Below are 44211 nucleotides of genomic sequence, written 5' to 3' on the forward strand. Positions count from 1 at the left end.
ACCGCCGCGCCGACAACCTGAAAATCCCGCAGCGGATCGCTACAGTAAAATTCGACCGTCGCGGGCAATGTGCCCAGATCCTTCCAGTTCGGCCGTGAATGGAACTCCTTCATCCGGCTGCACCAGCAGGTCGCTGATCGCAACGGCTGACGACACCCGCGCAATGCTCCTGAACACGAACTGGCCCGCCTGCTCAAAGCCATGCACGCCAAAGACATTCAGAAGCGGCTCCAGCACGCCCCGCGCAATCGATGATTCGGAAATAGTAAAACCGGCGAGATAGCCATCCGCGCCGGAACAATCCGCCTGCGGCAGACCGAAATCAGCAAGGATCGCCTCTATCAGCTCATCCAGTGCGACGCCGCTCAGACGCCCGTCCAGCCAGTGGCCAAGACGCCAGTTGGCAGTATCGCCCCAAATACTGCTGCCAAGTGGAAATTCCGGAAAAGGTCGCGTGTCCCACGCCCAGAGATAGATACGGTCCATATCCAGCATTGGCCCGCCATAGACCGGCGACACAATATTGGCCGTTGGCTAGTGCTGGTAATGGGCACGCAGAAACCGCTCCATGGCGGCATCGGAGCGTGATCCATTCGAGAAATAGGGCGTGGCATTTTCCGACGAGTTCGGATCTGGAAAGAAATTCGACTGGTTCGGCCGCTTATCCACCGCCGGGCAGCCAAGCGCTGTAAACCAGATGGGTTTCGACTGCGGCACCCAGCCGGTCGGGCTTGCCGCTTCAACCCCGTCGATACGGTTGAAATGCGGATTGCTCCACCAGGCGCGGATATCCTTGTAGCGATAGACCCACGGCTTTCCTGCCAGCCCATCGGTGATCGGCGTGCGCCGGCGCGCGGTGCGATTGCTGTCGCTGCCATAATACCAGTCATAGCCCTCGCCCGCCTCGATCTGGCTGGTGAGACCGGCAAAGTCATAGGGCCCGTCGAAACCGTCCGGGTTGCTTCCGTCAAGGTCGCCGTCGCGCCAGTCGGCCAGCGGCATGTAATTGTCGATGCCGATGGCATTAATGGCCGGATGCGAGCAGAGCGGATCGAGATTGAAGAACAGATCGCCGGTCCCGTTCTGCGCCTTATAGCCGAAATATTCCGTCCAGTCCGCGCCACAGGTGATGTGGCAGGCGCTGCCAGAAGCTGGCGCATTTCTGCTGCCAGCGAACAGAGGCTTGTCACAAACGGAAAGCTCGCGCGCGCATCGCGAATGCTGGTGAGGCCGCGCAATTCCGAACCGATCAAAATGTATCGACGCCGCCCGCCTGCACCGCCAGATCGGCGCAATGGCGCAGGAAGCGGCGATATCCCCACTCTCCTTCGACAAAAGCCGTGACCTGATCGGCCGCCTCCGGCGTCTTGTCGGGCGTGCCGACGAAACCGATTGCCGGATGACAGGTAATGCGCCCGCGCCACGGATAGACGGGCTGCCCGACGCCGTCATAAGGGGAAGGCAGCGTATTGCCTGTCGGAATATCCATCATGATGAACGGATAGAGCGTCACGCCCAAACCCCGCGCCCTGGCATCGCGGATGGCGGCGATAACGCTTTCGTCCGATGGTGTGCCGCCATAGGCCGACCCGCTGCCATTCATCGAGATGAGATGCGCGGCAGAGCGTGCAACATTTTCCACCTTCCAGACGTGGCTCGGCTTGCGCACGGAAAGTTCGGTCACGCCGGGGCGGATATGGCAAAAGCCTGCCCTGAGATCGTCACCAAACCATGGCACCACAATTGCGACATGACGCAGACCGGGACAAAGCGCCTGCAACTCGTCAAGCGCCGCCGTCCAGTCGCTGCGGGCGCGCACCGCATTGCGGTTCAGTGACCGCTTGGTTCCCGGTGTCGGCTCGTCGGTGACCGGATCGGGCATCAGCCCGAATTCCGTCGAGCTGGGAAATGAGCGCCACCGCGCGCAGATCTCGCGCCACCTTGCCGACCGGGCGCACCACTTCGAACTCGAATTGCGGCAGCCGGTTGCCAAAAGTGTCGAGCGGGATGCGCTCGAACACGACATAGGCCGTGCCGCGATAGGCGGGCGCATTGCCGGTGCCCTGCTTGGCCTCAATCAGCGGATCGGGCTGCTGCGCGGCGTCACCGCGATAGACACGCATTTCAATTTCGGTGAGATCGAGTTCCTGTCCATCGGCCCAGACCCGACGAATGAACGCAATCTCACCTTCGGCCACCGCATAAGCGGCATTGCCGAAATAGCTGTAACTCGTGACCTTCGGCCCGCGCTTGCCGCAATGCCTTTCAGCTCCATGACGAAGCTTGCGTGAACTCGATCAGCTTGTCGGACGGATCGGTCGCAGGAAGCGCGCCAGCGACGCCGGTGGCGATATGGCCAAGCTTGCCCCATTCCCAGGCGCTTTCCGCGACACTGTCATAATTCAGGAAACCGCGCGGCTTGTTGACACCATCGCCATTGACGAAGGTAGCGCCTTCCTGTTCGGCGAAGGCGGTATCCACTTCCTCGGCAATCCACTGTTCGACATTGATCGCAGCGTCGTCGAGAAGTGCACCCGTTGCCGCCGGCATGGCGTAGATTTCCATGATCGGGAACTGCAATTCGGCCAGCTTCGCCGATGCAGTCTGTGGACGCGCATCGGTTTCGCCAACCCAGCCCGTTGCCGGACCCGTGATGGAAAACGGCTTTTCCAGCACAGCGCCGGATACCTGACGCACGCCGGAAATGCCGCGGATCGGCGACAGCACGGCTAGCCTGCGACCGATTTCGGTTTCAAGCTCGGCAGGCACCAGATAGCCGCCATCCGCACCCGAAGCATAGGAATGCGCCTTCTGCTCGATACCGCGCAGCGTCTGCTCGTCACCGCGGCGCACATAGCCGTCAAAGGCTTGCTTGTGTTCGACATTGCCCATAACAGAAGCGCCGCCCAGCTGCGGGCGCGACTGCCGCGATACGTAACTGTCGAGCGTCTGCTTCTGCTCATCGAGGGCGAGGTTGATACGCTCGACCTTTTCGGTCAGAGGCACGTCCACGCCCGCATGTTTCTCGACCTTCTTCAGCCGTTCGTCATGGGCATCGCGGAAGGCCGAAAATGCGGACATGAATTCCTCGAAAGCCTCGCCGACATCGCCATTCTGATGCGAGACAAGCGACTTCGTTTCCACGCTCTTGGTTTCGAGCGGGATGGCATGATTATTTTCCATGGAGTTCCTGTTTAATTGGAGATTGTTTTCGCGGCATCGCGCATACGCTGCGCAAGACCAGCTTCCTCGTGCCGGATGGCGTCCCGCGCTATCCGGTTGTCGCCGAGCGCATAGCCCTTGGCTATCACGGTTCGTGCGCTCGCACGGCTCAGCCCCGCATCCCGCGTGAGCCAGCGTTCGAATTCCCTGATGGTCGGCAAATCCGATTTGACCTGACCGATGCGCGCCTGCGGCAGCATCGGAAAAGTCACCACCGAAATTTCCCAGAGATCGGCTTCCAGAATATGGCGCAGACCGGTGCGCGCATCCTTGCGCGCCCCCCCTTGGCAAGCCTGCCTTCGACATAAAGCCCGCGTGTGTCTTCCCGGATCTGCGTTCAACATGCGGATGCCCGACGTGCCGCGTTCCCGCAGGGCGCGGCTGAAAGCGCCGCGCTCGATCACGTCGCTGCTAAGATCCGGCAGACCGAAAATGCTGGCATAGCCGGAAAAGCTGCCGTCGATCTCGACATTTTCGAGCGTCAGCGAAGCGCGCTTGGTTTCGAGCTTCAGATCAGGCTTCGCCATCGGTGCTCCTTTCGGCGGGAAGAATGCCCGGCAGGGCCGCATGTTTAAGCCTTTCGCTGAACCGCTTGAACACACCCAGCGCCGACCAGGCGGCAAGGCTGGCCGATGCCGATCCCATCAACATCAGCTCGGCGCGCCCGAGTGCAGCGTCGAGCGTCAGCGCTTCCGCGATCTTGACGCCCGCCGCGCCACCGAAAACCATGCCGCAGATAATGCCGACGGCGAAACGGATTGCCGCCTCGCGCCTGCCATGCGGCAGCATATAGGCAAGCGACACCGCCGAGCCTGCAACAGCACCCGCCACCTTGGCGAACCACAACCACGCGGCATCGGATGCAAAAACCGTGTCGTTCAGATTGCTCATAACGACCTCCTGTTTTTCGTTTGAGACTGATAGCCAACGGCCTCGCGCTTTTCGTCATCGGTGAGGAAAGGCGCATCGGACACGCGCCGCCACAGCGCTTCACGCTCGGCGGAAAGTCCTTCTATGCGGTCGGCATCGTAGTCGAGACGCAAATTCTCGCCGAAAAGCGGCCCCAACCAGTTGCTGAATGCCTTGGCCATACGCCCCATCAAGGGGCACGGTCAGCCGGTAGAACGCCCGGTTCGCCTCGGCATAATTGGCATACGTATTGTCGCCGGGAATGCCGAGCAGCATGGGCGGCACACCGAAAGCCAGCGCAATGTCGCGGGCAGCGCCATTCCGGGCTTCGATGAAGTCCATATCCTGCGGGCTGTAGCCCATCGCCTTCCAGAAGCAGCGACCGCCCGGCGCCCGACGCGCCCGTTTAGCCCTCTTCCAGTTCGGCCTTCAGGCGTTCGAGCTGCTCCTCGGTCAGATTGCCGCCATCCTTCGGCGCATAGACCAGCGCGCCGGACGGTCGCGCCGAATTATCGAGCAATGCCTTATTCCACGCGCCCGCAGCATTATGCGTATCGAGCGCCATCAACGCTGCCTCAAGCGGCGCAAAACCATAGATGTCATCGAGTGGATGAAACAGTTTCAAGTGCAGACCCGCAGCCGTTTCCGTTCCAAGAGCAATGCGCCGTGTCGTCGAGAAGCCACTCGTCCCCCGCCGCCATCACCTGCATTCGCGTCAAGCCCGCGCCCCAGGATTTCCCTTGCGCGCCTTTTTGCAAGTTCCTCAATTCTCCTGTCTATCCGTAGCAAAGCCTGCCGCGCCTCGTTGACGCTGACCGCGGAACTTTCCTCCGAACGCGCCGGGGCGGCCGCTTCAGCGGAAAGTTCGCTCACTGTCTTCACGGCCCTCGCCAGCGCCATCAAGGCCTCGGCCTTGCTTTTGTCCAGCAGTTCTTCCGCATCGAGCAACCGTTTCAATTCGGTCTGCAACCGTTCCAGCGCCGGATCGGTTTTTGCCTGCGGTTTGAGCGCCGCGCCCGACGGTGCGACCAGTTGTAACCGGCGCAGCCGCACCAGATAATTGTCCAGAGAATAGCCCAGCACCTCGGCCAATTCGGCGCTGTCGATGCCGTGAGCCATCTGCAATGCATAGGCATGCCGGAGACGCGTTTCGCTCCGCGCCTGTCGTGTTGTGATAACCAACTGCGGCACCTGCGCTTTCGGTATGCACTTAATAAAAAACCCCGGAAGCGCGGACGCCTGCGGGGTTATGAACATGTTTGGTTCGAGGAGTTATTCCCGCAATCACCGGCTGCGGTTACACTTCTTCGACCGTAGCCAATGACTACCAAAGCACCGTTACACAGTCAAGGACTTTTTTCCTATTTTATGATATGGCAGCTCAACTCATTATTTTAGCTAACACTTAAGTAATTGAGGCGCCGTCGGCGACGGCTTCACCCGCAATGTTACCATCGACCTTATAAAATAGCTGGCAACTTTATGTTTCTGCTGGCTTTTCACGATTGCCATTAAATTTTTGCTCATCCGCTGGCTAGCAACCAAACGTCAACTTCCACCCACTAGGCTCGTGGCCTATTAGTTTGCTATAATAAACGGGCAAGTTCAGTGCATTTCCCAATTCTCTAGTGCCGAAGTCAGAGTTTATGCGTCATACGGCAGACAAAGATTCCGGAAAAAAGCAGCGGAAGCCCTTCCGGGTTTCACGCCTGATTGGACTCGACGCCTGGATCGATTCAGGCCTGTACAATCTGCATTTCCGTCTCGGCGAATGGTGGGAAAACATCACCATATTTTCGCGCCGCTTTCGCGTGCGCGGCTTCCGGCGCTTTGTCGTCGAAGTTCTGGACGAAGGTTTTACGCTCGGCGTTGCGGGTTCCGTGGTGCTTCTGATGCTGGCGCTGCCCGCTTTTGAGGAAACCAAGAAAGACTGGCGCGCGCAGGATGATTACGCCGTCACTTTCCTTGATCGCTACGGCAATGAAATCGGCCAGCGCGGCATTTTGCACCGTCAGGCCGTGCCCATCGATGAATTGCCGGATCATGTCATCAAGGCGGTTCTGGGTACGGAAGACCGCCGCTTTTTCGACCATTTTGGCATCGATTTCTGGGGCCTCAGCCGCGCGCTCGGCCAGAATCTGCGCGCCAATGGCGTTGTGCAGGGCGGTTCGACCATCACCCAGCAGCTTGCAAAGAACCTGTTCCTTTCCAACGAACGCACGCTGGAACGCAAGATCAAGGAAGCCTTTCTGGCGCTCTGGCTGGAAAGCAATCTGAGCAAGAAGGAAATCCTGCAGCTTTATCTCGACCGCGCCTATATGGGCGGCGGCACATTCGGCATCGCAGCCGCTTCCGAGTTCTATTTCGGCAAGAACATCAAGGATGTCTCGCTCGCCGAAGCCGCCATGCTGGCAGGCCTGTTCAAGGCGCCGGCCAAATTCGCGCCGCATGTCAATCTGCCAGCCGCGCGTGCCCGCGCCAATGTCGTCTTGTCCAATATGGTTGAGAGCGGCTTTCTGAGCGAAGGTCAGGTCGCCGTTGCGCGCCGCCATCCGGCAAGCGTCATCGACCGCGCCAAGAATGAAAGCCCGGACTATTTCCTCGACTGGGCCTTCGATGAGGTCAAGCGCGTGGCAGGCCAGATGCCACAGCACACGCTGATCGTGCGCACAACGCTGGACAGCAATATCCAGCGGGCTGCGGAGGAATCGCTCGAATATCACCTGCGCCAGTACGGCAAGGAATATAATGTTGCGGAGGCTGCAACCGTCGTTCTCGCCAATGATGGCTCGGTGCGCGCGCTTGTTGGCGGGCGCGACTATGGCGAAAGCCAGTTCAACCGCGCCACCCGGGCGCTGCGTCAAGCTGGTTCGTCCTTCAAGCCCTATGTCTATGCCGCCGCCATGGAAAAGGGCCTGACGCCCAATACCATCGTTTCCGATGCGCCGGTCAGCTGGGGCAACTGGTCGCCGCGCAATTATGGCCGCAGCTTTGCTGGCCGGGTTGATCTGACGACGGCGCTCGTGCGCTCGCTGAACAGCGTGCCGGTACGTCTAGCCAAGGATTATCTGACCACCGCGCCCATTGTCGCTTTGACCAAGGCCATGGGCGTGGAATCGCCGATCTCGTCCCACAAGACGATGGTGCTCGGCACATCTGAAATGACCGTGATGGATCAGGCCACCGGCTTCAACGTGTTTCCCAATGCCGGTATGGCGGGCAATCGCCACGCCTTCACGCAGATCGTTTCTTCGGATGGTCGCGTATTGTGGGATTTCACCCGCGATGCGCCCAAACCGCACCGCGCTTTGTCGGAGAAAGCCGCCTTCGAGATGAATTCCATGCTGGTTCAGGTGCCGGAACGCGGCACGGGCCGTCGCGCCGCACTGCCCATGACCCGCGTCGGCGGCAAGACCGGCACAACACAAAACTATCGCGATGCGTGGTTTGTCGGCTTCACCGGCAATTTCACGGCGGCGGTCTGGTTCGGCAACGACAATTTCACGCCGATGAAGGAAATGACCGGCGGCATTTTGCCTGCCATGGCATGGCAACGCATGATGTCCTATGCGCATCAAAACATCGAACTGAAGCCGATCCCCGGCATAACGCCGCCCTTCCCCGCCCCGCCGAAAAACCCGGCCCCACAGGTGGCCAACGCCAAGCCGGAAGAAACAATGGCAGCAGCGCCGCGGGTTCTTTCACCGATGGCCACAAAGGTTCTCAAGGAGTTGCACGAGCGTTTTCTGGCCGCACCGCCTCTGCCAAAAATTGCAGAGCGGACCAAGATTTCTGTGCTTTGAGGATATATGCTTAAAACCATTCTCAAAGCTGCTTTTGTACTGGCGCTTGCGCTCGGCGGGGGCATTTTCAGCGTTCATTTCATCCTGGACCGTTTCAACGGTTTTGGAGAGTTGCAGGTCGGCACATGGACGGCATTCCCCGACGATGGAACAGCGAACGCCGATCCCTATTCGCGCGCCCGCGCCGCACGCAAAGCCTATCTGGCGCTTGGTACTGCGGAAGGACTGCCCTTCTATGCGCGGCGCGACAGCAGCGGGCGCGACTTGCAGCGCGGCTGCACCTATCGCCTGACCGGAGCCACCCCGCCAGCCCGGTTCTGGACGATCTATCCGGCGACGCCCAACCTCAACCCCATCAAGCCGCGCGACGGCCTGCAGACAGCGCTTCATTCGCAGGAAGTCCTGTATGATAGCGACGGCAGTGTTTCCATCACCATTGGTCCCGATGCCCGCACTGGAAACTGGCTACCTGTGGAGGGTCGTGGAGGCCTTGTTCTCGTGATGACGCTTTACGACACGCCCGCCGCAAGTTCGTCGGGCCTGTCCGATCTGGTCATGCCTTCACTTGTGCGCACCGGGGATGAATGCCATGGGTAGTTTCATCCGCCTCATCCTGCTCGGTCTCGTCGGTGCAGCCATCGTCCACCTCTGTGTCCTGTTCCTCGTTCCGGTTTATTCGGACACGAATGCCTGGGCGCGCATTGAAGGCGCGACGACCCCCTATCGCTTCTTCGCGCTCGATGAAAAGAAAGGCCCGGTCAGCGACCGGGACCCACTAGTCAAGGAAGCGACCTGCCGTTTTGATCTGGCCGATGGCCCCGTTCATATGACCACGACAGGCATCGTCCCATACTGGTCCTTGTCGGTCTACGCGCCGAACGGCGACAATCTCTACAGTATCAACGATAACGTCTCCAATGAACGCAAGCTTGATCTCATCATCGCGGATCCGGTCGGCATGGCGAGCCTGAAGGCTGACGGGTCGCAGCTCGATGCACAGTCGCTGGCCGTCGAGCAGAACATTGGCGAAGGGGCTGCCGTCTTACGTGTTTTCATGCCGGATGCCACCTGGAAAGCCGAAGTGCAACGCTTCTTCAATGACGCCCAGTGTGCACCCTTCGAGGGGAGCTAGAGACGCGGAATCTTCTGCGGCACGGTTAATGAGTTGCTAAGGCTTCGTGCCTATTATCCGGTGTGCTGACCATTGCGGGGACCTTTGATGGCAGCGAGTGTATGCCTACCGGAGTATTCTGCGTGACAAATGATCAGTTCCGCGCCCTGGAGGAAATTTCAGGCAACCGGAGCCCGTCGAATTCAAAAGCGGGGAGCAAAGCGGACGACCTTCTGGCGGCCGCTATTTCTGCGTTCGCCGGTATCACGCGCCCCGGCCGTCAGGACATGCAGCAGCTCGATGATCTGGTGATGCCGCTTTTGCAATGCGCGACGACGCGCGGCAAGCGTCACGCAGCCAATGCCCTCGCCCAGCTGGAAGAAGCCCCGCGTCGCGTCGTGCTCGCGCTTGCCGCCGAGCCGGTGGAAATTTCCGCCCCCATTCTTTTGCGCTCGCCGCTATTGCGTCCGGGCGACCTGATCGATCTCATCGGCCAGCATGGTCTTGCCCATGCCCGCGCCATCGCGCGCCGCCAGTCCGGCGATATTCTGTTGCAAGGCGTGCTGCGCAGCTTCGCCGATCCGGTGATCGATCGCACGCTGACGCTGCAGGACAACCTTGCGAATATCGAAGCCGAGCCGCTTGAAAAGCCGCAAATACCCGATCTGTCGGCTGCAAAAGCGCCTTTGATGACCGGTGGCAGCTCCGAGCGTCTGGCCCGTGCCCTGCAACAGCCATTCTTCAACGCGGGAACCCTGCCGGGCTCCGACCGGCTGATTGAAACCGCGCTTTTGATCGACAGCCAGTTTTTCCGCAACGCGCTTGCCGATGCGCTTGACCTGTCGTTCGAGCGCACCGACGCCATTATCGGGAAATGGCCGGATTCCCATTTGCCCATCGCATTAAAGGCGCTGGGTCTTCCCGCCGCCGAATGCTTTCTGGTGATGACCGCCGTTCTCGGCACCATCGATACGGACCGCGACGGTCTGCGCGAATTCGTGCATATCTACCGTTCCATCGACCGGGAAAAAGCCATGGCGCTCGTACGCCGGTGGAAAGCGGAAGACATGTCGGCGATGCTGCGCAGCAAACTGCGCGAAATGGCCGATGATGACGAGCCGCTGGCAAATGCCGCAAATAGCGACGCACCGCCTGCGGATAACAGGCTCGTCAAGTAATCTTCAGAGATTCTCGCCGTCCTGCGCTATAGTGAAGAACAGAGACGCGTCGGCCACATCTTCCAGTTCGACAAGCCACAGGTCCGGGTCGAAGCGGATTTCCCGCTGCATTCGGTCACCTGCCGCCATGTCGTCAGCTTCATGCAGAATGCGCAGGAACTTACGCTCACCGTCATTGTCTTCCTCATAGGAGGTCTGCGGCGCAGGCGAATAAAGATCGCAGGTGCCAAAACGCGAGCTGACCTTGATAAAGATAGCGCCTGCTTCCGTGGACCCGCGGCGGGCGAGATAGGCAAAGCCGCCCTCACCCTGCACCCGGCGGATCAATGCGGAAACCCAGAAATCCGATGTCAGTCGCATGGTCGCGTAAATACTTTTTTCTTACGCATTATCCGACGCAAAACCGCTTCGCACTTTTGCTGGAATGCTTCTAGCTGATGAGCCCGATTTCACGCATCTTGGCGATGAGCGCGGAATCGATTTCGCCTGTCTGGCGCATGTTGAACAGCTTCTGGAACTCGCGAATGGCGGATTCCGTCGCCTTGCCAGGCTGACCGTTGACCGGCACCATATCATTGCCGAAAGCCTTCAGCCCGGCCTGCACGCGGATGATATCCTGCGAGGAGATTTTCTCCGACGGACCTGCCGGTGCCTCAGTCGGCTCTTTTTTCTGAACCGGCTTTTGATAGGCGGCGAGATCAGGTTTCGGCTTTGAAGGCGTTTCGCTTTTCAACACAGCAGGCTGCGCGGTTAATTGCGGGCGCGGCGTCGGCACCACTTCGATGGCCTTGGCGATTTCGTCCTGTTGAGCAGGCGCCGGGCTTTCGACCTGAGCGGGCACACTGGCCTGCTGCACGCCAAGCTTTTGCTGCAAGGCGCGCCAGCGATCCACGGCCTCGCGAGTCTGCGGGCCGGTAAAGCCATCGACCGGGCCCTTATAGACGCCCAGCATTGAAAGACGCTGTTGCAGGCGGGCAATCTCCAGATCGGCATTGGGCGCAAGCGCTGGCAGCATATCGTCCGTCGCAGTCACGTGCATGCGGTCTGCCGAAAGGTCGGCATCGCTCACGCCCTGCGGGGTCGTGTTACCGGTAGGCTTTGGCTCGACCCTTGCCGTCTCGACGGGCTTTGCGTCAGGCTGACTGGCAGCGGCAGTTCCCGGCAGAACCGCGCGCGGCGTCGGCTTGAAAACGAAATCGGGTCTTGTCCGGAAGAACACGGCATTATGCGCCTCCGGCTGATACCAGAGCGCATTGGCGGAAACGAAACTCATCACCACGAAAAACGCCGTTGCCCCGCCGGTGAGTACCGGATTGCGCACGACAAAGTCACCGGCGACGATGGCCAGTGCCGAGGCCGAGTTGAAGAAGAATCGAAGGAGCCTGGCCCCCAGACTACGCTGTTTTGCGGGTCTGCGTGCGGAGCGGGTCTGCGATCCGCTCTGGGTTCTGCTCCCGGTCTTCGTCGTTCTGCCAGTCATTGCGCCTTTCTCCCTGGTGACGGTGCATATCGATCACCGTGCCAAGTTCCTGTTGTTCGTCATCCCCCGCGAGATAGTGCGGACCTGCCACCGGTAGGCGGACGGTAACGACCGTGCCTTCGCCGGGACAGCTCTTGATGTTCATCGACCCCTGATGCAGTTCCACAAGGCCCTTGACCACGGACAGGCCAAGGCCGCTTCCTTCCTGAGCGCGCGTATAGCTGTTGTCGGCGCGCACAAAAGGCATGCCGATGCGCTGCAGGTCTTCCGGCTCTATACCGATGCCGGTGTCCGAAACGCTGATTTCCAGCATGGCGCGACCGTCAGCCACCATGCGGGCGGCGTCGATGGTGACGCAACCGCCCGTCTCGGTGAACTTCACGGCATTGGCCGCCAGATTGAGCAATATCTGCTGCACCGCGCGGCGGTCGGCCTTAAGCTCGCCAACGCCAGTACCGACACGATGGCAGAAGGCAACGCCCTTCTTTTCCGCCTGTGGCAGCATGACCGAAGCGCACATTTCAGCCACGTCGCGGAAGGCAAAGCTCTGCGGCGCAATGCCATAAGTGCCAGTTTCCAGCCGCGAATTGTCGAGAACCGCATTCACCAGTTCCAGCAGATAATGCCCCGACTGATGGATCAGACCCGCATATTCGCGCTGCTTTTCATTGGCGAGCTGACCGCCCACCCCATGCGACAGCATGTCGGAAAAACCGATAATGGAATTGAGCGGCGTGCGCAGTTCATGGCTGACCGAAGCGAGCAGACGGCCCTTTCCGACGCGCTCGGATTCCAGCTCGGCCCTCAAGGTGGCGATTTCGTCCAGAAGCTTCTGTTCGCCTTCCAGCGAACGGCCAACCAGCGTGATCACGCCAGCGGCATTCAGCCCTTCCAGACGATAGGCGCGGAAAACCGGGCTTCCAGCTTCGATGGAGCGCAAGCGGATATCGACACGTTTGGACGCAATCCCCGAACGCAGGTCGGCCAGAAGCGAAAGATAGTGCACACGGTCGGCAACGTGGACACGGTCCACCAGCGCGGTCGCCTCCAGCATTTTCGGCTGCATACCAAGGAGCTTTGCGGTCTTCTCGCCCACAGACGCGATGACGCCTTCCGCATCGAGCACAAATTGCACGTCGCCCTCGGCCACGGCAACTTGGCGTGTATTAGCTTCACTCTGCTGCGGCTTGACGGCCAGACCGACGCTGCGTGCGACAAGGCTCGCCGCATAAAGAACCAGCACCGTGACGGAGGCCAGCGAACCGCCGGCGATCACGCCGCCGCTCGTCATCGCAAAGGCGCTGACAATGGCAAGACCCGCAAAGCACCCTGCAATCGTGGCGGCAGACTTGCGGCTGACAAGCCAGATTTCCAGCGGCAAGCCAGCCGCCATCAGCCACAAGGCGGTATCACTGCTGGAAACCGTGCCGATGATGGCAAGCCCCGCGCCATAGGCGGCAAAATTCAACGTTCCGAGAATGGCAGGGCTCAATCCCATCAGCGAGAGAGCGCAGAAAATCATCGCAATACCGGCAAAGCTGGCAGCGAGAATGGCAAATTCGGTCAGGCTCGAGGCGAGTCCAGAAGCAAGGACAGCAGCAACCAGTAGCACCGGCACGGCAAGCACCGAGCCGGCAACACGCATAGCCGTCGCATCTGGCGTGTTCACCCAGCGGCGGCAGAAACGTTCGTAAAAACGGCCGAGCGTCTGCACACCAGTGCCAACGGTCTTAGCTGCTTTCAAAAGAATGGCGTTCAACGTGCGCTACTCACTCAAACTCATACACATACTCATCGGCCCGTAACATTCGAAAGGAACATTCCCGGCGCGTTCCAGATTGCAGGTGAGGCTTTAAGGAAACGATAAAACGAGACCCATGAATGCAGATAAGCAGCGCGAGGGGCGTGCTTTTCGACCTATGGTAAACAGAGGGTAGCGATTGCTTGTACGAAAGCGCGAAGATGACACAATCTTCCGCCTGCCGCGCTGCGGATCGCAGAACTGCGAATCGCGCGGTTACGGAATCTTTTCGATTTCATCGGACATTGGCGACATCGTTCGATTAGCTGAAGGCGTGCAACAGCAACAAGGCCATGATCCGTTTCCTCATCAAATCCGTATTCTGGTTGTCGCTGGCATTCATCGTGATGCCGCGCTTTTTCCCAGCGGAACAGGAAAACAAGGTTGCCGAAAAACCCGCCGCCGTCGCTCAGCCGACGGACGGGACGAGCACCGTGGATCAGCTTTTGGCCAATGGCAAAACGGCCATCGAGATCGGCAAGCTTTGCGTGAACAATCCGGATTTCTGCGAGAATGGCACATCGCTGATTTCCAGCGCGGGTAGCGGTTTGCTCAAGGGCAGCGGCCAGATGCTGGATTATCTAAGCCAGCGTTTCGGCAACAAAAGCGAAGCGCCTGCTGCACCGCAACCCGTAGCCGTCGCTGAAAAGCCCGAAATGACGGTCTCCGAAATTCTGTCCGAGCAAGCCGCTCCTCAAACAAGCGGTTTGAACAATATCCCGATCCCGACCTCGCGTGCGGCAGCCTTGCGCACGCTGGATCGCCGGACCACGGGCGCGATCCCGGCAAAACACTGATCTTTCCCGTGACCTTGCCGCCATTCATGACTATATAAGCGGCACAACACCGCAAGACGGCATTTCAGGTGAGTATCATGACGACCACAATCGATAGCATCATGTCCGACTTCGAATTTCTCGACGACTGGGAAGATCGCTATCGCTATGTCATCGATCTCGGCAAGGAATTGTCCCCCTATCCCGACGACGCGCGCGATGCCGAACATAAGGTTCAGGGCTGCGTCAGTCAGGTCTGGCTCAAGACCATGCCGCAGAGCGGCGCAGACCCGGTGATCGAATTTCTGGGCGATTCCGATGCGCATATCGTGCGCGGTCTCGTCGCCATCGTACTGGCGCTCTATTCCGGCAAACGCGCTTCGGAAATTCTCGCCATCGAGCCGGAAAGCGTGTTGAAGACGCTCGGCCTTGACGAGCATCTGACCCCGCAGCGCTCAAACGGCCTGCGCGCCATGGTCGCCCGCATCCGCCGTGAAGCGGAAGCGGCAAAGCTCTCAGCCTAATAGCTTTTCCACCGACAGGGCGAGCGCAAGCAGATGCTTGTCGGTGCCGCCGCGCGCGGTCAGCATCAGGCCTGTCGGCAGCTTCATGCCCGGCATGGGTAGCGTGATGCTGCACAGATCGAACTGGTTGCCGACCTGCGTATCGCGCAGCGTCAGCCCTTCCACGCGGTCATATTCGTCCTCGTCATGGCTGACCGAAGCGATCGTCGGCGCGGCAATCGGCGTGGCGGGCGTGGCGAATGCGTCAAAGCCCTTCAACCGCTCATCCATCTCGCGGATCAGCTGATTTCTGGTTGCCACCATGGCTTGATAGGTCTCGTCCGGCACTTGCAGACGCACCGTTAGCGGGCGTTTCACCCGCAGATCGACATTGGCGTCGGGATCGCGCAGCCATGTGTCGGCATGGATGCGGCTTGCCTCGATACCGACAATCGATCCCGCCGTGCTTGCCTCGCGCCAGCGCTGGATCAAATCGTCCAGCATGATATCGACAAGCTTCACGCCGGCCTTTTCAAGCGCGGCCAGCGACGCCTCGAAATGCGCGGCCACATCCGGTTCCATCGCGTCCAGCAGATAGCCCCGCGGCACAGCGATTCGCAGCCTAGAGAGCTGCACCGCATCCGGCAGAACCGGCGCTTCGTCCGCCATCACGGCATCGGTCAAAATGGCATCCGCAACCGTTCTGGTGAGCGGCCCAATGGAATCGAGCGACGGCGCCAGCGGAAATGCGCCATCCAGTGGAATGCGCCGCGCCGTCGGCTTGAAACCGACGATACCGTTCAGCGCCGCAGGAATGCGCACCGAGCCGCCCGTATCCGACCCGATGGCGATTTCGCTGGTGCCTTCCGCCGCGGAGACCGCCGCGCCGGACGACGACCCGCCCGGAATGCGCGTCGGATCGACGGCATTGCCCGGCTCGCCATAATGCGGATTGAGACCAACCGGCGTGAAGGCAAATTCAGTCATATGCGTCTTGCCGACGATCACAGCGCCCGCATCGCGCAGGCGCTGCACGATTACCGCATCCTTGGCCGCAGGCGCGGCTGTGTGCCGAACCACCGACCCGGCCAGCGTCGGTTCGCCCGCAACGTCAAAAAGATCCTTGATGGAAACAAGGCGGCCATCCAGCGGACCGAGAGCCTGACCAGACCGAAGCCGCGCATCGGCGGCATCTGCTTCCGCCCGCGCCCGTTCCGTATAAATCTTGCTGAAAACACGCTCATGTGCGCGGCGGGCTTCAAGGCGCGCCAGAACAGCTTCCAGCCGATCCCGGATAGTCGACGACATGCAAATTCTCCCCAATTTCCCCGCCCGGTCGCACCGGCTTTTCCCTTGCGATAAGGTGGCATCCAGCCACTGTCAATCGACGCTCTTGCGTTCTGCCTGAAATGACCGTGCGGCAAAACAGTCGCGGATTGCGGGCATGGCGTCCTGCGCCGTCTGCGTGGCTGGCCCTCCAGACGGATAGGCCAGCACCAGACGCTGGCGCAGCGTTTCATCTTCTATCGGCAGGCACACGACCTTGCGCCCATCATGGCTGAAATCATGGCCGGGCCGTGTGAAAAGCAGCGACACGCCGAGGCCATTTGCGACCATGCCGCGCACCATCTCGACCGACGTGGTTCGCAGCACGATATTCGGCGACAGACCCTGCTGCCAGAACGGCACCAGCAGGAATTCGCGGCTGAGCGGCAGATCGACGAGAATGAACGGATAACGCGCCAATTCCGCCAGCGTCACACTCTGCTTCGCGGCCAGCGGACTGTCCGGCGGAACGACCGCATGCGGCGCGTAAGACAGCATGGTTTCCCATGTGACCGTTTCCGGCAGTCCCACATCATAGGTAATGCCGAGATCGACAATGCCCTTTTCCAGCGCCCGCGCCATGCCTTCCAGATCGAACTCGCGCAGCGTCACGCGCATATCGGGAAACATCTGTTTCAAATGGCCCAATATGCCCGGAATGCAGACCGGCCCCAGAGTACTGAAATAGCCGAGCGTCAGCCGCGCCGCGCCCTCGCCCTTACCCGATACGGCGAAGTCTTCAGCGCCCGCCAGAAGCAGCCGGGCTTCCTGCAGCTTGCGACTGCCGAAGGGCGTCAGTTCCAGCCCCTTGGCCTGCCGCCGCTCGAAAAGCGGTTGCCCCAGATCGCGTTCCAGATCGCGGATTGCCGCCGATATGGAGGGCTGCGAGACGTTAAGCTTTTCAGCAGCGCCTGTTGCACTGCCAGCCTCGGCGGAGGTGACGAAATAGTGGAGTTGGCGAAGCGATATCATTAAAGGATTTTTCTATAATGACTGCTCGATTTCAATTCTTTTTCCGCTACTGAACTGCGTTTAGCCTCCCCTCAAATTAAACAATAAGGGGATACGACCATGTTCAACGAAAGGGCTCCGTGCCTCGACGGGATTCGCGTGCTGGATTTCACGCGCGTTCTGGCCGGGCCGTTCTGCACCGCATTGCTTGGCGATCTTGGCGCGGAAGTCATCAAGATCGAAAGTCCGGAAGGCGACGACTATCGCCATATCACGCCGGGCACAGCCGATGGCGGCGGCTTGTTCTTGCTGATGAACCGCAACAAGAAGAGCATCTCCATTGATCTGCGCAAGGAACGCGGGCGGCACATCGTCCGCGAACTGGCAAAGAATGCCGATATCATCGTAGAAAATTTCCGCCCCGGCGTGATGGAGCGGCTGGGGCTCGGGCATGCCGAGCTTGCCAAAGACAATCCACGGCTGATCCATGTGGCGATTTCCGGCTTCGGCCAGCAAAGCCCGATGGGCAATCTGCCTGCTTACGATCTCGTCGTGCAGGCTGTGACCGGTTTCATGGATATTTCCGGTGAACCGGATGGGCCACCGATGATGACCGGCGAATCCGTTGCGGACCTGACCGCCGGGCTTTTTGCATCCTGGTCGGCGCTGGCCGCCCTTCTTGCCCGCGAGCGCACGGGCAAGGGCCAGTTTGTCGATGTCGCCATGTATGATTGCCTGTTCAATCTTCTGCCTGCAGCACTTACCCAGCAGCTTTATGGCAGCAAGCCGCCGAAGCGGGTTGGAAACCGTCACCCTTTGAGCGCGCCTTTCGGGGTCTTTGCGGCTGCAGACGGCTATTTGACGATTGCCGTTTTAAGTTCCAAACAGTTCGCCGGTCTGGCGGAGGCTCTCGGCCAACCGCAGCTTGCAACCGACCAGCGCTTTGCCACGGCGACCGCACGCAACGAAAACCACGCCGAACTGAAGGCCATCATCGAGGCCTGGAGCACTGCAATAAATGTCGAACAGGTGATTGAGGCTTTGCAGGCCCACGATGTGCCCTGCTCGCCCGTTCTCTCGGTCTCCGATGCGACCGGCAGCGAACAGGTGCGTGCGCGCGGGCTGTTGCCGGAAGTCAGCTCTCCCAGCGGTCCGGTGCGCGTTCTGCGCCAACCGGCCAGGTTTTCCGGCATGGATTGCCCCGCCCCGACACCGCCGCCAGCTTTGGGCGCGCATGCCGCCGACATATTGCATGAAAAACTGGAACTTACTGCCGCGGATATCGAAAGCCTCGTGCGTGACGGCGTGCTGCACGGCCTGACACTGCAACCGCAGCCGCTTTTAAAGGAAACCAACCATGACGCATGATTGCCTGCTGACCGACGAACAACGGATGATCCGCGACAGTGCGCGCAGCTTTGCCCGTGAAAAACTGGCCCCGACCGCTGCCATGCGCGACCGTGAGCACCATTATTTTCCACGGACCGAAATGCAGGAGCTGGGAGAGCTGGGCTTTCTCGGCATGCTGGTTGCCGAGGAATGGGGCGGCGTTGCCACCGACCATCTGAGCTATGTGCTGGCGCTGGAAGAAATCGCCGCCGCCGATGGCAGCATCGGCGCGATGATGGCGCTGCACAATGGTCTCATTTCGACACCGTTGCGCGTGCACGGGAGCGACCGGCAGAAGGAGCTTTATCTGCGCCCGCTGGCGGAAGGCCGCTTCAACGGCGCTTTCGGCCTGACCGAGCCGGAAGCCGGGTCCAATGCTTTCGCAATCCGCACCAAGGCGGTCCGTGTCGATGGCGGCTTTCGTCTCACCGGTGCAAAGCAGTTCATGTCGAACGGCAAATCCGCCGATATCGCCATTATTTTTGCTGCGACCGAGAGCGACGATCCGCGCCGCCGCATCACCGCCTTTCTGGTTTCGCCGACTGCACCGGGCTATGTCTGCGTGCGCGTCGAAGACAAACTCGGCCTCGCCGCCTCGGAAACCTGTCAGGTGCAGCTCGATGATGTTTTCGTGGCCGACGACCATGTGCTGGGTGAAGTCGGCGGCGGTTATGCTCTGGCGATGAGCACGCTGGAACTTGGTCGCCTTGGCATCGCGGCGCAATCGCTTGGGCTGGCGCAGGCGGCCTTCGACCATGCCCATGCCTATGCGCTGGAACGGCAGACTTTCGGCAAAGCCATCATCGAACATCAGGCGGTCGGTTTCCGGCTGGCGGAAATGCACACGCAGATCAAGGTGGCGCGCAGCTATCTGCATTATGTCGCAAGGCTGCGCGATGCAGGCCAGCCCTGCAAGACGGAAGCCGCCATGGCAAAACTCTTCGCCTCCGAGATTGCTGAGAAAGTCGCCTCGGAAGCGATTCAGGTTCACGGCGGTTATGGCTATCTCAAGGATTTCGCCGTGGAACGCATCTATCGCGACGCCCGCATCTGCCGCATTTACGAAGGAACCAGCGATATTCAAAAACTGATTATCGCAGGCTCCCTCGCTAAGAAAGACAAGGCGGTTTGACCGGACCGCGCGCGGCTTCACCTTGCGTGAGGCCGCGCTGCCGGGCGGTAGCCATCCGCACCCCAATGCAGCACGACGCCCCGGCGACGGTCGCTTTCGCGCGGCGGGTTATAGTGCCGGTGCAGCATGGCGAGGGCCGTTTTCAAGACAACCTTGCCAGAACGCACCGGCCATTGCCGCTCACGCTCCACGCGCTCCAGCCCTTTCAGGAAACAGCACACATCGACCAGCACGCCGTTTAACTCCGGTCCGACCGCCTCAAGCGCCCGCTCAACCCGCATCCGGCTGGCAAGCGCAATATCGGTTAGTTCCGCCATGCTGCCCGCCCCACCGCGCCCGCCGCCTCCCACGCTGATATCCCAACGCGACGTGATTGACGGCATCAGCGACCCCCGCGTGAAATCCGCCCGCAAGCGTTCCCCCGCACGGAACTCGTCTTCAGAAATGAAGGCATTTCCGTCAGGTCCTTTACGCCGATAGAGCATGGCCAGCGGCGATTCCGCTAGATTGATCTCGACCGTCTCGCCTGGAGCCGTTTCGACGGAAGCGGTAATACGCGCCGGTTCATGCATCGCCTTTCTGGCGGATTTTGCGCTCCCGCGCCCCTTACCGGAAAGCGCCAGCTTCTGCCCGTCCACCCGCAGCAAACCCTTGCCGCACATGGCTGCGATTTCATCCCGGGTGATCGCTATCGACCCCTGCTCGCCAACCAGCAGCATATGCGTGTCGCGAACCGAATCCTGTATTTCGCAGGCGCCTGTTTTCAGGAAACGCATCACGCGCATTTCGGACGTCGAAAACTGTGTGGTCATGCCGCCATCCTCCAGGTTGAAAAGGCCGAATTCACGATGCGTTCAAAGGCGGTGACAATGGCGTCGAAATCGACATCGTCGCGCATATCCTCCACGAGATGACAGGCATGCATCACCGTGGTGCGATCCCGCGCAAACCCCAGCGCCACCTCCCGCATCGCCAGGCCGAACGATGTATGGGCCACATACATCCCGATCTGCCGGACGCGCGCCACATTGCGCCGGCAGCGCGTCGGCGCACGCAGCTCCTTGCCGTCCACGCCGAACGCCGCCACAAGAAGATCGATCAGCGTCTCGCACAATCGCACGCTGTGCTCCTCCCGCTTGCGATCCGTCATTCCTTCAACCGGGTCGAGAAGAAGGGGCCTCCCATGCCGGGCCGCGATCAGCCTCAACGCTTCAAAAGCATCCGCCCGTGTATGAATGACATCCGATAGTTCCAAAGACATTCATCTTCCCTCATCTGAATAGGAATATCTTCTTATAATGAGGAAATTGCAAGGGAGGATAAGTTTGCGGGATAGACTTTGGAATAGTCGATGCGACGCTGATGAGGGACGCTTTCCACTATCAAGGCGGAAAAGCCACGACGGCTACCTCGCCTGATACAAATATCTATCTGTTTTATATATGTATTTTTCATAGCCATCCAGAGGTGCTCTGAGCCGACCGATAGGCAAGATGCTGGCCCGCATGTCAAAAAGGCCTCTCAGGATATAGGAATATTATCCACATCGTTCGAAACGCACCCATCCTGTTTGCATCGACAAACAAGGATGAGAACCTTGAAAACCGCGCTGGAACAGGCCCGCGAAACCTTTCTCGCACAAGGTGAACGAAACCGCTCAAACGCCGTGCAGCGCGTGGCCCTGCAAATCATGGCGGGAATAGATATTGACTGGCTGATGCAGGCATCGGGAGTGGAACAGCAGCAAGCAGCGCGCCGCCTCACCCGACTGATCGAACGTGAGCGGCTTAAAGGCGCGAATGGCCACTGGAGCTATGATCTCAATCGCCACATCGCCCTGAAACAGGCGCTCGACCGGTTGGAGGGCAAAGACACCCGCGAGGTTCCTCGCACCGCACGCGGAACGCGAAAGGATTACGGTCAAAAGAAACGCATTCAAGCAACCGCGTCAAAAGGCCATCATAGGCAATGGCCGATGTTGCATGAGACGACCAACGCCATCTCACAAAGATAAAACTGCGCGAATGGATATTCCGCCAAAGCCGTTACCCATGAAACGCAAAGAGCGCGCCCTTTCCTGCCTGCGGCAGATCGGGGCACGCTCTCTTTTTTTAGTCCGACACATCTTAATCCGAAAACCGTTTCACAGTTCTCGCGATGCGCTGTCAAGATCGCTGATTAAGCGCCCTTCGGCTTGCGGCCAAGGCCCATCTTCTTTGCCAGACGCGAACGCGCGGCGGCATAGTTCGGAGCGACCATCGGATAGTTAGGATCGAGATCCCACTTTTCGCGGTACTGTTCCGGGGTCATGTTGTAATGGGTCATCAGGTGGCGCTTGAGCGACTTGAACTTCTTGCCGTCTTCGAGGCAGATGATGTAGTCGTCATGAACCGACTTCTTCGGATTGACGGCTGGCTTCGGCTTTTCGACGACAACCGGCGCTTCTTCACGTTCCACATGACGCTTGAAAGCGGCATGAACATCGGCGATCAACAGTGGCAACTCGCCCGCACGAATCGAATTATTGCCAACATAAGCAGCGACAACATCCGCGGTCAGGCTCAGAAGCAGTTCTGCGCTTTCGTCGTGCGTATCCAGATTTTCCATCGGTTTTCCTTTTTTACTTCTTATCGTTTGTTTTTCCGCAATTTTCGGCATCGATGACACATCTGAAGTCGTGATTGCGTATCTCAGAACTCTAGCCAGCTCATTTATGACCGCACTTAACAACTAGCATCTGCTTTTGCAATAGAATTGTTGTGCGAAATTACATTAATAATAGCCTATTATTCTTCACGTCACAAATAAAAATAACGAAAACAAAGCCATTTCGTGGATATCTGAGCTCGGCAATTTCATCGGTTCAATCATGACGCGCATCGTTTATTGCCGATAAAGCAACCATATATAGTCTTTCGTCACGGCACGCATAATTTGTGTGACCAAAATCAACAACCGCCGTTTGCTTGTTGCTATGTCGTAGCCTCTCGAAACAAACACTTTTCACCAATTGCAGCACTGCCCCTAAAATCGGGCGCGAAAAAGGCATTGCTTAAATATATTTCGTTGAAATCAACTCGCTTTCGGCTGTGCTCGAAACTATATATGCATCAATATCCGCCTTCCAAAGGGTCTTTAGAGCGACCCGCAACAATTTGAAACAATGTTCGTTGGAATCTTGAATGTCTCACAACTTTTGCCAGCCGCAGCCTCCGCACGCCCCAAAACATCCGCATAACGATACCCGTCACGGCATTACCCGCACAGACGACTACGCCTGGCTTCGTGCAGACAACTGGCAGGAAGTCTTCAAGGACCCGTCAGTTCTTTCCCCGGAAATACGCGCGCATCTCGATGCTGAGAACGCCTATCAGGCAAGCCTGATGCAGAACACGGAAGCGGTGCAGAAAGAGCTTTTCGCGGAAATGCGCGGTCGCATCAAGGAAGATGATTCCTCGGTGCCCTCGAAGGACGGTCCCTATGCTTACGGCGTTTCCTACCGAACCGGGGGCGAGCAGCCCTACTTCATTCGCACGCCGCGCGATGGCGGGGCGGAAACGATCCTGCTTGATGGCGACAAGGAAGGTGAAGGCAAGGCCTATTTCCGGCTTGCTTCGGCAGACCACGCCCCTAATCACAATCTTTTGATCTGGGGATATGACGACAAGGGATCGGAATTCTACAAGCTGAAGGTGCGTGATCTCACGACCATGGCCGAGCTATCGGACATAATCACCGACACCAATGGCGGCGGCACGTGGGATGCAGAAAGCAAAGGCTTTTTCTATACGCGGCTCGATGAAAATCATCGCCCGTCGAAAGTTTTCTATCACCGCATCGGCACGGACCAGTCCGAAGACCGGCTGATCTTTGAAGAACAGGACGCCGGCTTCTTCCTCGGCGTCGGCGGCTCCGCGCTGGACGACTATATCTTCATTGATATTCACGACCACGAAACATCGGAATGCTGGCTGCTGCCCGCCAATGATCCGGCGGCCCAGCCGCAACTGATCATGGCGCGCAAAACCGGCACGGAATACGACATTGCGCCGGGCGGCGATGAATTCTTCATTCTGACCAATGCCGATGGCGCGAAGGACTTCAAGATTTGCAAAGCGCCAGCCAGCGCGCCGCAGCCGGAAAACTGGGTGGATGTGGTGGCGGAAAAGCCGGGCCGCCTGATCCTGTCCCACTCTGCCTACAAGCATCATCTCGTCTGGATCGAGCGGGACAACGGCCTGCCGCGTATCATCATCCGGGATCGCAAGAGCGGCGAAGAACATGCCATTGCCTTTGACGAGGAAGCCTATTCGCTCGGCCTGCATGGCAGCGCAGAATACGACACCGAGGTCATCCGCTTCTCCTATTCTTCGATGACGACGCCGGAACAGCTCTTCGACTATAATATGCGCAGCCGCGAGCGGACCCTCTTGAAAACGCAGGAAGTCCCGTCTGGCCATGTGATCGACGATTATGTGACGCGCCGCATTCTTGCGCCCGCAGCCGATGGCGAACTGGTGCCGGTCTCGATCCTTTATCACAAGGATACCAAGCTCGACGGCTCGGCCCCGTGCCTTCTTTATGGCTATGGCTCCTACGGCATCACCATTCCGGCAAGCTTCAGCACATCGCGCCTGTCGCTGGTGGATCGCGGTTTTGTCTATGCCATTGCGCATATTCGCGGCGGCAAGGACAAGGGTTTCGCCTGGTATGAAAACGGGAAGCGCGACAAGAAGACGAACACCTTCACCGACTTCATCGCAGCCGCAAAGCATCTGGTCGGTGAAGGCTTCACCAGCCATGACCGCATCGTCGCCCATGGCGGCTCGGCAGGCGGCATGCTGATGGGTGCGATTGCCAATCTCGCGCCGGAAGCCTTCGGTGGGATCATCGCGGAAGTGCCGTTTGTCGATGTGCTGAACACCATGCTCGACGATACCCTGCCGCTCACCCCGCCGGAATGGCCGGAATGGGGCAACCCGATTGCCTCGGAAGCGGATTATCGCACCATCGCCGCCTATTCGCCCTATGACAATGTGACGGCGCAAGCCTATCCGGCCATTCTGGCTGTAGCAGGCCTGACCGACCCGCGCGTCACCTATTGGGAACCGGCGAAATGGGTCGCCAAGCTGCGCGAGTTGAAAACCGATGACCATCCGGTGCTGTTCCGCATCAATATGGATGCCGGCCATGCCGGCGCTTCAGGCCGTTTTTCACGACTGGAAGAAGTCGCCTATACGCAGGCTTTCGCCCTGAAAGTCGTCGGCAAGGTTTCAGGCTTCGAAGGCTGAAACACAAATCGAGCTCCAGCGGGTTAATCTCGCTGGAGCAAGTTAGAATAAGCTACACGTTCGGTCGTCAACGCCCTATATTCTCGCAGATTGAATATCGTCACGGAGATTGCATCATGAAAACCGGATGCGTGACTTTTCTGGCGAGCCTCGCACTGGCGCTGCCAGTCCTTGCGCCCGCCACCACGGGCGCGATTGCGCAAGTGCGGAAAGATGTGAGCGAATATGCGGGACGGCGCTGCAGCGCGCCGCCGAAGGGCAGCGGCATAATTCTTGGCCAGTTCAGCGGCGTGGACGATTCTCCCATGGTCAGCATGGACGGTATCGTTCCAGTGGATCGCATGCGCTGCTTCACCAGCCTGTCCGAGTGCAAGGGCTGGCTCTATACGATGCAGAGCAAATATACCAATGCCGGTCCCGCAACCGTTGCCCGCTGCATCAGGCGCTAGCACTACAGTTGCATTCTTCGCCATGCCGGACTGCAACGAGCAATTTCCTGCGCGCCGGTGCTCACGTACCCAAAAGTACGCTCCGCTCCGGTGCTCGAAAATCACTCGTTTCGCCACGGCCTGACGAATTTGCAACTGTCGCGCTATATCCCGCCCAAAAAACTGCAATTTTTTGCAGCGCCATAAAATGGCAATATCATCGTCGGAGGATCGGGAACGAGCAGAACACTATCGGGGGCTGAAATCGATTTGGGAGGATCGACCATGCAGCAGGCGAGCTATGTTCATGGCGCAAGTGACCGGCTTCTGATCGGCGATACGATTGGCAATCATCTCGACCGCATCGCCCGGCAATATCCCGACCGGCCAGCCGTGGTCGTGCGCCACCAGAATATCCGCCTGACCTATGCAGAACTGAACGCCTGCGTTGACGCCCTTGCGACAGGTCTTCTCGCCATCGGCCTGCGTCCCGGCGAGCGGGTCGGCATCTGGTCCCCGAACAATCTCGAATGGATACTGTCGCAATTCGCCACCGCTAAAGCGGGCCTGATCCTCGTCAATATCAATCCCGCCTACCGGGCGCATGAACTGGAATATGTGCTTGCCAAGGTTGAATGCGCGGCGCTGATCCTCGCGCCATCGCTCAAGACCAGCAATTATCTCGATATATTGCGCTCCATCGTACCGGAAATCGACAGCGCCCGCCCCGGCCATCTGGTTTCGGAACGCCTGCCAGCCTTGCGCTGCGTGATCCGCCTTGGCGCGGAACAGACTGAAGGCATGATGAATTTCGACGCGGTCGCCGCTGCTGGCGATGAGGCAGCGCGCGACGAACTGCAGCAGCTCTCGGAAGAACTGCAATTCGACGATCCGATCAATATCCAGTTCACCAGCGGCACCACGGGTAGTCCCAAGGGCGCTACACTCTCCCATCACAATATTCTCAATAACGGCTTCTTTGTTGGCGAGGCCATGCGCCTCACCGAACAGGACCGGCTGTGCATTCCGGTGCCGTTCTACCACTGCTTCGGCATGGTGCTCGGCAATCTTGCCTGTATGACCCACGCCGCCTGCATGGTCATCCCGAATGACAGTTTCGATCCGCTTCTGACGCTGCAGACGGTGCAGGATGAGCAATGCACTGCCTTGCATGGCGTGCCGACCATGTTTATCGCCATGTTGGATCACCCGGAATTTGCGACGTTCGATCTTCAGAGCCTGCGCACCGGTATCATGGCCGGATCGCCCTGCCCGGTCGAAATCATGCGCCGGGTGATCCATGAAATGCACCAGAGCGAAATTACCATCGCTTACGGCATGACGGAAACGAGCCCCGTCAGTTTCCAGAGTTCGACCAACGACCCGCTGGAACGGCGCGTTTCAACCGTTGGCCGCATCCACCCGCATCTTGAAGTCAAGATTGTCGATGCCGATGGCCGGATTGTGCCACGCGGCGAAAAGGGCGAGTTGCTGACGCGGGGCTATAGCGTCATGCGCGGCTACTGGAACGACCCGCAAAGCTCAGCGGGCGCTGTCGATGATGCGGGCTGGATGCATACCGGCGATCTCGCCACCATTGACGCGGAGGGCTATTGCAACATTGTCGGGCGGATCAAGGATCTGATTATTCGCGGCGGCGAAAACATCTATCCCCGCGAGATCGAGGAATTCCTGTTCACCCACCCCGCTATCAGCGATGTGCAGATTTTCGGCGTTCCGGATCGCCGGTTCGGCGAGGTTATCTGCGCCTGGGTCAAGCTCAATCAGGACGGACGCCTGAATGAAGCGGAACTGATCAGTTTTTGCCAGCAGCGGATCGCCCATTACAAAATCCCGGCTCATATCCGCTTTGTCGATCAGTTTCCCATGACCGTTACCGGAAAAATCCAGAAATTCGTTATGCGGCAGGTCATGATCGAAGAACTGCAATTGGAAGAAATAAAGACAGCCTGAACCTGTTATTGCGCCTTATAGCCGTTCGCATGCGGGGGAATGGCTTTCAGATAGGCTGCGATTGCAGCGCGGTCGGCCTCGGTCAGATGCGCCATATTGGACACCACGTCCGTCATCGATCCGCCCAGCGAATCGAAGTCGGGCGTGAAGCCGCTTTGCAGCGCATAGGCGATTTCTTTTTCGCTCCAGTCGCCGATGCCGCCCTCGCCGGTCGTGATATTCGGGACAACGCTCTTCTTGCCGTCACTGCCGGTATCTGCCGATAATGCACCCGCCAGCCACTGGCCGGTCTGTAGCCCGCCCATCAGATTGCGCGGGGTGTGGCATTCACCGCAATGACCGAGCGCTTCGGTCAGATATTGCCCCCGCGTCACGAGGTCGGATGCATCAGCGATATCAACTGCGGGCGCATCCGACAGGTAAAGATGTTTCCAGATGCCGAGACCGCGACGGATATTGAACGGAAATCCAAGCTTGTGCGGTGCCGCGACATTATCCGACGGCGGCAATGTCTTCATAAACGCATAGAGGTCGGCCACATCCTGCGGCTCCATCCGGGTGTAGGATGTGTAGGGAAAGGACGGGTAGAGATGCTCGCCCTGTTTGCCGACACCTTTGAGCATGGCATTGGCAAAATCCTGAATGGTCCAGGTGCCGATTCCCTGTTCGGACGGCGAAATATTGGGCACGACGAAAGTGCCAAAGTCGGAAACCAGCTCATGCCCGCCCGCCAGCACCTTGCGCGCGTCGCCAGCAGCACCCGGCGCAGCGTGACAGGAGGCGCAGCCGCCCGCCCAGAAAACCTGTTCGCCCCGCGCGGCATCGCCGGGCTTCATGGAAGCCAGAACGGCGCTGTCCACCTTTTGCGGCGTGGTTAAAATCCAGAAGACGGCAGCACCGACGACAAGCGCGGCGCCTGCGGCATAGGCCAGTTTGCGGACCATCCTACCCATTCCATTGCGGCAGTTTCACTATCGAACAAAACTGCCGATCTTGTCGAAGCTTATTAGTCTTTCTTGACGCGGAAGGCCTGATGGCAGGAACCGCAATTGGCGGCAACCTGCTGAAACGCCGTTTTCAGCGCATCGACATTTTGCGGCTTGGCAGCAACAGCAGCTGCGGCATCGGCGCGGAACTTTTCGACATGCTTGACGAAATCGTCCTTGTTTTCCCAGATTTTCGGCGACGCTTCCGTATCGCCCTTATTCGAACCGGCAGGGAACAGCGTATCGACATCGAGCTTCTTGGCGTCAGCGTCGATCTTTTCAAGCGCAGCCAGAACGGCAGCAGCTTCGAACGGCTTTTGACCTTTGACCACCGGCGCAATTGCGCCCACCGAGCGGCCCATATCCTTCATGAGGGCCTGACGATCACCAATCGCATCTGCCTGCGCCAGTCCCATATTGGCGACGAAAACTGCCGCAGAACCAACCGTAAGAAAAAACAAACGCATGTAGTCCTCCGCATTTCAGTGAACAAAACCGATCTATTGGCGAAATATCCGTTACAATCCCCGCCATTGCAACGATCGTTCCCAACATATCACCATTAAGAAAAGTAAAACGCGCGTATTGCAGAGGTTTATACAATTCAATCACGACAACGTGAAAAACATGACTGTTTTTATATAGTTAAAAGCACTCCGTCGAAACGGAGTGCTTCATCTATGCTTTTACGCAAAAACGCGTCCAGCACCCGGCTTTGATTATTTTTCTTCAGCCGTCCGCTGTGGTGCCGGTTGCCCGAACCGACAAAGCCAGAGTGGGTTTCCATATTTTTCACAAGCAGCCCAGCAGTCTCCACCGGTGTCAGACATCCCTTCAAAATACAAGCATAGGAAGGGGTCGCAAAAATCGAGAAAATAATGCATGCAGAAACAACAATCTTGTTCAAAATAATAATCTCCCAATGATTATTTACGAATAAATAATTTCATTTTTCAAAGCTTATTTAAATAATAAATTCGTCTAACCAATATTTTACTAAATACAATTTTTCTTTTGGCAAAAGAAAAGCCCCGCCAAGGCAGGGCTTTCCTCATACCATCAATGGCTTGGCATCATGCCTTTTCGTAGAGTTCCAGCACATAATCCCAGTTGATCAGGCTGTCGACGAAAGCTTCGAGATATTTCGGACGCAGGTTGCGGTAGTCGACATAGTAGGAGTGTTCCCACACGTCGACGCCGAGGATCGGCTTTGCGCCGTGAACCAGCGGGTTTTCGCCGTTCGGTGTCTTGGAGATTTCCAGCTTCCCGTCCTTGACCGAGAGCCATGCCCAGCCCGAACCGAACTGGCCGACGCCAGCGGCGATGAAATCTTCGCGGAACTTGGCGTAGCCGCCGAGATCGGATTCGATTGCCTTTTCAAGCTTGCCCGGCAGCTTCGTGCCGCCGCCGCCCTTCTTCATCCACTTCCAGAAATGGATGTGGTTGTAGTGCTGGCCGGCATTGTTGAAGAGGCCCTGATTCTTGCCGTAGCTTTCCTTGACGACTTCTTCCAGGCTCTTGCCTTCGAGGCCGGAACCTTCAAGCAGCTTGTTGCCGTTGGTGACATAAGCCTGATGGTGCTTGTCGTGGTGGAGTTCAAGCGTCTCGCGCGACATGAAAGGCGCAAGTGCCTCATAGTCATATGGAAGGGCGGGCAGTTCGAAAGCCATTGGAAACTCTCCTCTTTATCTCTCAACGCGCGGCGGGCAATGTGTTGCCTACCCGAAAAATTGCGTGCGGACTCTACATAGGCCCCAACCGCGTGAGCGGCAATGAAATATTATTGAAATCACAGTAGGATGAACCCGTTCAGGATTTCCGCATCGCCGCATCGATAAAGGGGTAACCGTGTCCGGTACAATTAGTTCCTATGTCTTCGACGCCTATGGCACATTGTTCGATGTCCATTCGGCGGTGCGGCGACACGCGGACAAGGCCGGGCCTGACGGACGCGCCTTTTCGGAACTGTGGCGCGCCAAGCAGCTTGAATATTCATGGGTGCTGAGCCTGATGGGCGCTTACAGCGACTTCTGGAAGCTAACGGAAGAAGCGCTTGATTTCGCCTTTGCGCGCTATCCTTCCGTCGATCCATCGCTGCGCAACGACCTGCTCGACGCCTACTGGAAACTCGATTGTTATCCGGAAGTGCCTGCGGCGCTCAAGCACCTCAAGGATCGCGGCGCGCGCCTCGCCATCCTCTCCAACGGCTCGCCTGCCATGCTGGAAGCCGCCGTGAAATCGGCGGCCCTCGACGTTCTTCTCGACGATGTCATTTCAGTCGATGCCGTGCGCAAGTACAAGACGTCACCTTCGGCCTATGAACTGATCACCATGCAATGGCGGCTTTATCCTTCCGCAATCTCCTTCCAGTCGTCCAATCGGTGGGACGTGGCGGGCGCGGTCAAGTTCGGCATGCGCGGCGTCTGGGTCAATCGCTCCAACCAACCAGACGAGTATCGTCAGTTTCCACCTGCCCTGATTTTGCCGAGTCTCCAGCTTCTTGGCTGACGCACCAAAGCGGCGAACAGAGCATTTCACTAAAATTTGAATTACCCGGCTTCTGTGAAATCCAACGATTGCCCGCAAAATTGTGTCGTCGGCGCAACACGCGTGGAACGGGTGGCTTTCCGCCACGTTTAGGCCCTATTCACACCGGCTCGGCGCCACAATTCTAGGGCGTTTTCCGGTCAGTCGAATTTCAGGTCTGGCGAAGAACACCGCCCGAGCCAGTGCCTTCCTCGCATGGCGCCTCTACCACATCTGGTTTGGTCGCACTTCGTTAACCCTGATTGTTGTATTCCTAACCCTCCCGTCACTAGTCTGGTTTTCTTATGCAAACGACCCTCACCCGCCGCTCTTTCCTGACGGCAATGACTGCCACTGCGGCTGCCGGTCTCGCCGGTTGCGCCCAGTTGGGACAAAATGTGCCCATCATCGATGTCGATGCGTCCGGCAACCCGATCAACAGGACCCCGCAGGCCAATGTGGATTCGTCCTTTGGCGGCTGGGAGCAGATGTATGCCTCCGTCAACGATGGCGGCTTCCAGCTTCCGGCGATCCCGATCCAGAAGATGGACAAGCGCTATCTGCGTCAGGTCGTACAGGACCCTACCGGTGAAACGCCCGGTACGCTGGTCATCGATACCTCCAACCGCTTCTGCTATCTCGTGCTCGATAATGGTCAGGCGCTGCGCTACGGCGTCGGCATCGGCCGCGAAGGCTTTGCATGGTCCGGCCGCGCTGTGATCCAGTACAAGCGCCAGTGGCCGCGCTGGACACCGCCGGATGAAATGGTCGCCCGCCAGCCGGAACTGGTCCAGTACAGCGCTGCCAATGGCGGCATGGCTCCCGGCCTCAAGAACCCGCTGGGTGCGCGTGCGCTCTACATCTTCCAGGATGGCAAGGACACGCTCTATCGCCTGCACGGCAACCCGGAATGGTGGTCAATCGGCAAGGCGGTTTCGTCGGGCTGCGTGCGCTTCCTCAATCAGGATATTATCGATCTTTATGATCGTGTGCCGCCGAAGTCGCCGATCCTGGTGATGTGAGTTAAGGGAGTAGGGGAATAAGGGAATAGGGCAGTATGTTTTTGCCGCCTGAAAATCTTATCCCCTACTCCCTTATTCCCCTATTCCCTTATTCCCCTACTTCTTGAAACTGCCCAGAATGCCGCGCACCAAGGCGCGACCCAGCGAATTGCCGACTGAACGCACAACCGACTTCATCGCCGTTTCCGCGACCGTCTGACGGCCCGAGCGCTTGCCGGTGCCAAGCGCCGTGCCGAGGAGATCGCCCAGCATTCCGCCGCCGCCTTCTTCCTCCTGCTTGGTCTTCTGCTGTTCGACTGTTGCGTTCTGCGCCTTGCGCGCCAGCATCTCGAAGGCGGAATCGCGATCCACAACCGTGTCATACTGGCCGGAGACCGGGCTTGCGGCGATGATCCTGGCGCGTTCTTCCGGCGTCAGCGGGCCGATGCGCGACGAAGGCGGGCGGATCAATGTGCGCTGCACCATGGACGGCACACCCTTGGCCTGCAAGGTGGAGACCAGCGCTTCACCCGTCGCCAGATTGGTGATCGCGTCGAAGGTCTTGAAATCCGGATTGGGGCGGAACGTATCGGCGGCGGTTTTCACCGCATTGGTCTCGCGCGGCGTATAGGCGCGGAGCGCATGCTGCACACGATTGCCGAGCTGCGCCAGAACCGTTTCCGGCACGTCGAGTGGGTTCTGCGTCACGAAATAGACGCCGACGCCCTTGGAACGGATCAGACGCACGACCTGTTCGACGCGGTCGACCAGTGCCTTGGGCGCTTCATCAAACAGAAGATGCGCTTCGTCGAAGAAGAAGACGAGCTTCGGCTTGTCCGGGTCGCCCACTTCCGGCAGCGCCTCGAACAGTTCCGACATCAGCCAGAGCAGGAAAGTCGAATAAAGACGCGGGCTCATCATCAGCTTGTCGGCGGCAAGCACGCTGACGACGCCGCGCCCGTCCGTCGTTGTGCGCATCAGGTCGGCAATGGTCAAGGCCGGTTCGCCGAAGAACTTCGCGCCGCCCTGCTGTTCCAGCACCAGCAGCGAACGCTGCACGGCACCGACCGACGCCTTGTTGACATTGCCGTATTTGCCCGAGAGCTCGGCGGAACGATCCGCCATTTCCTTGAGGATCGCCTGCAGATCCTTGAGATCGAGCAGCAGAAGCCCCTCTTCATCCGACAGGCGGAAAGCGATGTTCAGCACGCCTTCCTGCGCTTCCGTCAGGTTCATGAGGCGCGACAGCAGCAACGGCCCCATTTCGGAAATCGTAGCGCGAACGGGGTGGCCCTGCTCGCCGAAAATATCCCAGAAAATGACCGGAGACGCACGCAGCTCATAAGGTTCGAGCTTGATTTCCTCGGCCCGCTTGGTCAGGCCGTCATTCGCGACGCCGACAGCGGCAATGCCCGACAGATCGCCCTTGATGTCGGCGCAGAAGACCGGAACGCCGGCAGCGGAAAAGCTTTCCGCCAGCACCTGCAAGGTTACGGTCTTGCCCGTTCCCGTCGCGCCGGTGACCAGACCGTGCCTGTTGCCATATTTCAGCGCCAGATATTCCGGCTGCTGGTAGGAATCGTCAGGCTTGCGGCTTGCGCCAAGGAAAATTGCGTCGTCAGCAGTCATCAGGCGATTTGCTCCTCATTTCGACCGGCACATCCACAGCCGCACTCTTGTCAGATATAGCCGCCGTCCCGTCATGCGACAACGATAAAGCCCATGCTCCACAGTGAGAACCGCTTTTGCAGTCACAACAGCTGAAATTCCCTATAATTTTGATCCGGACATGCTTGCAAAGCGATAGCGAGAATGCATATTACGTAAACGTAAGATTTTTGGGAGAGTTTCCATGGAAGAACTGATCGCACGCATCACCTCGAATGTCGGCATCGATGCCGCGACCGCGGAAAAATCTGTCGGCATGATCCTCGCATTCCTTCAGAAAGAAGGTCCGGCGGATCAGGTTCAGCAGCTTCTGGCCGCGATCCCCGGTGCTGCCGAAGCCGTTGCACAGGTCAAGGGCGGCGGTTTCCTGTCCAATCTGATGGGCGGCGTGATGGGCCTCGGCTCGCAGCTCATGGGCGCTGGTCTCGGCATGGGTGAGATTTCCGGCGTCGCCAAGGAAACCATCCGTTTTGCCAAGGAAAAGGCTGGCGACGCGCCGGTCGATGCCGTGATCGGCTCGATCCCGGGTCTCGGGCAGTTCGTCTGAGCGCGAACATTCCGCAATGAAAAACCCCGGCTTGATGGCCGGGGTTTTTGTTTATGCGTCCTTCTGCACTGTCCTCGCCGCGACATGGCGCGCGCGGCCTGACAGCCAGCCATTGATGGCGGCACCTAATCCGAGCACCGCGAAGAACAGACCGCTTGCAGCAAAGCTTCCCGTCGCGCTGTGAATCATGCCCACGACCAGCGGACCGATGGCCGCGAGAATATAGCCGACACATTGCGCCATACCCGAGAGATGCGCCGCCGTATGCGAATCCGGCGAGCGCAGCACGATCACCATCATCGCAGCCGCGATCAATCCGCCCTGCCCGATGCCCTGAATGATGGCCAATATCCAGAAGCTCCATTGCGGCAGATAGAGAAAGCCGATCAGCGCAAGCGATGCACAGGCGCAAAGAAACACATTGATAAAGCTCTGGCTTTTCTGACGTACCGCAATCGACGGGATCAGCAGGCATGTCACCACCTGCGCCATGATCGAAAACGACACCAGACCGCCCGCCGCAGCCGGGCTCATGCCCCGCTCGCGCAGGATCGGCGCGAGCCAGCCGAACACGATATAGGCCGTAGACGATTGCAGCCCCATGAACAGCGTCACCTGCCAGGCAAGCGCGTCTTTCCAAAGACCGACGACCCGAAAACCCGAATGCGCGACATTGTGCTTGCTGCGCAGCGCCTGCGGCAACCACAACACCAGAACCAGCACCGCCGGAATGGCCCAGAAGGCCAGAGCCAAATTCCATGAACCGCCAAGCATGTTCTTGATCGGGATCGTGAAGCCCGCCGCAGAAGCCGCACCACCGCAAAGCGCCATGGTATAGAGACCAGTCATGATCGCGGCGGTTTTTGGAAAATCCCGCTTCACCACACCCGGCAGCAGCACAATGCCCATGGCTATTGCCGCACCGGCAAGCGTCGCGCCCATATAGAGCGACCAGAAAGACCCGACACCACGCAGCGCCGTACCGATGGTCAAGACCACCAGCACCGCCAGAAGTACGCGCTCGGCGCCGAAACGTTGTGCGAGACGCGGTGCGAAGGGCGCGAAGGCGCCAAGGCAGACGACCGGCAAAGTCGTCAGCACGCCTGCGGCAAGCGACGACATGCCGGTGCCATCGATGATTTCCGGCAAAAGCACCGAAACGCTGGAAAAAACCGGACGCAGATTGGCGGCAATGAGAACAAGGCTCAACCCCAGCAGGATGCGCGACGCCTTGCTCGGCGTTTGCGGCACGGATGGCGGCGGCACGCTGTCCGCCTCGGCATCGACAAGCTGTTCCGGCTGCGATGGCATGGTGTACTCCTCCCGTGCCCCTGGGGGCACGGCATTGATGCGGCTCATGATGCGAGCAACCTTTCCAATTCTTCAATCAAGGGCGCCATAAAACGACGAACCGTCGCGCTGGCCTTGTCCGGGTCGCCGGTGGCGATGGCTTCAATGATCTGTCGATGCGCTTCAAAGTCCGGTTCCGGCAGCTCGCCATCGATCGTGGCTTCGATCGATTCGCGGATCGATGCGGAAAAGAAGCCGTAAACCTCGATCAGCGCATCGTTGCCGGAAGCAGCCGCAATGGCTTCATGGAACGCAAAATCGCGCTCGACAAAGGTCATACGGTCCGTCTCCTCGCGCAGACCGCGCGCGGCCAGCAGCGCTTCCAGATGCGCAATCGTCTGCGGCGTTACGCGCTGCGCGGCGAGCCGCGCGGCTTCCACTTCCAAGGCGGCGCGCATTTCAAGCCTATCGCGCAGGCTTGTATGGCGTATGCGATTGAGACTGCGCGCCGTGTCGGCCTTCGAGCGAACATAGGTGCCCGAGCCCTGGCGCGTCTCCAGCATACCCTGAGCCACCAGCGCCCTGACGGCCTCGCGCACCGTGCCGCGACTGACGCCCAGCCGCGCCGAAAGCTGGGCTTCATTCGGCAATTGCTCGCCCACAGCCCAGCGTCCCGAAGTGATTTCGGATCGAATGGATTGCGTCGCTGCTTCCGTCAGGCTTTTGCGTGAAACCGTCTTCATCAGTCACTTCAAATTCATCGGATGACTTGATGAATTAGCGGAGCCTGCTGAACCTGTCAACAGACGCGATCATCTTGTCACAGTCGGGTGCTAATCCCTCGTCACCCACAGCCGGATATTTTCAATTCGCGTCAAAATGCTCTAACAATTCTCGCGCAGATTGGATTTTCAAAAGCAGCCAGCAGGTGCCAGCATGATCACGCTCTACAGCCTTTCCGGGGATCACCTTGAGAAAACGGAAGTCGAACCGGGCACAGCTTTGCCGGACAGCGTGATCTGGATCGACCTCTCCACACCCGGCGTCAATGAAGATCATATTGTCGAAGCGTGGACAGGCATTTCCATCCCCACCCGCGAAGATATGACTGAGATCGAGGAATCGAGCCGCTTTTACATGGAAAATGGCGCGCAATATCTCACCGTGCCCATTCTCCATGCCGTCGATCTCGACCATCGCGAACTGGCACCAGTGACCTTCATTCTGCACGGCTCCCGCCTGATCACTGTGCGCTATGCGGACCCCAAATCCTTCTCGACCTATATTCTGCGCTCCACCAAGCCGGGCAACGGGCTGATTTCCACCAAATGCACCGGGCTTTCGATCCTGCTTGGTATTACGGAAGCCACCACCAACCGCCTGGCGGATATTCTGGAAGGCGTGGCCGGTAAAATCGACGCCGCGTCGCACTCGATCTATCGCCGCCAGCCAAAGGCGCGACCGATGACGACGCAGGATTTCCGGCACATTCTGACCCAGATCGGCGGTCAGGGAACGTTTCTCTCGCGGATGCGTGAAAGTCTTGCAGGCATCAGCCGTATGCTGGTCTATCTCTCGGCAACCAGCAATCCCGCGACCGGCAAGAAGGAAACGCGCTCCTGGATCAAGTCGCTTGAACGCGACATGCAATCGCTGACCGCCTATGTGGACTTCCTGTCCAACAAGGTTACTTTCCTGCTCGATACCATCGTCGGACTGATTTCCGTCGAGCAGAATGCCATCATCAAGATATTCTCCGTCGCCGCCGTGGGCTTCATGCCGCCAACGCTGGTGGCCTCCATCTATGGCATGAATTTTTCCTTCATGCCGGAACTGTCATCACCCTGGGGCTATCCGATGGCGCTCGGACTGATGATCGCATCGGCGCTGCTGCCGCTCTATTATTTCCGCCGCAAGGGCTGGCTGTAAGCGGCCCGCTCGACAAGGGCTCAACTATGTTATATCATCGGTTATAACATAGGAGAAAACCATGAACGTCACTTTGCGCAAGATCGGCAATTCCGAAGGTGTGATCCTGCCCAAGGAAGTGCTGGAACGGCTGAATTTGAGAGCAGGAGATACGCTCGTTTTGATCGAGGACGAGAACGGCCTTAAACTGACCCGCAGCGCGGATGATCCAGATGTCTTTGAGAAAAAGATGCAGATCGCACGCGAGCGGATGAAAAAATACGAAACGGCCTATCGCGTTCTCGCAAAATGATAGACTTTCATTCGCGTTCTTTTATCGAAGCGCTGCATCAGGAACAGTTGCGCCTGCATGGTGGTGCGGCGGGCATTCGGGATTCAGGCTTGCTCGATTCCGCACTCGCCCGCCCGCTTCAGAAAGAAGCCTATGGCGCGCCTGATCTGTTCGATCTGGCGGCGGCATATTTATTTGGCTTGCTGAAAAACCATCCGTTTGTTGACGGCAACAAACGAACCGGTCTCGCAGCAGCGGACTTGTTTCTCTATTTCAACGGCTACAGTCTGGAAGCTGAGCAAGAAGATGTGATTCAGCTGGTTTTGATGGTTGCGACCGGCGAAATCGACGAAAATGGTGCTGCTGCCTTCTTCCGTGACCACAGCATAGCAGTGGAAGACGACGACTAAACGCTGATCGACACGATTTCCCAATCCTTGCCGTTAATCTTCAGGACATCACCAGCCGGTTTGCCGAACAGCATGATGGCGACCGGCGCGACATGCGAAATCTTGCCGCTGGAAGGATCGGCCTCGTCTTCGCCAACAATCGTCCAGCGGCGAGTTTGGCCATCGTCCAGATTTTCCAGCTCCACCGTCATGCCGAACCGCACCACGTCGCTGTCGGCATCCGGCACGGACAGTTCCGCCGTTTCGCGCCGCAGGGTCCAGTAGCGCAGGTCCCGCGAAATGCGCGCGATGGCTGAGCGCTCACCGGCGGCATTGGCCTCGCCAAGCTCACGTTGCAGCCGCGCCAACTCGTCATCCATCATCTTCAGGCCGGTCGGCGTAACGAGATTGCGATGCGGACTGATCGGGCGTTCACCAAGATCGGTCGGCGCGTCATCCTGTTCTTTTGTAAAAGCTCTGCTCATCCCATGAATGTAGGCGGCGCATAGCGCCCCCGCAAGCCTCCTCCCCGCTCAAGCTTAAGCATTCGAACGCCGTTTGACATAAGGCGGGGTTTTTATTGATTGATGAGTCAATCAAAGATAAAATGGTGGCACAGACCTGAAAACCGGACAGGGATTGAGACAATGCCGAAGATCGGGATGGAACCTTTGCGGCGGCGTGAACTGATCGACACTGCCATACGCACCATCGGACAGCGCGGTTCGCTCGACGTGACCGTTGCGCAGATCGCCCATGAAGCGGGCGTCTCGCCTGCGCTCGCGCATCATTATTTCGGCGGCAAGGACAAGCTCATTCTCGCCACGATGCGCCATTTGCTGCGCGAACTGGGCCATGATCTCAATGCGGCCGTGAAGCTGACGGAAACCCCGCGCGAGCGCATTGCAGCCATCATCGCCGTCAATTTTTCCGCATCGCAGTTCACGCAGGAAACCATCGCCGCCTGGCTGACTTTCTACGTCCACGCACAGCAGTCGGAAGACACGCGGCGGCTTTTGCGCATTTATGCGCGCCGCCTGCATTCCAATCTGGTCTTCGCGCTGGAACAGCTCACCGACCGCGAGCGGGCGCATCGCATTGCGGAAGGTGCGGGCGCGATGATCGACGGGCTGTACATTCGCCATGCACTGGGCGCAGATGCGCCCGACGCCCAATCCGCCATTGGGTTGGTGGAAGATTATATTGCGGTTCAGCTTTCGGTGGAGACATGAGTATGGAAGCGGATTTCGTCATCATCGGCTCGGGCTCCGCCGGTTCGGCCATGGCCTATCGCCTGTCGGAAGACGGGCGCTATTCGGTGATCGTCATCGAATATGGCGTGCCGGATGTCGGGCCTTTGATCCAGATGCCCGCCGCCCTTTCCTTTCCGATGAATATGGAAACCTATGACTGGGGTTTTTCCACCGAGCCCGAACCGCATATTGGCGGGCGTAGCCTTGTCACGCCGCGCGGCAAGGTGCTGGGCGGTTCGTCGTCGATCAATGGCATGGTCTATGTGCGCGGCCATGCGCGCGATTACGACTTCTGGTCGGAAAGCGGCGCGCAAGGCTGGGCTTATGCCGATGTGCTCCCCTATTTCAAGCGCATGGAAAATGCGCAAGGGGGGCAGGAAGGCTGGCGCGGAACCGATGGGCCGTTGCACGTCCAGCGGGGCAAGCGCGACAACCCGCTGTTTCACGCCTTCGTCGAAGCAGGCCATCAGGCCGGGTTCGAAGTGACGGAAGATTATAACGGCGAGAAGCAGGAGGGCTTCGGCCCGATGGAGCAGACGATCTATAATGGTCGTCGCTGGTCTGCGGCCAATGCCTATCTGAAACCGGCGCTGAAGCGCCCGAATGTCAAGCTGGTCAAGGGGTTGGCCCGCAAGATCGTGCTGGAAGGCAAACGTGCCGTCGGCGTGGAGATCGAAGCGGGGCGCAGTTTCTCGACCATCCGGGCACGGCGCGAGGTCATCATCGCCGCCTCCTCCATCAACTCGCCGAAGCTTTTGATGTTGTCCGGCATTGGCCCCGCGGCGCATCTCAAGGAGCACGGAATCGAGGTAGTGGCGGATCGTCCCGGCGTGGGACAGAACCTTCAGGACCATCTGGAGGTCTATATCCAGCAGGAATGCACACAGCCGATTACGCTTTATTCCAAGCTGAACCTGTTTTCGAAAGCGAAGATCGGGGCCGAATGGCTGTTCTTCAAAACCGGTGACGGCGCGACCAACCATTTTGAATCGGCAGCCTTCGTGCGCTCGAAAGCGGGAGTGGAATATCCTGATATTCAGTATCACTTCCTGCCGGTGGCTATCCGCTATGACGGCAAGGCGGCAGCACAATCGCACGGGTTTCAAGCCCATGTCGGCCCGATGCGCTCCAAGTCGCGTGGCAGCGTGACATTGCGCACGGCCAATCCGCGCGAAAAGCCTGTCATCAAATTCAACTATATGTCGCATGAAGACGACTGGGCTGACTTCCGCCACTGCGTGCGGCTGACCCGCGAGATCTTCGGGCAAGCGGCCTTCGACCCCTATCGCGGCGCGGAAATCCAGCCCGGCGCGAAAGTGCAGACCGATGATGAAATCGACAACTTCATCCGCGAGCATGTCGAAAGCGCCTTCCATCCGTGCGGAACGGTCAAGATGGGTGCGGTTGACGATCCGTTTGCGGTGGTTGATCCTGAATGCCGGGTGATCGGCGTCGATGGCTTGCGCGTGGCGGATTCATCCATCTTCCCGCGCATCCCCAATGGCAATCTCAACGGGCCATCGATCATGGTCGGCGAAAAGGCGTCCGATCATATCCTTGGTCGCACACCGCTGGCGCGCTCCAATCAGGAGCCGTGGATCAATCCGCGCTGGCAGGTGTCGGACCGCTAGTTAGGGGAGTAAGGGAATAGGGGAATAAGGGAGTATGTTTTGGTTGCGAACAACATACTCCCTTATTCCCCTACTGCCCTATTCCCTTCTTTTCGAAGGAACACACCATGAAAGCACAACCCAAAGCCTCACACTTCATCGGCGGCTCGTTTGTCGAAGACAAGGCTGGCAAGCCGCTTCCCGTCATCTATCCGGCGACCGGCGAAGAAATTGCCAGGCTTTATTCCGCCACGCCAAGCGTGATCGAAGCTGCCTATGCGGCTGCGATGAAAGCGCAGGAAGCATGGACGGCGCTGAAGCCCGTCGAACGGGGGCGCGTATTGCGGCGCACGGCGGAAATTCTGCGCGAGAAGAACAAAAAACTCTCCAAGCTGGAAACACTCGATACCGGCAAGGCGCTTCAGGAAACGCTCGTTGCGGATGCGGCCTCGGCTGCGGATGCGCTGGAGTTCTTCGGCGGCATCATTTCCGGCTTCAACGGTGAATTCGTGGAACTCGGCGGTTCCTTTGCCTATACCCGCCGCGAAGCGCTCGGGATTTGTGTCGGCATCGGCGCGTGGAACTACCCGATACAGATCGCCGCGTGGAAATCGGCACCAGCGCTCGCCATGGGCAACGCCTTCATCTTCAAGCCGTCGGAAAATACGCCACTATCGGCCCTCGCCTTGGCGGAAGCCTATCAGGAAGCCGGGCTGCCCGACGGGTTGTTCAATGTGGTGCAGGGCTATGGCGATGTGGGTGCGGCCCTCGTCAACCATCGCCAGACAGCCAAAGTTTCGCTGACCGGCTCGGTTCCGACCGGAAAGCGCATCATGGCACAGGCGGGTGAACATCTGAAGCATGTGACGATGGAACTGGGCGGCAAGTCGCCGCTGATCGTGTTCGATGATGCCGATCTCGAAAGCGCCATCGGCGGCGCGATGCTCGGCAATTTCTATTCGACCGGTCAGGTCTGCTCCAACGGCACCCGCGTCTTCGTGCACAAGAAGGTCCGCGAGCGCTTTGTCGAGCGGCTGGTCGAGCGCACGCGCAAAATCCGTATCGGCGACCCGCTGGATGAGGCCACCCAGATGGGGCCGCTCGTCAACAGCGCCCAGCGCGACAAGGTTCTTTCCTATATCGAAAAGGGCAAGGCCGAAGGCGCAACGCTTGCCTGCGGCGGCGGCATTCCCAAGCTGCAGGGCTTCGACAAGGGGTACTTCATCGAACCGACCGTCTTTACCGACGTGACCGACACTATGACTATCGCGCGCGAAGAAATCTTCGGGCCGGTCATGAGCGTTCTGGAATTTTCCGATGAAGATGAGGTCATCGCGCGGGCCAACGATACCGAATTCGGTCTGGCGGCAGGCGTCTTCACCGCCGACATCGCGCGCGGTCACCGCGTCATCGGCCAGATCAAGGCAGGCACCTGCTGGATCAATGCCTATAATCTGACTCCGGTGGAAGTGCCTTTCGGCGGTTACAAGCAGTCCGGCATCGGGCGCGAAAACGGCGTTGCGGCCCTTGCGCATTATAGCCAGATCAAGACCGTCTATGTCGAGATGGGCAAGGTCGACAGCCCGTATTAAGGGCTTATGCGCGGCGGCTTACCCGCCGCGCATAATGATAAAATCAGATCAGGCCGCGCGATGCGAGATTGCGCATCAGATGCGACGAGCCGAACCGCCATGGGCTGCATTCGGTCGACAGGCGCACCGTATTGGTCAGCGCACCAAGCTGCGGATTGGAGATCGTGACCACATCGCCGATCTTGTGCGTAAAGCCCTGCCCCGGCGTGTCACGGTCTTCGACCGGCGCAAACAATGTTCCCATGAACAGCACGAAACCATCCGGATATTGATGGTGCTTGCCGATGGTCTGGGCAACCAGATCCAGCGGATCACGGCTGATTTCCTTCATGGTGCTGCGACCGTTGAGAACATAGCCATCCGGTCCTTCGACCTTCAGAGCCAGTTCCGCCGAGCGCACATCTTCCATCGAATAGGTTTCGTCGAACAGGCGAATGAACGGGCCAACCGAACAGGACGCGTTGTTGTCCTTGGCCTTGCCAAGCAGCAGGGCTGAACGGCCTTCGACGTCACGCAGGTTCACGTCATTGCCAAGCGTCGCGCCCTTGACCTGGCCCTGGCTGTTGACTGCCAGCACCACTTCCGGCTCAGGGTTGTTCCAGGTGGAAATCGGGTGCAGGCCAACCTCGGCACCATGACCGACCGCCGACATGGGCTGGCTCTTGGTGAAAACTTCGGCATCGGGACCGATACCGACTTCGAGATATTGCGACCAGACGCCTTCCTCGATGAGCGCCGCCTTCACGCGGGCTGCTTCTTCCGAACCCGCCTTGAGATTGCGCAAACTGTCGCCAATGATCGCGCCGACACGTTCACGGATTTTCAAAGCGAGATCGGGATTGCCGGCCGCGCGTTCCTCGATCACGCGCTCGACCATCGAGCGGGCAAAGGTAACGCCGCAGGCCTTGATCGACTGCAGGTCGTTCGGTGCCAGAAGATGCAGCGCGCTTTCATCGCCGGGCTTTCCGGAAAACAGGGCTTCGAGCGAACCGATATCCTGTCCGCCGGTTGCGCGTACATGAGCCAGTGCATCGTCAAGTTCAAGCAGGTCGCGCATCGTTGGTGCAGCTTTGGTGGTAATGTCGATGACGCGCCCTTCGCGCAAAGTCACCAGAACCGGCCCCTTGGCCGTCGGGTTCCATGCTCGCCCGACAAATGTTCCCGAGGCGAAAGTTTCATTGCTACTCACGTTTAATGCTCCTCACCGGTGTTATGCGCGGCACTCCAGACCGCATGCCTATCACTGAACTCAAACCACACTGTCGCGCCCGAAAAGCTTTCACGTTTCGCGTGATTATGCACTAACAGTTCAGTCAGTGTTTAAGGCATAAGGCAGGGAACATATTTGCGCAAAGCAAAAAACGCAGTGACGGGCATCAACCGCGCCAGTTGCGGTAAGGCGTTGAGCTTGGTGGTCAAGCGGATACTGTGTCTCTCAATTGCTTTCGATGCGATGATATCCGTACCGCCTAACAATCCGGCTATTTGAATTGCTAGTCGGTTTATGGCTTCATTCCACCGTTACCGATTTTGCCAGGTTGCGCGGCTGATCCACATCCGTACCCATCAAGACGGCGGTATGGTAGGCCAGCATCTGGATCGGCAGCGCATAGACCAGCGGCGTGATGAATTCCGGCACGTCCGGCAGAACGATGGTCGCCATCGTATCGACGCTGGCGCTTTCGGCCCCCTTTTTGTCGGTGATCAGGATGATGCGGCCGCCACGAGCCGCCACTTCCTGCATGTTCGAAACGGTCTTTTCATAAAGACGGTCGGACGGTGCAATGACGATGACCGGCATGGTTTCATCGATTAGCGCGATAGGCCCGTGCTTCAACTCGCCAGCGGCGTAGCCTTCGGCGTGAATATAGGAGA

Annotated in this window: 42 protein-coding genes and 6 pseudogenes (1 of these 48 running past the window's edge); 21 read left to right on the top strand and 27 right to left on the bottom strand. The window is 58.7% G+C overall.

What is annotated here, in order from left to right:
• From JAU75_RS24010 to JAU75_RS04175, 9 genes and pseudogenes are all read right to left on the bottom strand, one after another.
• Window positions 1-113: pseudogene (locus JAU75_RS24010) on the bottom strand (phage tail protein); its annotated part reaches 160 nt to the left of the window's first position; the annotation flags it as partial.
• Window positions 40-1322 (bottom strand): annotated as a pseudogene (locus JAU75_RS24015) (glycoside hydrolase TIM-barrel-like domain-containing protein). The pseudogenes JAU75_RS24010 and JAU75_RS24015, both read right to left, overlap by 74 nt.
• Window positions 1250-1882, bottom strand: a complete 633-nt coding sequence (locus tag JAU75_RS24025; RefSeq protein ID WP_247880366.1) for a hypothetical protein — start codon at window positions 1880-1882, stop codon at window positions 1250-1252. The pseudogene JAU75_RS24015 and the gene JAU75_RS24025 overlap by 73 nt, the downstream one beginning before the upstream one ends.
• Window positions 1785-2198, bottom strand: coding sequence for a hypothetical protein (locus JAU75_RS24030; RefSeq protein ID WP_247880367.1), 414 nt, complete (start codon window positions 2196-2198; stop codon window positions 1785-1787). The genes JAU75_RS24025 and JAU75_RS24030 overlap by 98 nt, the downstream gene beginning before the upstream one ends.
• 94 nt (window positions 2199-2292) lie before the next feature.
• Window positions 2293-3183 (bottom strand): annotated as a pseudogene (locus JAU75_RS04155) (phage major capsid protein); the annotation flags it as partial.
• 11 nt (window positions 3184-3194) lie between these two features.
• A pseudogene (locus JAU75_RS04160) lies at window positions 3195-3749 on the bottom strand (HK97 family phage prohead protease).
• Window positions 3736-4113 carry a DUF6107 family protein gene (locus JAU75_RS04165; RefSeq protein ID WP_199054812.1) on the bottom strand — a complete coding sequence of 126 codons (378 nt, stop codon included), beginning with the start codon at window positions 4111-4113 and terminating at the stop codon, window positions 3736-3738. The pseudogene JAU75_RS04160 and the gene JAU75_RS04165 overlap by 14 nt, the downstream one beginning before the upstream one ends.
• Window positions 4110-4771 (bottom strand): annotated as a pseudogene (locus tag JAU75_RS04170) (phage portal protein); the annotation flags it as partial. The gene JAU75_RS04165 and the pseudogene JAU75_RS04170, both read right to left, overlap by 4 nt.
• Window positions 4753-5388, bottom strand: a complete 636-nt coding sequence (locus tag JAU75_RS04175; RefSeq protein WP_247880368.1) for a hypothetical protein — start codon at window positions 5386-5388, stop codon at window positions 4753-4755. The pseudogene JAU75_RS04170 and the gene JAU75_RS04175, both read right to left, overlap by 19 nt.
• A 389-nt stretch (window positions 5389-5777) precedes the next feature.
• Here JAU75_RS04175 and JAU75_RS04180 point away from each other — a divergent pair, with 389 nt between their 5' ends.
• The 4 genes from JAU75_RS04180 (at window position 5778) to JAU75_RS04195 (ending at window position 10223) form a co-directional block, all read left to right on the top strand.
• Window positions 5778-7934 carry a penicillin-binding protein 1A gene (locus JAU75_RS04180; RefSeq protein WP_199054814.1) on the top strand — a complete coding sequence of 719 codons (2157 nt, stop codon included), beginning with the start codon at window positions 5778-5780 and terminating at the stop codon, window positions 7932-7934.
• A gap of 6 nt (window positions 7935-7940) precedes the next feature.
• Complete coding sequence (locus JAU75_RS04185; RefSeq protein ID WP_199054815.1) at window positions 7941-8531, top strand: DUF1214 domain-containing protein; 591 nt, start codon at window positions 7941-7943, stop codon at window positions 8529-8531.
• Entirely contained in the window at window positions 8524-9066 is a 543-nt protein-coding gene (locus JAU75_RS04190; protein ID WP_199054816.1) for a hypothetical protein, read from the top strand. Before JAU75_RS04185 ends, JAU75_RS04190 begins: the two co-directional genes overlap by 8 nt.
• Before the next feature lie 122 nt (window positions 9067-9188).
• Window positions 9189-10223 carry a DUF2336 domain-containing protein gene (locus JAU75_RS04195; protein WP_199054817.1) on the top strand — a complete coding sequence of 345 codons (1035 nt, stop codon included), beginning with the start codon at window positions 9189-9191 and terminating at the stop codon, window positions 10221-10223.
• A gap of 3 nt (window positions 10224-10226) precedes the next feature.
• On the opposite strand, the gene JAU75_RS04200 is transcribed toward JAU75_RS04195, so the two are convergent.
• The 3 genes from JAU75_RS04200 to JAU75_RS04210 all read right to left on the bottom strand — a co-directional run bounded on the left by JAU75_RS04200 (window position 10227) and on the right by JAU75_RS04210 (window position 13462).
• Window positions 10227-10583, bottom strand: a complete 357-nt coding sequence (locus JAU75_RS04200) for a DUF1491 family protein (protein WP_199054818.1) — start codon at window positions 10581-10583, stop codon at window positions 10227-10229.
• Window positions 10584-10653: 70 nt separating this feature from the next.
• Window positions 10654-11703: a peptidoglycan-binding protein gene (locus JAU75_RS04205; RefSeq protein ID WP_199054819.1), complete on the bottom strand. Its 1050-nt coding sequence runs from the start codon at window positions 11701-11703 to the stop codon at window positions 10654-10656.
• Window positions 11618-13462, bottom strand: a complete 1845-nt coding sequence (locus tag JAU75_RS04210) for a HAMP domain-containing sensor histidine kinase (RefSeq protein WP_199054820.1) — start codon at window positions 13460-13462, stop codon at window positions 11618-11620. Before JAU75_RS04210 ends, JAU75_RS04205 begins: the two co-directional genes overlap by 86 nt.
• Before the next feature lie 335 nt (window positions 13463-13797).
• Between JAU75_RS04210 and JAU75_RS04215 the strand changes: the two genes are divergently transcribed.
• A complete protein-coding gene (locus JAU75_RS04215) occupies window positions 13798-14301 on the top strand; it encodes a hypothetical protein (RefSeq protein ID WP_199054821.1) in 504 nt (167 codons plus the stop codon).
• Between the two features lie 77 nt (window positions 14302-14378).
• Window positions 14379-14804: a SufE family protein gene (locus tag JAU75_RS04220; protein WP_199054822.1), complete on the top strand. Its 426-nt coding sequence runs from the start codon at window positions 14379-14381 to the stop codon at window positions 14802-14804.
• Here JAU75_RS04220 and JAU75_RS04225 read toward each other — a convergent pair.
• Window positions 14796-16091, bottom strand: a complete 1296-nt coding sequence (locus tag JAU75_RS04225) for an amidase (protein ID WP_199054824.1) — start codon at window positions 16089-16091, stop codon at window positions 14796-14798. The genes JAU75_RS04220 and JAU75_RS04225 overlap by 9 nt on opposite strands.
• A 72-nt stretch (window positions 16092-16163) precedes the next feature.
• Window positions 16164-17081, bottom strand: coding sequence for a LysR family transcriptional regulator (locus JAU75_RS04230; protein WP_199054826.1), 918 nt, complete (start codon window positions 17079-17081; stop codon window positions 16164-16166).
• 99 nt (window positions 17082-17180) lie between these two features.
• Between JAU75_RS04230 and JAU75_RS04235 the strand changes: the two genes are divergently transcribed.
• Both JAU75_RS04235 and JAU75_RS04240 read left to right on the top strand, forming a co-directional pair.
• Complete coding sequence (locus JAU75_RS04235; RefSeq protein ID WP_199054828.1) at window positions 17181-18428, top strand: CoA transferase; 1248 nt, start codon at window positions 17181-17183, stop codon at window positions 18426-18428.
• Window positions 18418-19581 carry an acyl-CoA dehydrogenase family protein gene (locus JAU75_RS04240; protein WP_199054832.1) on the top strand — a complete coding sequence of 388 codons (1164 nt, stop codon included), beginning with the start codon at window positions 18418-18420 and terminating at the stop codon, window positions 19579-19581. The genes JAU75_RS04235 and JAU75_RS04240 overlap by 11 nt, the downstream gene beginning before the upstream one ends.
• A gap of 17 nt (window positions 19582-19598) precedes the next feature.
• Here the strand turns inward: JAU75_RS04240 and JAU75_RS04245 are convergent, their stop codons facing one another.
• Both JAU75_RS04245 and JAU75_RS04250 read right to left on the bottom strand, forming a co-directional pair.
• Window positions 19599-20393: a DUF6456 domain-containing protein gene (locus JAU75_RS04245; protein WP_199054833.1), complete on the bottom strand. Its 795-nt coding sequence runs from the start codon at window positions 20391-20393 to the stop codon at window positions 19599-19601.
• Window positions 20390-20836, bottom strand: a complete 447-nt coding sequence (locus JAU75_RS04250) for a helix-turn-helix domain-containing protein (protein ID WP_199054939.1) — start codon at window positions 20834-20836, stop codon at window positions 20390-20392. The genes JAU75_RS04245 and JAU75_RS04250 overlap by 4 nt, the downstream gene beginning before the upstream one ends.
• Before the next feature lie 333 nt (window positions 20837-21169).
• On the opposite strand from JAU75_RS04250, the pseudogene JAU75_RS04255 reads away from it, so the two are divergent.
• Window positions 21170-21460 (top strand): annotated as a pseudogene (locus JAU75_RS04255) (cytoplasmic protein); the annotation flags it as partial.
• 299 nt (window positions 21461-21759) lie between these two features.
• Here JAU75_RS04255 and JAU75_RS04260 read toward each other — a convergent pair.
• The gene (locus JAU75_RS04260; RefSeq protein ID WP_109368585.1) at window positions 21760-22188 is read right to left on the bottom strand and encodes a MucR family transcriptional regulator; all 429 of its coding nucleotides are present in this window, start codon (window positions 22186-22188) and stop codon (window positions 21760-21762) included.
• Window positions 22189-22763: 575 nt separating this feature from the next.
• On the opposite strand from JAU75_RS04260, the gene JAU75_RS04265 reads away from it, so the two are divergent.
• The 3 genes from JAU75_RS04265 to JAU75_RS04275 all read left to right on the top strand — a co-directional run bounded on the left by JAU75_RS04265 (window position 22764) and on the right by JAU75_RS04275 (window position 27274).
• On the top strand, window positions 22764-24872 hold the full coding sequence (locus tag JAU75_RS04265; protein WP_199054834.1) for a S9 family peptidase: 2109 nt from the start codon (window positions 22764-22766) through the stop codon (window positions 24870-24872).
• Window positions 24873-24988: 116 nt separating this feature from the next.
• Window positions 24989-25321 (top strand): metallophosphoesterase, encoded by a 333-nt coding sequence (locus JAU75_RS04270; protein ID WP_199054836.1) that lies wholly within the window; start codon window positions 24989-24991, stop codon window positions 25319-25321.
• Between the two features lie 264 nt (window positions 25322-25585).
• A complete protein-coding gene (locus tag JAU75_RS04275; RefSeq protein WP_199054838.1) occupies window positions 25586-27274 on the top strand; it encodes an AMP-binding protein in 1689 nt (562 codons plus the stop codon).
• A gap of 5 nt (window positions 27275-27279) precedes the next feature.
• Here JAU75_RS04275 and JAU75_RS04280 read toward each other — a convergent pair whose 3' ends face one another.
• From JAU75_RS04280 to JAU75_RS04295, 4 genes are all read right to left on the bottom strand, one after another.
• Window positions 27280-28218 carry a cytochrome c gene (locus JAU75_RS04280; protein ID WP_199054840.1) on the bottom strand — a complete coding sequence of 313 codons (939 nt, stop codon included), beginning with the start codon at window positions 28216-28218 and terminating at the stop codon, window positions 27280-27282.
• 62 nt (window positions 28219-28280) lie between these two features.
• Window positions 28281-28727: a cytochrome c gene (locus JAU75_RS04285; protein WP_199054843.1), complete on the bottom strand. Its 447-nt coding sequence runs from the start codon at window positions 28725-28727 to the stop codon at window positions 28281-28283.
• 170 nt (window positions 28728-28897) lie between these two features.
• Window positions 28898-29167, bottom strand: a complete 270-nt coding sequence (locus JAU75_RS04290; RefSeq protein ID WP_199054844.1) for a hypothetical protein — start codon at window positions 29165-29167, stop codon at window positions 28898-28900.
• Between the two features lie 166 nt (window positions 29168-29333).
• Window positions 29334-29930, bottom strand: coding sequence for a superoxide dismutase (locus tag JAU75_RS04295; protein ID WP_199054846.1), 597 nt, complete (start codon window positions 29928-29930; stop codon window positions 29334-29336).
• A 178-nt stretch (window positions 29931-30108) separates the two neighbouring features.
• On the opposite strand from JAU75_RS04295, the gene JAU75_RS04300 reads away from it, so the two are divergent.
• On the top strand, window positions 30109-30768 hold the full coding sequence (locus JAU75_RS04300) for a haloacid dehalogenase type II (protein WP_371836106.1): 660 nt from the start codon (window positions 30109-30111) through the stop codon (window positions 30766-30768).
• Between the two features lie 323 nt (window positions 30769-31091).
• Window positions 31092-31808, top strand: coding sequence for a L,D-transpeptidase (locus JAU75_RS04305; RefSeq protein WP_199054848.1), 717 nt, complete (start codon window positions 31092-31094; stop codon window positions 31806-31808).
• 96 nt (window positions 31809-31904) lie between these two features.
• Here the strand turns inward: JAU75_RS04305 and JAU75_RS04310 are convergent, their stop codons facing one another.
• Complete coding sequence (locus JAU75_RS04310) at window positions 31905-33416, bottom strand: helicase HerA-like C-terminal domain-containing protein (protein ID WP_199054850.1); 1512 nt, start codon at window positions 33414-33416, stop codon at window positions 31905-31907.
• Window positions 33417-33639: 223 nt separating this feature from the next.
• Between JAU75_RS04310 and JAU75_RS04315 the strand changes: the two genes are divergently transcribed.
• Window positions 33640-34002, top strand: coding sequence for a DUF2267 domain-containing protein (locus JAU75_RS04315; protein ID WP_199054852.1), 363 nt, complete (start codon window positions 33640-33642; stop codon window positions 34000-34002).
• Window positions 34003-34053: 51 nt separating this feature from the next.
• Here the strand turns inward: JAU75_RS04315 and JAU75_RS04320 are convergent, their stop codons facing one another.
• Window positions 34054-35313, bottom strand: a complete 1260-nt coding sequence (locus JAU75_RS04320; protein ID WP_371836107.1) for a CynX/NimT family MFS transporter — start codon at window positions 35311-35313, stop codon at window positions 34054-34056.
• 44 nt (window positions 35314-35357) lie between these two features.
• Window positions 35358-36035 (bottom strand): FadR/GntR family transcriptional regulator, encoded by a 678-nt coding sequence (locus tag JAU75_RS04325; RefSeq protein ID WP_199054856.1) that lies wholly within the window; start codon window positions 36033-36035, stop codon window positions 35358-35360.
• A 193-nt stretch (window positions 36036-36228) separates the two neighbouring features.
• On the opposite strand from JAU75_RS04325, the gene JAU75_RS04330 reads away from it, so the two are divergent.
• The 3 genes from JAU75_RS04330 (at window position 36229) to JAU75_RS04340 (ending at window position 37902) form a co-directional block, all read left to right on the top strand.
• Window positions 36229-37221, top strand: a complete 993-nt coding sequence (locus tag JAU75_RS04330) for a magnesium transporter CorA family protein (protein WP_199054858.1) — start codon at window positions 36229-36231, stop codon at window positions 37219-37221.
• 61 nt (window positions 37222-37282) lie between these two features.
• A complete protein-coding gene (locus JAU75_RS04335) occupies window positions 37283-37513 on the top strand; it encodes an AbrB/MazE/SpoVT family DNA-binding domain-containing protein (RefSeq protein WP_199054861.1) in 231 nt (76 codons plus the stop codon).
• Window positions 37510-37902: a type II toxin-antitoxin system death-on-curing family toxin gene (locus JAU75_RS04340; RefSeq protein ID WP_199054863.1), complete on the top strand. Its 393-nt coding sequence runs from the start codon at window positions 37510-37512 to the stop codon at window positions 37900-37902. Before JAU75_RS04335 ends, JAU75_RS04340 begins: the two co-directional genes overlap by 4 nt.
• Here the strand turns inward: JAU75_RS04340 and JAU75_RS04345 are convergent.
• The gene (locus JAU75_RS04345) at window positions 37899-38366 is read right to left on the bottom strand and encodes a GreA/GreB family elongation factor (RefSeq protein ID WP_199054864.1); all 468 of its coding nucleotides are present in this window, start codon (window positions 38364-38366) and stop codon (window positions 37899-37901) included. The genes JAU75_RS04340 and JAU75_RS04345 overlap by 4 nt on opposite strands.
• Window positions 38367-38528: 162 nt before the next feature.
• Here JAU75_RS04345 and betI point away from each other — a divergent pair, with 162 nt between their 5' ends.
• The 3 genes from betI (at window position 38529) to betB (ending at window position 42336) form a co-directional block, all read left to right on the top strand.
• Window positions 38529-39113: a transcriptional regulator BetI gene (gene betI, locus JAU75_RS04350; RefSeq protein WP_199054865.1), complete on the top strand. Its 585-nt coding sequence runs from the start codon at window positions 38529-38531 to the stop codon at window positions 39111-39113.
• A 2-nt stretch (window positions 39114-39115) separates the two neighbouring features.
• Window positions 39116-40765, top strand: coding sequence for a choline dehydrogenase (gene betA / locus JAU75_RS04355; RefSeq protein ID WP_199054950.1), 1650 nt, complete (start codon window positions 39116-39118; stop codon window positions 40763-40765).
• Window positions 40766-40872: 107 nt separating this feature from the next.
• Window positions 40873-42336 carry a betaine-aldehyde dehydrogenase gene (betB, locus tag JAU75_RS04360; protein WP_199054866.1) on the top strand — a complete coding sequence of 488 codons (1464 nt, stop codon included), beginning with the start codon at window positions 40873-40875 and terminating at the stop codon, window positions 42334-42336.
• Window positions 42337-42379: 43 nt separating this feature from the next.
• On the opposite strand, the gene JAU75_RS04365 is transcribed toward betB, so the two are convergent.
• Both JAU75_RS04365 and JAU75_RS04370 read right to left on the bottom strand, forming a co-directional pair.
• Complete coding sequence (locus JAU75_RS04365; RefSeq protein ID WP_199054867.1) at window positions 42380-43525, bottom strand: fumarylacetoacetate hydrolase family protein; 1146 nt, start codon at window positions 43523-43525, stop codon at window positions 42380-42382.
• Window positions 43526-43846: 321 nt separating this feature from the next.
• On the bottom strand, window positions 43847-44211 hold a 365-nt coding region (locus tag JAU75_RS04370; RefSeq protein WP_199054871.1), incomplete at its 5' end, for an SIS domain-containing protein.

Source organism: Ochrobactrum sp. Q0168 (genome assembly GCF_016427605.1).
GTDB lineage: Bacteria > Pseudomonadota > Alphaproteobacteria > Rhizobiales > Rhizobiaceae > Brucella.

What these genes read in the sequence shown, in the direction of transcription:
- JAU75_RS04220 (WP_199054822.1), top strand. Translation starts at nt 14,379, where the DNA reads ATGACGACCACAATCGATAGCATCATGTCCGACTTCGAATTTCTCGAC.
- JAU75_RS04240 (WP_199054832.1), top strand. Translation starts at nt 18,418, where the DNA reads ATGACGCATGATTGCCTGCTGACCGACGAACAACGGATGATCCGCGAC.
- JAU75_RS04165 (WP_199054812.1), bottom strand. Translation starts at nt 4,113, where the DNA reads ATGAGCAATCTGAACGACACGGTTTTTGCATCCGATGCCGCGTGGTTG.
- JAU75_RS04305 (WP_199054848.1), top strand. Translation starts at nt 31,092, where the DNA reads ATGCAAACGACCCTCACCCGCCGCTCTTTCCTGACGGCAATGACTGCC.
- betB (WP_199054866.1), top strand. Translation starts at nt 40,873, where the DNA reads ATGAAAGCACAACCCAAAGCCTCACACTTCATCGGCGGCTCGTTTGTC.
- JAU75_RS04230 (WP_199054826.1), bottom strand. Translation starts at nt 17,081, where the DNA reads ATGATATCGCTTCGCCAACTCCACTATTTCGTCACCTCCGCCGAGGCT.
- JAU75_RS04260 (WP_109368585.1), bottom strand. Translation starts at nt 22,188, where the DNA reads ATGGAAAATCTGGATACGCACGACGAAAGCGCAGAACTGCTTCTGAGC.
- JAU75_RS04325 (WP_199054856.1), bottom strand. Translation starts at nt 36,035, where the DNA reads ATGAAGACGGTTTCACGCAAAAGCCTGACGGAAGCAGCGACGCAATCC.
- JAU75_RS04295 (WP_199054846.1), bottom strand. Translation starts at nt 29,930, where the DNA reads ATGGCTTTCGAACTGCCCGCCCTTCCATATGACTATGAGGCACTTGCG.
- JAU75_RS04280 (WP_199054840.1), bottom strand. Translation starts at nt 28,218, where the DNA reads ATGGTCCGCAAACTGGCCTATGCCGCAGGCGCCGCGCTTGTCGTCGGT.
- JAU75_RS24025 (WP_247880366.1), bottom strand. Translation starts at nt 1,882, where the DNA reads ATGCCCGATCCGGTCACCGACGAGCCGACACCGGGAACCAAGCGGTCA.
- JAU75_RS04330 (WP_199054858.1), top strand. Translation starts at nt 36,229, where the DNA reads ATGATCACGCTCTACAGCCTTTCCGGGGATCACCTTGAGAAAACGGAA.
- betA (WP_199054950.1), top strand. Translation starts at nt 39,116, where the DNA reads ATGGAAGCGGATTTCGTCATCATCGGCTCGGGCTCCGCCGGTTCGGCC.
- JAU75_RS04345 (WP_199054864.1), bottom strand. Translation starts at nt 38,366, where the DNA reads ATGAGCAGAGCTTTTACAAAAGAACAGGATGACGCGCCGACCGATCTT.
- JAU75_RS04275 (WP_199054838.1), top strand. Translation starts at nt 25,586, where the DNA reads ATGCAGCAGGCGAGCTATGTTCATGGCGCAAGTGACCGGCTTCTGATC.
- betI (WP_199054865.1), top strand. Translation starts at nt 38,529, where the DNA reads ATGCCGAAGATCGGGATGGAACCTTTGCGGCGGCGTGAACTGATCGAC.
- JAU75_RS04315 (WP_199054852.1), top strand. Translation starts at nt 33,640, where the DNA reads ATGGAAGAACTGATCGCACGCATCACCTCGAATGTCGGCATCGATGCC.
- JAU75_RS04335 (WP_199054861.1), top strand. Translation starts at nt 37,283, where the DNA reads ATGAACGTCACTTTGCGCAAGATCGGCAATTCCGAAGGTGTGATCCTG.
- JAU75_RS04200 (WP_199054818.1), bottom strand. Translation starts at nt 10,583, where the DNA reads ATGCGACTGACATCGGATTTCTGGGTTTCCGCATTGATCCGCCGGGTG.
- JAU75_RS04320 (WP_371836107.1), bottom strand. Translation starts at nt 35,313, where the DNA reads ATGCCATCGCAGCCGGAACAGCTTGTCGATGCCGAGGCGGACAGCGTG.
- JAU75_RS04310 (WP_199054850.1), bottom strand. Translation starts at nt 33,416, where the DNA reads ATGACTGCTGACGACGCAATTTTCCTTGGCGCAAGCCGCAAGCCTGAC.
- JAU75_RS04340 (WP_199054863.1), top strand. Translation starts at nt 37,510, where the DNA reads ATGATAGACTTTCATTCGCGTTCTTTTATCGAAGCGCTGCATCAGGAA.
- JAU75_RS04270 (WP_199054836.1), top strand. Translation starts at nt 24,989, where the DNA reads ATGAAAACCGGATGCGTGACTTTTCTGGCGAGCCTCGCACTGGCGCTG.
- JAU75_RS04285 (WP_199054843.1), bottom strand. Translation starts at nt 28,727, where the DNA reads ATGCGTTTGTTTTTTCTTACGGTTGGTTCTGCGGCAGTTTTCGTCGCC.
- JAU75_RS04245 (WP_199054833.1), bottom strand. Translation starts at nt 20,393, where the DNA reads ATGACCACACAGTTTTCGACGTCCGAAATGCGCGTGATGCGTTTCCTG.
- JAU75_RS04215 (WP_199054821.1), top strand. Translation starts at nt 13,798, where the DNA reads ATGATCCGTTTCCTCATCAAATCCGTATTCTGGTTGTCGCTGGCATTC.
- JAU75_RS04235 (WP_199054828.1), top strand. Translation starts at nt 17,181, where the DNA reads ATGTTCAACGAAAGGGCTCCGTGCCTCGACGGGATTCGCGTGCTGGAT.
- JAU75_RS04190 (WP_199054816.1), top strand. Translation starts at nt 8,524, where the DNA reads ATGGGTAGTTTCATCCGCCTCATCCTGCTCGGTCTCGTCGGTGCAGCC.
- JAU75_RS04175 (WP_247880368.1), bottom strand. Translation starts at nt 5,388, where the DNA reads ATGTTCATAACCCCGCAGGCGTCCGCGCTTCCGGGGTTTTTTATTAAG.
- JAU75_RS04205 (WP_199054819.1), bottom strand. Translation starts at nt 11,703, where the DNA reads ATGACTGGCAGAACGACGAAGACCGGGAGCAGAACCCAGAGCGGATCG.
- JAU75_RS04185 (WP_199054815.1), top strand. Translation starts at nt 7,941, where the DNA reads ATGCTTAAAACCATTCTCAAAGCTGCTTTTGTACTGGCGCTTGCGCTC.
- JAU75_RS04225 (WP_199054824.1), bottom strand. Translation starts at nt 16,091, where the DNA reads ATGTCGTCGACTATCCGGGATCGGCTGGAAGCTGTTCTGGCGCGCCTT.
- JAU75_RS04265 (WP_199054834.1), top strand. Translation starts at nt 22,764, where the DNA reads ATGTCTCACAACTTTTGCCAGCCGCAGCCTCCGCACGCCCCAAAACAT.
- JAU75_RS04180 (WP_199054814.1), top strand. Translation starts at nt 5,778, where the DNA reads ATGCGTCATACGGCAGACAAAGATTCCGGAAAAAAGCAGCGGAAGCCC.